We start from the raw sequence: 57,671 nt of genomic DNA, 5'->3' as shown, positions 1-57,671 counted from the left end.
CCCGACAAACAAAAAAGCAAACTAGTGTCGCGTCGGGTCAATGACCAGACACGGCATTATCATTTGAAAAAAAACATGAAACAAATCCGCTTGCTTGCCCTGCAGCTCATCTTGTGCGGAACACTCCACGCTCAACAACTCTCCGACACAACTTACACCGCCGACTACCTTGACCGCAGCACACGGTTTGCGTGGACTACCTTAGGGGGCGACCTGACGCTTTTGCCGGGCGGACACATCGAATTGCCAAATCGAGGGCGCACCGACTTTGGGCCTACGCTGATGCCTCGGCTCACGCTCGGCGGCATTCACTTCTGGGGGCACGCCGACTTCTACGTCACCTTTCCGTTGCCGCTGCGCAAAAACTTCTCTGGCGCTCCTTTCGAGTCCGTGCATTATGCGGAGGGCATCGAAACGGGCGCGCGGGTGTACCCGTGGCGTTTGCGAGCGGGCACACTGCGTCCGTATATCGGCATCAGCTTCAAGCCCTTGTCCTACGGGCACGCCTTGCCAGAGACCGATTACGGGGTGGGCTTTCCGCGCAACCAACGTTTCGTGGGGCCAGTGCAGGCGGGGCTGACATACGCGACGCCCTCTTTTCTGTTCACGGGTGGCATACACCTCCTAAGGAAGCGGAATTTTCAATATGCCATCACCCCTGAACAGGAGACAAGCGGTGCTTTTCATGCTTTGTCGTTCACGCTCGGGGTGGTGAGATACTGGGACCTCGACCGCGATGCCCGCACGGAGCGCGGGGTGCAGCAAGAGAACCTTAAACATCATTTGTTGGAAAAAAACAACAAGATGAGCGCCTTCTATTGGGCCGTCGGGCCTTCGGCGGCACTTCAATTGGGCAAATCTCCCTATTTGAAAAATCAGCATCCTGCGCTGTATCGCACGCTGACTGGGGGTTTCATGCTCGATGTGGCGCTTGGGTACCACTGGGCGCGTCCCGACCTGAATGTCGGCCTCTCGTACCGGTTCATGGGCGATGAAATAGGCGCGTTCGATACCCGCCTCAGGTTGCAGCGCCATTCGTTCATGCTTGAAACGTACAAGTTTTTGTTCAACTACCTCGGTTTTGTGCCTTACGCTGGTGTGACTCTTTCCATGGAAAATCTTCGCCTGCGCGTCAACGACCAGCAAATAGCGGAGCAGAAGCCGGCCTTTGGGTTTATCGCAGGCTGGGATATTCGCGTGACGCGGACGGGCAGCAGCCTGTTGCGCACCAATTTGCGTTACATACCTGGCCTCGCCCTGATGGTGGATGGCGAGCGTATGCGCTTCGACCATCTGGAATTTAACTTCATCCAGTATGTGCGGTATATCGGCCGGGAACGGTTTTATGGCGGGTTTCGGAAAAAACAAAGCCGATAGGGTAGGGGTGGGACCCAAGGCAAACGCATCAAAATACAACCGACCTCTCCGAGGTTTGTGCGTTTTTGATGCGTTTGCCCTGGGGGGGCCAGACTGTGGAATAAATCCTATCAAAACGTTCAAGGCGAACATTGTACAGGAGAATTAGAGGAGGGGCATCGTCCCATTCACCGTAAGTGGGACGATGCCCCTCCTCCCACGCCGAGTTCAAGGCATGTCGTACCTATCCAAGTCCAGGGTTTGGATGATGGCAATCAACTTTTCGCCATATTGTTTGTCGGTCGCGTATCCCGCTTGCGCCAAGCCACGTGCCCATGCGCGATAGTCGGTGGGCTCCAACTCGAACAGATGCTTGTAGCGGCTGCTGTTTCGCAGAAATTGGCTGTGTGCGCGGTACCCGCCTTTGGCGTTCGCGTATTTCACGAAAAAATCCTTGTGCGTGTCGTCGGTGAAGTTGGCGCAGTGTCCTGCTTTGCAGCGTTTTGAAAAACATTTGATACCGAAATGGTTGTTGGTTTTCATTGCCAATTTGCTCTCTCCGGCGTTGCTTTCAAGCAAGCCTTGAGCTAGTTTGATGCTGGCGGGAATACCTGATTGTCGCATTTCGGCTATCGCAACGGGCGCAAACCGCTCCACATAGTCGCGGCATTTGGTGAGGCGAATTTCCATCTCCGAGGTTTGGAGGCTGTAGCGCCGGGCAAAGGCAGGGTCAATGGCAAACGTGACGTTGTTCAAGGCGTTGGGAGGCAGCGCTACCTCGACTTCCGTCAGTTTTTTTTCGCTTTTCTTGGGGTGCGGCGTGAAGCCAAACATCGCCGCCTTTACCCGCTCGCCTTGGGGCGGTTCGGTAGGCTGGCTCGTCTCTCCGAGCGAAACGGGGCCCAGGATGATGGAAACATTGTCGGTCCATACCAGATAGGTAAGCGCGACGACCAGCAGAAGCTTCCAAAGCAACTGTTCCTTTTGGGTTTCGGCTTGTTCGGCTGCCGCCACCCTGCTGCTATTGTGATTGGTGTGGGCGTGATTCAAACTTGCCATGTCGTAAAAATTTTTGTGTGAGAGGGACTGAATCTTTTGTTCAAAATGAAAAACGCCGCAATGTAACACAATTTGTTTTTTAAAAACAAACAATAAGTTTTTTATTTTTTGCGCTTAGAACACTCAAACCAAGTTTCTTAATGCCTCCACCAAGATTTCAAACAACTAAAAGATTGATTTGTAGCTGCTTAGATAGAGGCAGCGCCTCGAAACACATTCGAGGGTGCTGCTCCCCTTCACGAAAACATCTCGAACACCTCCCGCCCATTTTTCGGGGCAGTGCCCTTGCCCAAGTATTTGCTGCATAAGATATGGTCAACGCAAATCAGCCCCGTCCGCCTCACTTGGTCGGGCAAGCCCTAAAACAGGTTCTGGCAAGGTGGTTTTGAACGGACGGCGCTTACAATCCTATGAAAATCACGCAAATCAACCAAGGGACTCTTTAAATCCTCTTTAATCTGGGTATAAATCGCTGCAATTTTTGGGAATCCTCTACTTTTGCGTCATTCGTGTAGTTTTTACAAATAGTAAACCCACGCAGCAAACAACATCGAGTCACCTCCGGAATTTCCGGTTCAAGCCGAATAATCATGGTCATTATTGCCGACTGCGGTTCCACAAAGTCTGACTGGCTGCTCGTCCAAGGAGGACGCGACCACACCCTCGAAAACACCGTTGGTTTTAGCCCCTTCTTCCATTCCACCGAGGAAATCACGGCTATACTAAAGGAACAACTGTTGCCCAAACTGACACCCGAAAAAGTCAAAGAGGTGTATTTCTACGGCACAGGCATCCACGATGAACACCGCGCTGACATAGTGGCTAATGCCATCAAAGCGGTTTTTCCGAGAGCAACCGTGGAGGTGGAGCATGATTTGCTGGCAGCAGCAAGGGCCACTTGTGGCCACCACGCGGGCATCGCCTGCATACTTGGCACTGGCTCCAACAGTTGCTACTACGACGGGGAGCGCATTCTCGACAATGTGCCATCGCTCGGCTGGCTTTTGGGCGACGAAGGCAGCGGCACGCACTTGGGCAAGGCGTTGGTGCGGGCCAAGTTCTACCGCGAACTGCCTACCGACCTCAACAGAGCATTCGACACGGCCTACCCGGAAGGCATGGATGCCATCAAAGACCGCGTCTATGAAAAAGGGGCCAACGCTTACCTTGCCACGTTCACGCGCTTTCTGGGCGACCACATCAAGCACCCCTTCGTGCAGCATTTGGTGGCGGACAGCCTCGGCGAATTCCTCGACCGGCAGGCCTGCAAGTACAATGGCTACCAACACGTTCCCATTCATTTTGTCGGCTCCATCGCGCACCATTTTCAAGAAATCTTGATGCAGTGCATGGAGGCTCGCAACCTGAAACCCGGTGTCATCATCCGCAAGCCTATCTACCCGCTCGCGGATTATCACCTTCATCCGATTGAGTAAACACAAACTTCCATCATGGCAAAAGACATTAAACGAATCGCCGTGTTCACTTCCGGTGGCGATGCACCGGGCATGAACGCTGCCATACGCGCTATTGTGCGCAACGCTTTCCACAACGACCTTCACATCTACGGCATCATGCGCGGGTATGAAGGCATGATAGAGGGTCAGAAGCAAATCAGGCGCTTGGAAACCACCGATGTGAGCAATATCATCCACCGAGGCGGCACCATCCTGAAAACTGCTCGCAGTCAGGAGTTTATGACACCTGAGGGCCGCAAACACGCGCACGAAAACCTGACTTACAACGACATTGACGCGCTCATCGCCATCGGTGGCAATGGCACGATGACGGGGGCGCTCAAATTCATGGAAGAATTCCCCGACATACCCATCGTGGGCATTCCCGGCACCATTGACAACGACCTGTTCGGCACCGATTTTACCATAGGTTTCGATACTGCCGTGAACACAGCGGTGCAAGCGGTGGATAAAATCCGCGATACCGCTGACTCGCACAACCGCCTCTTTTTCGTGGAGGTGATGGGGCGTCAGTCGGGCTACATTGCCTTGCACACCGCTATCGCTGGAGGCGCAGGCGGTGTTTTGATACCCGAAGAGGAATCTTCCATTGACGACTTGATAAAACTGCTCAAGCGCGGAGCCAAACGCTCCAAACTTTTTAGCATTGTCATCGTGGCGGAGGGGCATCAGATGGGCACCGTGTACGACATCGCCAAATATGTGGAGGACAAAATCGACGAATACGACGACATCAAGGTGACGGTGATCGGGCACCTGCAACGCGGCGGCTCGCCCTCTGCTTTCGACCGGGTGCTGGCCAGTGTGCTCGGTTTTTCCTCCGTCGAGGCATTGTTGAACGGGAAATCGGGCGTAATGGTCGGTCTAAAAAACAACAACGTACAGTACACGCCATTTGAGGAGGCCATTGCCAAGAGCAAGCCCTTGAACAAGGAACTGCTTCGCATGGCGCATATTTTGGCGCAGTAAGCATCTTTCCATCTTGGCTGAATTTACTTTGAAAATTTTCGAGGTTTCCCGTTTCGCAGCTGTTTTGGTGGAAAAAATCTCGTAAGTTTGAGCAAAATTTATGTAGGATGTTCGACGACAAACGATTGGCTGTCAAAAACTCAAAGGCATTTGTCAACCCTCTCATGCTGTTGGTGCGCAACGGCCCCGTGCAGATTAGAAGCAAAATCACCAAAGCGCAATTTCACCAATTCATGCTTCACCATGAGGAGGTAAAAATAGAGCGCGACAAACATGGTGTCATCACAATCCACCCGCCCATGACCTTGAAATCAGCCTATTATGAGGGTGAGGCTTTTTTTGCTTTGAAGCAATGGTCAAAGACCAACAATCTTGGCCGTGCCTTCAGCCCTTCCGCCGCTTTTGACTTGCCTGATGGCTCCACATACAAAGCCGATGGTGCCTGGATTTCGATGAAAAAACTCAAGCAACTGACCCCTGAACAGGCTGACGGCATCTCGTTTCTTGTGCCCGAATTTGTGATGGAAGTTCGTTCAAAGAGCGACACTGTTGCAAAGCTAAAAAAGAAAATGACCAATGTGTGGATGGCAAACGGGGTGCAACTGGCTTGGCTGATTGACCCACACAGCCAAAAAGCGTGGGTTTATCGCGCCGCCCTTCCGGTGGAAGAGGTGCCCAATTTCGATGCGACGCTTTCCGGCGAACCGCTGCTGCCGGGATTCGAGTTGGACCTGCGGGACTTGAAAGGAGGTTAAACTTTGTTAAAACTGTCGGCATCTGTAATTTGTCCCCAACATTTGCGACACTTACGTTGCAAATGTTGCTTAATGAAAAAAATCCTTTCCACCACGCTGCCCTTCCTTTTTTTGCTGCCCCTGCAAGCCCTCGCCCAACTCTCCGGCAAAGTCCTCGACGAACGCGGCCAACCGCTGGCCTTCGCATCCGTCTATGTGCGCAACAGCACCAATGGCACCGTCGCCAACGCTGAAGGCGAATACCGCCTCACGGTCGCCAACGGCACGCACGAGATTGTGTTTCAGTACATCGGTTACAAGCAAAAAATAGAGCTCGTCACCATCGCCGACAACCCCGTGCGCCTCAACACCCGCATGGAACCCGCCAACCTCGAAATAGCGGAGGTCGTCATCACCACCGAAGACCCCGCCTATCGCATCATGCGAGAGGTCATCGCCAAACGCAAATACTACAAAAACAAGGTGCGGGAATACAGCTGCGATGTCTATGTCAAGGGCTTTTACAAACTGCAAGATGCGCCCAAGAAAATTCTGGGAAAAGAAATAGGCAACATGGGCGGCATACTCGACACCAATCGGCAAGGGGTGATTTACCTGTCCGAATCCGTCTCGAAAGTGTACGCGCAAGCCAAACCAGAGCGCAAAAAAGAGGTGATGATTTCGAGCATCGTCAGTGGCTCGGACAATGGCTTTAGCTTCAACCGCGCCACATACACCGACTTCGACCTCTACGACGAACGCATCGAGATAGACCGCGAGATACTCTCGCCCCTCGCCGACAACGCATTCAGCTATTACAATTTCAAATTGCTCGGCAAATACCGCGACGAGAACAATTACGACATCTACAAAATCGGCCTATCGCCCAAGCGGTCGGCTGACCCAGCCTTCAGCGGCCACCTTTATGTGGTGGACGAATGGTGGAACCTCGCGGGCGCCGACCTCGCGCTCACGGGCGCGGCCATCAAACAACCCGTGCTCGACACGCTCCGCATCCAGCAAGAATTCGTGCCAGTCGAAAAACCCGACACCTGGCGGCTGCTGAGCCAAGTGACGGGCTTCAAGTTTGGCTTGCTCGGCTTCAAGTTCGACGGGTTTTTCAACGGTGTTTTTTCCAACTACGACCTCCGCCCACAGTTTCCCAAAAACCTATTCGACAAGGAGACTTTCAAGATAGAGGACGATGCCAACGAACGCGACTCCACCTACTGGACGACCATCCGACCCATCCCGCTCACGCTGGAAGAATCGGTGGACTATGTGCGAAAAGACAGTCTCCAGCGCATCTGGAAATCCGATGCCTACCGCGACAGCATAGATGCCAAAAACAACAAGTTCGAGTTCAGCAACCTGCTTTTTGGCTACACTTGGCGCAACTCGAAGAAACACCTCACGGTGAGCTATCCCTCCTTGACGGATGGCTTTCAGTTCAACACCGTGCAAGGTTGGCTCGTGAATTTTCGCCCCACCTTCAGCAAATACGACAGCGAGCAACGCCGCCGCTTTTGGCGGGCGGAAGGCAATGTCAACTATGGCTTTTCGGAAAAAACTTGGCGCGGCGGGCTGCGCCTCGAACGGCGTTTTGAAAGCAAATTCTACTCGAACCTCGAATTGAGCGGCGGCCTCGCGGCGGTCCAATTCAGCGACAAAGACCCTATCGGCGTGGGGCTGAACACATTCTACTCCATTTTTGCGAAGCGCAACTACATGAAACTGTATGAAAAAGGCTTTGCAAAAGCCGAGTACAGCCGCTACCTCATGCCGGGCCTTTGGCTCCGCGCCGATGCGGAATGGGCCAACCGACGAGACTTGAGGAATCGCTCGGACTATTCCACTTTCAACAAGAACCGGGTCTATACCCCCAATGCACCCCTCACGGGCACCGATGAGCCTTTTTTTGCTCAACACCAAGCCTTTACCATGCAGCTCATGGCCCGCATACGCATCGGCGAGACGTTTAGCAGTTACCCCAAATTCAGGGTGTACGAAAGCTCCGGCTGGCCTGAACTCTTGCTGCTATACCGCAAAGCCATTGCCGGGGTGGTTGGCAGTGATGTGAACTACGACTATGTGCAGGCGCAAATCCGCAGAAACGGCATCGGGTGGGGGCTGTTCGGCTACACGGATGTCAATGTGGCCGCAGGTATGTTCCTGACGGACAATCGTCTGGAATTCATCGACTTTCATCACCCAATGGGCAACCAGACACTCTTCGGAAAACCCAACAACTACTTGCGGGCATTTTTCCTGCTCCCTTACTACGACTTCGCCACGCGCCGACCCTTTGTGCAAACCCATGTGCAGCACCACCTGCAAGGCTGGCTGTTGGACAAAATCCCGTTGCTGCGAAAACTCCACTGGAAAGAAGTGCTTGGCGTGGGCGTCTATTACACCGAAAACACGGTGAACGCGGAACTGCTGCCCCAACGAACGCCTTATTGGGAACTCAACTTTGGCTTCGAGAACATCGGAATCAACTTCTTCCGGCCTTTCCGCATTGACGTGGTGACGGGCTTCTTCGGGGAAAACCACTATAAGACGGGCGTGGTGATAGGGATAGGGCTGTAGGATTTACGATTTGCGATTTACGATTTGCGATTTACGATTTGCGATTTGCGATTTGCGATTTACGATTTGCGATTTACGATTTACGATTTACGATTTACGATTTACGATTTACGATTTACGATTTACGATTTATACCTCGTGCCGCCAAGTTTTCAGCATGGTTGGAAGGATGAGATCACGTTTACTAAACTTCAAAAGTTTAGTAAACGTTACCCTAGACGATGCTGAAAACTTGGCGGCGCGAGGTATACGATTTGCGATTTATGATTTACGATTTGCGATTTACGATTTGCGATTTGCGATTTACGATTTACGATTTACGATTTACGATTTGCGATTTACGATTTACGATTTACGATTTGCGATTTGCGATTTACGATTTACGATTTACGATTTACGATTTGCGATTTACGATTTACGATTTACGATTTACGATTTGCGCGAATAACAGGTTGAAATAGCCCCGCCAAAGGCGGGCGAAATATGGGTAGTCAAGTAGTTCTTTTGCCTTGTCAGCTCCAGCGAGGCACAATGCGAGCAAGTCGTGCAGGTTTTTAACACACATTGCGCCCCGCTGGGGCTAAAAACAGGGCGTGGCTGTGGCTTTCTACCCATATTTCGCGTAAATCGAAAATCGCAAATCGCAAATCCTACTTTCCTCTTCCCTGCAACAGCACTAACACCGTGTAGAACATGATTTTGAAATCCAAGGCCAGCGACATGTTTTCGATGTAGAGCAGGTCGAAGCGAAGCCTTTGGAGCATCTGCTGGACATTGGAAGCGTAGCCATATTTCACCTGCCCCCATGAAGTGATGCCGGGCCGCACTTTGAGCAAGTGTTTGTAATGAGGGTTTTTTTCCAAAATCAAGTCAATGAAATACTTGCGCTCCGGGCGCGGCCCTACAAGCGACATATCGCCCCGCAGCACGTTCCAAAAATTGGGAATTTCGTCCAGCCGCCATTTGCGCATCACGGCGCCCCAAGGGGTGCAGCGGGGGTCGCCCTCGTGGGAGAGTTGGGGGCCGAGTTTCTCGGCATCCACATACATGGAGCGAAACTTGAAAATCGTGAAGGGCTTGCCATTCAGCCCCATGCGCTCTTGCGCGAAAAAAATTGGGCCGGGCGACGACAGCCTGACGCGGATGGCGATGTAGAGCAGCACGGGCGAGAGCAAAATCAGGACAGAGGCACTCACCAGCACATCGAGCAGCCGCTTGGTGACGCGCTGCCATTTGGGCATCAGCTCCTGCCGAATCTCGATGAGTACCGCGCCGAACACATGGTTCATCTTTACCGTGCCGAGCAAGATGTCGTACATATCGGGGATGATTTTCACCAGCACCTGCTCCCCAAAGTCGAACAGGACGTTGAGGATGTCGCGCAAGAGGTTGTGCTCGGAAGTTTCAATGGCGATGATGACCTCTTCGATTTCGTGTTCGCGGATGACGGCAGCCAGTTCGTCAAGTTTGCCCAATTTTGGCAGGTGTTCCTCCAGCACCTGTCCATTGCCGCCGTTGGTGTCAATGTATCCGATGAACTTGTTGCCCAGGCCTTTTTTGCGCCCTTTGATTTCGAGGTAGAGGTCGAGCGCATTTTGGTTGCCACCCACGAGCAAGGTGTTGAACGTGATTTGACCCGCTTTGAGGCGACGGCTTGCGCGCGTCAGCACGACCATGCGCATGGTGGCTGTGAGGAGAAAATGCAAGCCAAACAACACGACGAACGAGTGGTAAAACGTGCGGTAGTCGTACACTACATCGTCGAGGATGAGCGTAAAGAACAGGAAAAAGACCCCGAAAAAGGTGAGGAAGAAAGTGCGGGTGAGCGTGGCCAACCTCGACAAGCGGTAAATGTCCACATAATGGTCGAAGATGCTGTAGAGCAAAACCCAGCCGGTAGGGATGATAAAGATGCCGAGAAAGAATTTGGGATTGCTAAAAATCTCTGGGCTAAATGCTACACCTTCCACACTTGTTTTTCTCCAAATGAAAAACAATGCCCACGACAGCATCGCCATGAAAAAATCAGCGATGCCGTAAAATAAGGTGTCTCGTTTGCGTTGGCGGCGTAACAATTTGGGACGCGATGAAAATGTCAACAATCAAAAAGAGGGCAACGGTGCTGCCTCAACATGGGAAGTCTTCTAATAGTGCAGCAGCCGGATGTTGTCAAACATCACCTTGCCTTTGAGTTGGGTATATCGGCCAAACTCGTCTTTTGGCAGCGTGACGCGAAAAAACAACCGATGCTCCTCTTGGAGCGACACTATCAGGTATTCAGTCAGGTTGATGTAGATTTTGTTCCATCCTTCCGTGGGATTGAAGCGGTAAACGGGCTGGGCAAACTCGTTGGGGCCGCTCAGCAGGTACAGGGCAAAAGGTATGTCGTTGTTGTGATGCAGCTCCATCCATACCTCTTGCGCAGCAGTGGTGGGCAGCGGCACCCACTGGGAAGCGATGTCAATGGTCGGATGCGCGGTATCTACCTCCATGCGCAGCGATTTTCCGAAAAACGCCCCGTCCGTCGTCAGCTCGAAACCTGTTGCGCCGTCGCCGTCGCGGTTTTCAAATTGCAGAATGGTGTTGCCGTCGAACTCGCCCCCGTCGCCCCAGGGCTGCACCACCGCCGGGTCGTAAGCGGTCCAGGGGCTAATGGTTGGCTCGTCGTTGGGCGAAAACTCCACCGTTGCTTCGTAGCGTTTGAGGAAAGGGTAGATATTGGGCGTGACCAGAATACCGTTTTCTTTCACGCCGGGAAACACGGTGACTTTTTGGCTGCCCTCTGCCAAAATGGGAATCATGGCAGGCAGCGTGTATGCACCGAGAAATTCGGTGTTGACGTAGAGCCAGCCGTCCGTGACTCTTTGCCATTCCGCGCCACCTTTTTCATTGACCACAAAAGGCTCGATGCGCAGATAGGTTGGAATCGGTTCGGGTTTGTCGCAACCCGCAAAAGACCATGCGATGAGAACGACGAGAGGGAAAACATACTTTTTCATGTGTCTATTCGTGTTGTGGCGCATTGGGGGGCTTGGCGACTGTTTTGCAAGTCTATTTCGCCCGCATATACACTTCCATCGTCACGCCTTTAAAGTTGAAATGTTTGCGCAATTGATTTTCCAAGAACTGCTTGTAAGAATCGCGCACATAGTTGGGGTTGTTCACGAAAAAGGCAAACGATGGGTAGTGCGTGGGCAGTTGGGTCACATACTTGAACTTGGGATAACGTCCATGCACCGACGGAGGCGGCGTGGCCTCTATCACATTCAGCATAAGTTCGTTCAGTTCGGAGGTTTTGATGCGCCGCGTGCGGTTTTCGTACACCTCCATGGCGGCTTCCACGGCCTGAAAGATGCGTTGTTTGTCGGTGGCGGAAATGAACACCACCGGCACGTCGTCGAAAGGTGCCATTTTTCTCTTGATGGCCAGTTCGTAATCACGGGCGGTATTGGTTTCTTTTTCCATCAAATCCCATTTGTTCACGAGAATGACAATGCCCTTGTGTCGTTTTTGCGCCAAACGCAGGATGTTGAGGTCTTGCGCTTCGATTCCCTGGGTGGCATCAAGTACCAACAGGCACACATCGGCCTCCTCTACGGCCCGGATGGCCCGCATCACGGAATAAAATTCGAGGTCTTCTTCCACCTTGCTTTTTTTCCGAATACCCGCCGTGTCAATCAGGATGAATTTTTTCCCAAACTTGTTGTAAGTCGAATGAATAGAATCGCGGGTGGTGCCGGCCACCGGGGTCACGATGTTGCGGTCTTCGCCGAGCAGGGCGTTGGTGAGCGAGGACTTGCCGACGTTGGGGCGGCCGACGATGGCGAATTTGGGCAGTTCCGTTTCCAACGCCGGCTCGTTCTCGATGTGTTCCACCACCGCGTCGAGCAAATCGCCCGTGCCGCTGCCGCTGATGGATGCCACGAAGAACGTGTTTTCAAAGCCAAGCCCCCAAAACTCATTGGCTTCCAGCATATTGTTGTGGTTGTCCACTTTGTTGACCACGAGAAAAACAGGCTTGTCGCCGCGTCGCAGCATTTTTGCGATTTCCTCGTCAAGGTCGGTGATGCCCGTTTGCGCGTCCACCATGAAGATGATGGCAGCGGACTCCTCAATGGCGATTCTTACTTGGCTTCGGATGGCGGACTCGAACACATCGTCGGAGCCATGCACAAACCCGCCCGTGTCCACCACGGTGAATCGCTTGCCGTTCCATTCGCAAAAACCGTACTTGCGGTCGCGTGTCACGCCAGAAAAGTCGTCGGTGATGGCTTCGCGCATCCCGACGAGACGGTTGTAGAGCGTGGATTTTCCCACATTCGGACGGCCAACAATGGCTACTATATTTCCCATTTGACTACATTTGCCTTAACAAAGACCGGGCAAAAGTAGTTATTTTGCAACCAAACGTTTTGAGGGGGGCAACCCAACATTGCTTGATTTGGTCTTTCTGGGCTGAATGTCAACTCTTTGCTTCCTCAAAGTTTCTTTTTCCCCAACTTTTGTCTCAACAAACAAACGAACTCATTCCCAACTCGAAGCCGCCATGAACAAGATAATCTATCGAGACCCCAGTGTCACCATATTTCAAAGCGCCCTGTTTCAGACCAACTCCACCGTGGTGCGGACGGATGACGTGGTATTAGTCGTTGACCCGGCTTGGCTGCCCGACGAGGTGCTGGCAATTCGCCAGTATGTGGACAGCATCAAGGGCGAGCGCCCGGTGTTCCTCATTTTCACCCATTCCGATTTCGACCACATCATCGGCTACAAGGCATTTCAGGCCGACAAGGTCTTCATGTCGAAAGCGATGTCCGAGAACCCGCGCAAAGAGGAGGTCTTGGAAAATGCGCTTGAGTTCGACGAAAAATACTACATCGAACGCCCATACCCCATCGAGTACCCGCAGGGCGACTTTCTGGTCTACCGCGACGGGGTGCAGTATCGGCAGGGGCAGACCAAAATGACTTTCTATCTGACCCCCGGGCACACGGCTGACGGCATGATGATGGTAGTGTGGCAATTGGGGCTTTGCATCGCGGGCGATTATTTGTGCGATATTGAGTTCCCGTTTATTTATCACAGCAGCGTGGAGTATCTGAAAACGCTGGAAAAACTTCCGCGCATCCACGACCGCAATTGGTTCACCCGCCTCATACCGGGTCATGGCGAGCCTTCCCTTAGCATCAATGACTGGCTGCAGCGCCGCACGGAGAGCCTTGCCTACATCTATGCTTTGCGCGAGAGCATTGCCACGGGTGTGCAATTTGACGAAGCATCGCTGTGGTCGCGTTACCGATACCCGCGCCTTCAGCAGAAATATCACGCCGACAACATCGCACTGATGGCCCGCGAGTATGAGCAAGGTCTTTGGAAGTGGGACCCCGAATTTTCGTTGGCAGCCTTGGAGCAAGGTCCTGTGGTGGCTAGCCAAAGCGTGACGGAGGAAGACTGAAAAAAAGAGGGCGTGCCATAAGCCCCTCGAATAATTCGGAACGACCCATGACACGCCCTCGCTCTTGTTCAAATCCCTCAAGCGGCGCTATTTGCTCCACTTAGAAAAATATGCCGAACCCCACGTCGAAAACAACACCGCTATAGGTGTCTTCTATTTTGGTGGTAGTCCCCAAGAAGGTGCTTTCGTCCTTGTTGGTAAACACGCTGTAACCCAATCCGAGATTGATGGAGAAATTCGGGTTGGGGAATATGGACACGCCTAACCCGCCGCCAAATTCAGTAAGGTTAGATTTGTCTTCATCCTCACCCTCAAATTTTGTTTTTGCCGAGCCAAAGGAGGCGGTGCCTCTGATAAAGGCTTTGACGTTGTCGCTCAACGGGAAGAAATAACGAAGGCGAGGCCCCGCCATGAGCAAAGTCAAGGTTGCCTTTTCGTTGCCTTCTTTTATTGTTTGGTTGAAAAAGTTGACACCTACGCCCGCTGCCAAGTTGTCAATGAGGAAGTAGTGCCCGTCGAGACTGAAGCCAATCGTCGTGTATTTGGGTTTTTCGTCTCTTGTGGTGCCGTTTACTTTTGTTTTTGTCTGGCCAAAGGCGATGCCCAAGCCATTGGTGGGGGCAATAAGCCCTCCTCCCTCGCCCAACAGTCCGATGGAAGAGAAGTTGTTGAAGCCAAGCAGGAACTTGCCCTGTTCTGTTTGAGATTTGAGTGTGAAAGCGCTCAAAAAGAGAATTGAGAGGAATGTGATTTTTCTCATGTTGCGAAATTTTATTGGTGAGAGAAATTGGTTTTGCTTGTTTCGTGGTCTCAAATATAGGGCACGTCTCTTTGTCACAATCAGTGATGTCTTAATTTTTCCACGTCTTGCAAATAATTTGTTGCGAGCCTTAGTGCCCTGTCCCTAAGCGCCCACCCCAATACAGCCCCGCATTCGACCTTCCCGGCGAAAGCGGGGTGTCTGGCGCATTGCTAACGCTGTCTTGGGCGGTGATTCAAATTTTTTCAGGACAAAGATGAAGTTCCGAAAGATAGCGAGTTGCTACCGAACCCCGTCATTTTAAAAAAATAACGGAAACCGTCGCGGCTTCCCGGAAACCCGTGAGCCTCCTTTCTCAAAAACAATCTTGGCATCCGCGTCACTTTCAAGGCGCCAGAACGTTGCTTTTTTCCAAACTTTGCCCCGCCATCCATCGCGCTCCAAGCACACGCACTATGCACAAAATAGATATGCACACCCATCTCCTGCCCGAACGCTTGCCCAATTTCGCGGACAAGTTCGGCTACGGAGATTTCATTCACCTCGAGCACCACCGCCCCGGCTTTGCCCGCATGATGAAGGGCGACACGTTTTTCCGCGAAATCGCCAGCAATTGCTGGTCGCCAGAGGTTCGCATCGGAGAGTATTTGCACTTCAAAACCCCTGTGCAGGTGGTGTGCACCATCCCGGTCATGTTCAGTTATTGGGCCAAACCCGCCGACTGCCTCGACCTGTCCATGTTTCTCAACGACCACCTGGCGGGCGTGGTAGAGGATTTTCCCGAACACTACGTCGCCTTGGGCACCATCCCGATGCAGGATGCGGATTTGGCGATTCGGGAGCTGGAGCGCCTCAAAGGGCTGGGGTTTCCGGGCATCCAAATCGGCTCCAACGTGAACCAACTCAACCTCGGCGAGCCGCAGTTTTTCCCCATTTTTGAAGCCTGCGAACGGCTCGACTTGGCCGTGTTCGTGCATCCGTGGGAGATGATGGGCGAAGCCGATATGCGCAAATACTGGCTCCCGTGGCTCGTGGGCATGCCTGCCGAGACCTGCCGTGCAGCCTGCTCGCTCATTTTTGGCGGCGTGATGGAGCGCCTGCCCAGACTGCGCTTTTGTTTTGCCCATGCGGGCGGCTCTTTCATCCCGACCATTGGGCGCATCCAGCACGGCTTCAATTGTCGGCCAGATTTGGTGGCTGTGGACAATCCCGTGCCACCACGCGACTATCTGGGCCGATTCTGGGTGGACTCGGCCACGCACGACCCTCAACTGTTGCGCTATATCCTGGAAGTAGTGGGCGATGAGAAAGTGTGCCTCGGCACGGACTACCCTTTCCCTCTGGGCGACTTGGAAATCGGGAGTTTCATCGAGGACATGAATCTTTCGCAGGCAACGCTCGAGCGTATTTTTTACAAAAACACGCTGGCTTGGCTACATGGTGGGGGCTGAGAAAAACACAATCTGTCCTCCCCCAACCGAAAACAGCCTAACCACGCCCGCGGCGCAGCATCGCCGCCACAATCCCCACCGCTACTGCCGCATTGAGCGATTCCGCGCCGCCGTTTGGGTGGCGCGGGATGGTGAGCCGATGGCTCAGTCCTTTCCTCACTTCCGGGCTGATGCCCCGCCCCTCGTTGCCGACCACCAACAGGCCATGAGCGGGCAGCTGCGCCTCGAATAGATTTTCACCTTCCAGCACGGTTCCCAGCACGGGTATGTTTGGCGCGTGTGCCATCACGTTCTCGAAGGGCGTTTCCCATATTTTTACCCTCAAAAAAGCACCCATGCTGGCCTGCACCACTTTGGGGCTGAAGGCATCGGCGCTGTCGGGCGAGCAAATCACTGCGGGTATGCCGAACCAATCGGCGGTGCGGAGCATCGTACCCATGTTGCCGGGGTCTTGTATGCCGTCGAGAAACAGGCAAAAATCGCGCTGAAGCAGGTCGGCAGCAAATGGCTCTTCGGGCAATTCGGCCACCGCGAGCACTTGGTTGGGCGTGACGAGGGCGGATATTTTTTTGAGCTCGGCTTCGCTCACGGGGTTAAAGATTTTCAAAACAGGCAGCAAAAGGGCGGCGTTGTCGGCGGCCCAGCGTTCCAGCCCAAAAACAGCCTCTACCTTCACACGTTGTTGAGCGAGCAGTTCGGCCACCATTTTGTCGCCCTCCACCATGAATTTTCGATACTTTTGCCGGTACTTTTTTACCTGAAGGGCGGCGAGCAGTTTGGTCTGATTGTGCGATAACACGGGTAAAAGTCGAAGTTGGTTGATAAAAAGTTTATGAAGTTTTACAAAACAGCCCTGCTGGCGGCGGTCGCGGCCTTGTTCAGCGCCTGCAATGTTACGAAGCATCTCGACGAGGCCAAAGGCGAGCGCCTGTTGGTGAAAAATTCAATCGAACTAAAATCGCCCGTCCGGCTCAAGACCAATCAGCGCGTCCCGTTGCTCTACGAGTTGGGCAGCCAATACAAGCAAGTGCCCAATCGCCGCCCGTTCATCCTGTTTCGCCAGCCTACCCGCCTCTGGGCCTACTACCGCAACCGCGACAAGGATACGAAATTCGCCCGTTGGGTGATGCGCAAAATAGCGGAGCCGCCAGCTATCTACGACGAACAAATCACCAGACGCACCGCCAAAAACTTTCAGAACATCGTGCAGCAGCGCGGCTACTTCGACGCCCGATGCAATTTTGAAAAAATGGACGTAGGGCGATACCATGCCAAAGTGAAATACACGCTCGACCTCGGCCCGTTGCACACCATCAATGAAGTGGACTACGAAAGCCGCGACTCCGCCGTGTTGCAAATCATGCACGAGCAAGCCGCAAAGTCGTTGCTTCGGCGCGGCGAACCCATGGACGGCCGGATATTTGACGCTGAAAAAGCACGCATCACCAACGAGTTGCGCAATCGCGGCTATGCCTATTTCGCCCCTAATTTCGTGGCTTTTTCGGGCGACAGCTTGGACACGCGCACCAATGTGACGACGGAAATATTCACACCCGGCGACTCGGTCATGCACCAGACCTACAACATCGGCAACATAGAAGTGCTCTCGAGCGTGCGCCCCGATTTGCAAATGGCCATTCGCCGCGACACGAGCATCAACGGCATATTTTTTCGCTCCGGCACCACCGAGTTCGGCGTAAAACCCTCGCGCATATACAAGGCCATCGCCATCAGGCCCTACTGGCCCTATCGGCAAGAGGATTTTGAAAGCACGATTCGTCACCTCAACGAGCTCGGCGTGTTTCGGTTTGTGTCGGTGAAGCCTACGCAGGACAGCATTGACCCCAAAAAAATCAACGTCGAAATCACAACCACGCCCAACAAACGCATCTCCCTCGGCGCCGACGTGGACCTGAACTCTTCCACCAGCGCCAGCGCCTTGGCTCGCAACCTCTTGGGCATTTCGGCTTCCGGCTCTTTTCGCAACCGCAACCTCTTCAGAGGTGCCGAAAACCTGCATAGCAGCATCCAGTACAATATCGAGTTCGACGTGGCCACGCGCAACCGATTTATTTTCTCTCAGGAGTTCAAATGGCAAAACCAATTGAGTTTCCCTCAGTTTTTCGACTACTTCGGAATGTGGCGCGGTTTGAGCCGTTGGAAAAAAGAAACCAACAACGGGGACAAATCCTTTTATCGAAAACTGCGCGACGACAGCCGCGCCAGCCTGTCGCTCAACTACAACTATCTGAACGTCATTGATTTTTACGACTACAACTTGTTCAATGCCGCGTTCGGCTACGACCTCAACGACGGGCACCACCGCTATTCGTTCGACCATGTGGGCATTGATATTTTGCGACCGCGCACACAACCCCAATTTGACTCGATTTTTGGGCAAAACCGTTTTTTGGTAAACAGCTTCGGCGACCAACTCTTCACGGGCTTCATCATGCGGGCTTTTTCGTACAACTACCTCGGCTCCAACAACCGTTTTGGCGAGCGGTGGAATTTTCGCTTCAACGCCGACATTTCCGGCCTCGAAGAGCTGGCGCTCAACCGACTTTGGTCGGCGGCTTTCGGCAAACAAACTTGGACCATCGCCGACCTTGATTTTGCCCAGTATTTCCGCATGGAGATGGACGGCGTTTATACGCGCGATTTCAGAAAAAACCTGACCGGGGCGGTGCGCGTGGGCGCGGGCGCCGTATTGCCTTTTGGCGATACCGAAACTGCCCCTTATGTGAAGCAGTTTTTTGTGGGCGGCCCTGCCAGTATCCGTGCCTGGCGCATACGGGAAATCGGCCCGGGCGGCTATGTGCCCCGCGACGATTTGGGCAGGCCCAACCCTCCGACCCGACAACCGTTTTACCAAGCAGCCGATTTCCGGTTCGAGTTCAATGGCGAGCTGCGGTTCGATATTTTTTCGTGGTTCAAGGGGGCTGTTTTTCTGGATGGCGGCAACGTCTGGACGCTCCGAAACGACTCCTCGCGCCCCGGTTCGCAATTGCGCCTCGACTCTTACAAAAACATCGCTATCGGAACTGGCATGGGCATCCGGGGCGATTTTTCGTATCTCGTCATCCGCTTCGACGCCGGCCTGCAGCTTCGCAACCCATATCCCGACGAGCATGGGCGATATTGGGTGCGCAATCTGATTTCGGGGTTCACTTGGCGCGACTTGAACCCCAACTTGGCGGTCGGCTTGCCGTTTTGACGCTTGCTCGGCCAAGCGCAGTGGACGTGGTCTGAAGCCTGCCCGGACGATTTGAACAGTCTCCGATTGTTTGGTGAATTTTGGCGAATTGAAACCTAATTTTGCAGTTAAATTCAACGGGTTAGGCTTTTTAAACACGCAGCCGCCCGACAATTCAAAACTAAAACAAAACTTCACAACGACATGGCAAACCTACTTGACTCCATCAAGGAGTATGTGACTCCCGAACTCATCGGCCAAGCGGCCAGCATCCTCGGCGAAAACGAAGGCGGCATTTCGAAGGCCGTCGGCGGGCTTGCTCCCACCATCCTCGCGGGGCTTTTGGAAAAGACCGGCGACTCGAACGCGATGGGCGGCATTTTCGACATGATTTCAAAATTCGACCCCGGCGTATTGGGCAACCTCGGCAGCCTTATCGGCGGTGGCAATCTTGCCCACAACGACCCAAAAGATGCAGCTGGCCACTTGCTCGGCGCTATTTTTGGCTCCAAAGTGCCAGCCATCACCAACGCGGTGGCCTCGTTTTCGGGCACCAAATCGTCGTCTGTTTCTTCGCTGCTCGGCATGGTAGGCCCGCTCGTCATGGGCTTGTTGAGCAAAAAAATCAGCACCGGGGGCCTCAACGTGGCTGGGCTTGCCAACCTGTTGCTCACGGAGAAAAACAGCATACTCGGTGCGTTGCCTACGGGCCTCGGCTCCATTTTGGGTCTTGCTGATTTGACTGGCAGCGGCGGCAATGTGGCCACCACGGGCCGTCGGTGGGTATGGCCGCTCGTACTCCTGCTTGGCTTGGGGGGCGCTCTCATGTACTACTTGCGCTACTGCGCCAGCCAGCCACAAGCCACGCAGGCGGTGGACACGGGTGTTCCCTCAGTGGCCCCTCCCGCACCCACGGTGGACGAGCTGGGATTCGCCATCGGCTCTCAGGAATCGGCCATGCTCGCTTTCATCAAAGACCCGAACGCAGCGATTGACAAAAGCAAATGGTTCGATTTCCCCGAAATTCAGTTTGAGGTCGGCCAATCCATTCTTTCCGCCAACTCGGACGAAAAACTAGCCGCAGTACTCACGATTCTGAACACCTACCCCACGGTCAAAGTCAAAATCGGCGGCTACACCGACTCCGACGGCGACGATGCCGCCAATCAAAAACTGAGCGACGCACGTGCCAAAACGGTGCGCGACTGGCTTGTGGCAAAAGGCATCGCCGCCGACCGCCTCGACCCGGAGGGCTACGGCGAGCAGCACCCGGTAGCGCCCAACGACACGCCGGAGAACAAGGCAAAGAATCGGCGCATTTCGTTCAGTGTGCGGGGGAAATAGCGATGAGACATGGCTACACCGCCCGCGACCTTTTGGTTCCGGGCGGTGTTTTCTTCTACAAACAACTACCTTCGCCTTCACCCTTTTTTATCAAAAACACAACCGCCAACTGGGTACCAACCTCCAATTATTGCAACTAATGAAAGGCAACCTGACAGAAGCAGAGCTTCTCGCCGCCTTGAGGCAGGGTGGCATGGCGAAAGAGAGGGCGATTAAAAAGTTTTTTTACGATGACCCAACCCTCAAAAACGAAGTCATTAAGTTCGTGCTCCGCCACGGCGGGTCTTCGGACGATGCCAAAGACGTTTTTCACGATGCCATCATTTATTTTTTGAAAAAGATAGCGGATGAAAAACTAAAAGACGAAAACAAGGCAAAACCCTATTTCATGCGCATCGCCCAAAACACTTGGTTCATGCTGTTCAGAAAGAAACGCAACATCGCTCCCGAACTCACCGACGAGCCTTGGCGGGACGACGACGACCTCGAAGAGATGGCTCAACAAGAGCAGCTCAACATGGCGCTGGACTATGGGCTGAACCAACTGGAAGAACGCCAGCGCGAAATGCTCAAAGCCAAATATGTGGACAATTTGTCGTTAAAGGAAATCGCCGCAAAATTCAGCCTCGCCAACGAGGGAATGGCCAAGAAGAACTTGTATCGGTTTAAAGGCTATTTGCGCAAGCACATCAAAAAACATCCGCTTTACCCTAAAACGGTCGAGGGAGACTGACGTGTCATGGACAACGAAGAACTTAGAAACGAACAAATAGAACGATACCTCGACGACGCGATGACGAATGGGGAACGCCTCGCTTTTGAATCACAGATGCGAAACGACCCAACCTTGCAGCAAGCGGTGGATGATGAGCGGTTGGTGAGGGCAGCCATGCAGCGTTTGCAAGCGCAAGAATTGAGAGCGAAAATGGAGCAATGGTGGCAAGAAAGTGCGGCTCCGCCTCGCCCCGCATACCCTTTTCGTCCATACTTAAAGTACGGATTGTTGATGCTGGTGGCGGCTGTGGCTGGTTATATGCTATGGCCGAGCAGGCCAGCAGTCTCTAACGACGGCGTGCCGCCCACCTCGCAGTTTCACGATACCACCCAACCTGCCGATGTTCGTTTGGGGCCAACAGGCGAGCAGCCCCCGCCACAGGCCACAATTGAACACATTCCTCAAACACCATCACCCAACAAAGCCTCAAACAACACAAAGACGCTTTCGACCTCCGACAATTTGAGCGAGTCGCCCGACAATGCTGCTGCGCGTGTGGAGGATTTTGCCCGCCTTCGATATGTCGGTTCCCCTCCCTTGGCGAGCCGAAAGTCAGAAAACACTTCCACTGGCAATGTGCTGGCCGAACCATTGAAAGCAAAAACACAGGGCAGAACGGCACTCGACAAAAAGCAATACGGCGAGGCGCTCGACTGGCTCCAACGAGCTGACACCACCGACCATGAGGTGCGATATTGGATGGCCGAAGCGCATTTTCAAAACCGTAACTACGACGAAGCGGTTCGCCTGCTCCAACCCCTCACCACCGCGTTGCAATTCAGGGTTGATGCTCAGAAGAACTTAGTGCTGTGTTATTTGGCACAATATCCCAATCGGAAAACCGAGTACGAGCAAGCTTTGCAGCGACTGCTCGACAGCCCATCCAGAACGCTTCGGGAGTGGGCCGAATCGTTGAAAGCGGAGCTGGCGGGCTTGGGTCAGAAGTGATTGGTTGCGTCGCCCGTGATGGTGAAAGCCGACCAGTAATAAGGGTGTTTCAACTCGTTGGGGCGCTTGGTGTCTGACAGATATTGCCTGCACGACTCGCTCAGCGCCGTGTCCTTGCGCATTTTTCCATGCACCATGTTATCGTAAAAGCCAACCATCAATTCGGCTGTGCTTATGTCGTTGACCTGCCAAAGCGACGACACAATGCTTTTCGCCCCCGCATGAGCAAACGCCCTTGACAAGCCTATAATGCCCTCACCGGGCTGCAACTCACCCACCGCCGATTCGCACGAGGAAAGCACTACCAAGTCGGCTTGGAACTTTTGACGGTAAATATCGGACACAAACAAGCGCCTGTGACCGATGCTGTCTTTCCCCAAAACCACATAGCAGTACTCGCCAAACCGACCATCTGCCACGGAGTGCGTGCTCAGGTGCAGCAGCCTGCTATTCGGGGCGAATCGCAAAAAAGTGTCGAGTGCCGCGGCAGCGCCATACCATACCCTGCTTTTGCCCAACATGCGGTGTATTTGAAAAGCCTCCAAACCCGAATAGTGGAGCGTGTCGAAACGAGAACGGCTGTTTTTGGCAGCGGCCAAGCTGGGCAATAGGGTCGAGTCGCCCTCGAAAAAGGGGGCCATGACCAATGACATTCCCTGTGGCGAGTATTGGGTATGCGGAAGGCACATTTCCCGCTGGAGCGCCGCCGAAAAGGCCATGCAGATATGGTAGTCATTTGCCAAAAACGAATAAGAGGCAAAATCACCCGGCTCGTCAGGCATATTCTTTAGCAGTGCGTTGAACGGCACCAGATTCAGCACCCCGTCAGGCACGATGAGCAGGCTTTGGGCCACCCGTTGGCCGATAAATGGCTCTACAGGCACGAGCAGTTTTTGGTGTAGCCAATGAGCCGTGTTGGTGTAGTCTTCAAGCGATTGTTCATACAATTTGCCCGTCCTGCGGGCATCGGAAACTGGTAGCGCGCAATAGCCCGTGATGCCCTGTCGAAGCCGCATCACGCACGAATCGAGGTCAAAATTGAGCGGAACGGCCACCATTTCGGCTGTTGTGGTGTTGGCAAAATAAATATAGATGACGCTGTCAGTCACGAAATACTCCAAGAAAGCCTGCCCTTGCCGGCAAACTTCCTTTGCCGGTACCCTTGTCGAGGTTGGCGATGAGGCACTTGATGGGATGAAAGGCCGTGTGGCCGCGACGGAATCCAATTCTTTTTTGAGGTTGAAAAGTTGGTTGACATAGCGCAACATGGTGTCGTTGGCTTCTGCAAGCCCTGTTTTCCTCATCAAATAAATTTGCTTCTCGGTCTCTGCTATTTCGTTGCGCAAAGTCTGCTCCTTAGCCTGTGCAGGGTCAATTTTCCCGAGGGGTTTTTTGTTGTTTGCATCCACGAGCACATCGCGGAGCTGAGAGTTGTGCGCCGCTTCTATGTGGCCGAATGCTCTTTCTATCCATTTAGTGTGATGGGCCAAATCATTTTGAGAAAGTTGGTATGCCGCCACAACGCACAACTCGCGGGCCTCTCGAGCCAATTCGCGCGTGTTGCGGCGCGAGCTGCTCGCTGCCAATTTTTGCTCCCATTGGGTCATGTAAGAAAGGGCCGTCTCGCCCCAGTACAGCGCCGTGTGAAGATATTCAGGGTGTAGCGCAAAGGATGCCCAGCGCAGGTAAAGGCGGCTGCGCGCTATCAGTGCAAGCGCGAGGCCGTTGGGCGAACGGGCTTGTTCCCAATTGAGCGAATCAGCGACATTCAGAATGACAAAAACACTGTCCAGCAGCTCGTTGGCCTCCTCAAACCGATGCTGCCACATCCGGCACTCTGCTATTTTTCGGAGTGAGAAAGCCACCTGCACTTGGTCTTTCCCGCGCGCGCTCTTTGCTTGTAGTGCATGGCTTACCTGAAAAAACGAGTCGGCCAGCGAAAGCTCTTGCTTTTGCAAGTAGCACTCTGCCATGTTGGCGAAGATGTTGGCACGAACTGCGTCCATGCCGGAAAAATCCTCCGGGTGAAAATCGAGGGCGCGGCGTTGAAACATCAGCGCGGAATCAAGCAAATCCTGTTTGAATTTCAACGTGCCGTATCTGCTTAGTGTCCGGGCGATGTTCAAGGAGTCTGGTTTGAGGGCGGCCCATTCCGATTGCAGGGCCAGCTGAAACATGGCCTCTGCCTTTTCCCAGTCGCGCCGGTCGCCAGCCACCACGCCAGCGTCCACGAGTGCGTTTGTCAGCGATGGGTTGCCCGGCTTGAGCGTGGCACGGCGGGCTTCCATCACCTTGTTGACGTAGAGTTCTGCCCTGTCGAAGTCGCCAAGACTGCGATACACGGTGGACAAGCCACGCAGCGATGCGATTAAGTGAGGGTGGTCGGGTCTAAGATGCTTTTGCCGCAGGGCAAGCGCGCGCTCATTGCAATAAAGCGCGTTGTCCAACTCGCCCGCGAGCTCGTGGCAAATACCCAAATTGTGCCACACATGGGCCTCGGAGACGGGGCGTGGCTTAGGGCTTTTTTGAAAAATAGCCAGCGCGGCGCGGTAGCCTCGTATGGCTTCATCGAGGTCGCCCAACGACAAATGGCATCCTGCGGCATTCTGATAGATGCTTGCCACGCCCGGGCTGTTGGGCCCCTCGTTGCGATAGCGGATGTGCAAGGCTTGCTCGTAGCTCTCCAGCGCGGATTCATTGTCGCGGTTGTCGGCTTGGGCGTTGGCGAGATTGTTCCAGCAGTCCGCCATTGCCGGAAGCCACGGGTCGTTTTGCTTTTGGTAAATGGCAAGCGCCTGCCGATGATATTCAATGGCTTTGCCGGCCTCTCTCAGCTCTGTGTGGCAAATGCCAAGATTGGTCAGGATTTTTGCCATGTAGATGCTCTCTTCGCCGTATAACTGACGCGATAGTGGCAGCACGTCTTGCAAGGCGTTGATAGCTGCCTGATACTCGCCTCTGAAAAACAGGGTGCGCCCTCGTGTGAATAGTGCGCGGACATAGAGGCTGTCGAGCAGATTGTCGCCCGCAAGGAGTTTGGCTTGTGCAAGCAATGAATCGGAAAGCGGCAGCGCGGCGTTGTAAGCCTCTGCTTTGAGCAATGCTTCGAGGGTATCAAGCCCTGTGGAGAGCTGTTGGTGGGGGGTGGAGGATTGGGCAGCAGCGGTCTTGACACAAAGAACGAATAGGGGGAAAAGCAGCAGGCGGAAAAGGAATTGATTCATGGTGTGTGTTTTCGGCTCTAATGTATGGCGTGTGGAAGCAATCAATTGTCTGGTCGTGGTGATTTTCAAAAAAGAGGGCATTGGGGTCATTTCAAGCAATCGCCCAAATCGCCCAAACGCACTATCTGGAGACCAGCGTGGGCAAACAAGCCGTCCCAGAAACCGTCCAACATTCGCTTGGTGTTGCTGTCGCCATCGTCGGAAAGGCAGTAGGATGTCGTGTAGCAATACACTTTGGAAATGGGAAGATTGTTTTGACGCAATGTGTTTTTAAGGCTGAGCGCAATCTGGCGCATGGTAGAGTTGGCATCGTTTGATTTTCTTTGCATTTCTTCCAACACACTTTCCTCAAAGCGATATATGCCTCCGTTGTAGGGGTTGTTGCTGAGCAGCCTGTATGATTGACGGTCGAAGTCGTTGCTCAAGTCTATTTCTCGCCAAGATGTTATGAAGACGATTCGCACCTCTTCGCCGGGCGATATGCTGCGGAGGCGATTGCTCAACAGGTGCAAGGAGGCCACGATTTGGTTGCAGCCTATCTCGTTTGTCTCACTCAAATTTGCGAAGTCTTTGAGCCATCTGCCTTCGACTTGGTCTTTGGTGGTGAAGCTGCCCTCGTTGAGCATATCGCTTTCCTGTGGGTCTATCCGACAATTTGGCAAGAGGTTTTTGCCTTCGGAGGTATTGCAACTTAAAGGGTAAAGCTCCACCCGGACTGGCGTGTAACCCGGCCCTGCAAGATATTTTTTTTGCAAACGCGCCTTGAGGTCAGCGCATTTTTCGACATCTCGCAATACATGCTCATCGCAAAACAGCAGCAAAATTTTAGCGGGCGCTGAAGTCTTGCTGATTTCGGGAGGCTCCATGCAACAGCTGCGGTAAAACAAGAGAGATAGTGCCAGCAAAACAATCAATCGAAAATGGGTGGCTTGCATGGTTGAAATTTTTTTATGAACAATATATCCAGGTTAAAGAGGATTTGAAGATTTCCTTGATTGATTTGTGTGATTTTCAAAGGATTGCGAGCGCCGCCCGTTCAAAACCACCTTGTCCGCCCCTTGTATTTAAAGGGCGGATTTGCGTTGACTATAACTCATGCGTTTTCATCGAAGGATTTAAGGTAGTGCCTCATCACCTTGCGACTATACACCATGTCGAGAAGGGCAGCAGGGTCGTATTCTTTTTTCCTCATCAGGTCGCTCAGCCCTCGCTGGTGACCCAACCGGAAGGCATTGGCTGCGGCCTGTTTCAGACTTTCGAGTGTGGCCGCCAGGTCCCAGTCCTCCATGTTGATGGAAGCCGTTGACTGCAACTCTCCTATTCTTCGGTGCGCTTGCTCTTTCTGCCTCCTCAATTGCTCTATCTTGTCTTCTCGTTTTATTATCTCTGCTTCTCGCAAATCCACAAATTCGTCTGAGTCTTTGAGTGGCAAAAACTTGAAAGGCGATTTTTTTCGGGCATTGCAGAATTGCTCATATCCGTCAATGAATTCCACATAGAGCATCCCGGCCACGCTTGAAAAAAGCAACGTGATGCCAAAAAAAATCAGGGCGTATAAGTAGAGCAGGAATGGCTCTATTAGGTTTTTCAGTTTTGCTTGCGCCTCGGCATCCCCAAGTTTGGTTGGGTTTAGCACAGATATTCCGACTATCATCAACAAGCTGGCTATTCCTACGACCCACAAAATAGAACGCGTCGCCACTGACCTATCGCTGGATTTGGAGATGATGGTTTTGACCAATATGCCCAAAGCAAGCGGGTAAGCCACACAAAAAACATAGATGGCGTTTAGCAGAATCAGCTTTGTCGTAGGGTTGCTGGATAAAACAACTTGGTCCATTTCCAGCACTTTTCTGTTCAGGTGGTAAATGATGAAAAACTCGCCGCCTAAGGTCAGCAGGAAAAAAATGAGGTTGAAGATGATTCGGGTGCTTCCCGATACCGCTATGTTTTCGTTTTTATGAGCTGTGGCCAATCGCGAATATCGCTTGAAAAGATTCGCTTGTTCGCTTTCCAGTTCTTCGATAGCGCGCGCACGCTCTTTTGGGGTAGCTATGTTTTTCAGCTCCTCGCTTTTTTGCAGAATCCGTTCTTTGGCCTGCGCTATGAACGCCAATTCCGTTTGTTTGCGCTCTTCCATGATTTGTTGATGGTCGTGCACAAAACGGTCGTTGTATTGCGAAGACAAGTGGTTCTTGATTTCATCTTTGAAGGTCTGAATCTCTTGTCGAAGTCGAGCGGCAGTGCTGTTTGGGGTTTGTTCGTCCAAATCGGCCGCAAGCCTTTCCACTTCTTGGTTCAAGTGCTCCAGTTGATTTTGTGCCTCGATTATTTCTGCCCCGAAGACCTCGCGAAGCTTGTTTTCTGAATGAATCAAGGCATCGAAACCACTCTCTATGGCTGCCACCCCTTGATTGTGATGGCAGGCATCCAGCCCACATTTGTAACCCATCTTGTAGAACGGTGAGCGGCTGATGTTGGCCGCGTCGTGCAGCCAAGCCAACATTTTTTTCAACGAAAAATGGCCTTGAAATAGGTCTTCCGTGTCTTTGGGTGGAGCATGGTTTTCATTGGGCGCGCCATTCTGAGGCGTTTCGTTTTCTTTGTTTGACGAGTCTGTGCCATTCTCCGTGCTTGATGTGTTAGCCTCATCATTGCGCCTGCTTCGCGGAGGGAGCAGGAATTTTACCATGTTGTCCCAAAAGCTTTTGAGCGTTTCCGCGAGTGCCTGTAGGGTGCGAGCCTTGTTCGATTGTGTTGTGAGCATTGGGCAGTCGTTTGGATGGTGGTGTCATGATTGCAAAAGCGTTTCGACCGTCAAATTTCAAATGCGTTTTCAGGCAGCGGGAGACTGCGAGCCACCGTCCAAGTCATCCAGTTGTTGGCGGATGCCAGCACCCTCATTGTAGCCTTTGCGGAACTCGCGAAGGTTGGTGCGCATGGTCTCCAATGAGCTGTTGTGTTGCGTTTTGAGCTCATTCACCATTTTTTCCAGCACGTTGGATAGATTCATCGCTTGAACTTGTTCATCGAGCTTGGCGCTCAGTTTGTCAAAGCCTTCTTCGGTTTTTTTAAAAATATCTGACACTTTGTTGCGCTGCTCGACATAGTATTCGGGGCCGGGAGGAGGTTGCATGGCTGCCCAAATCGCCGTCTCGATTTCCAGTTGTCTGACAAATTGCAGATGCTTTTGCACCATGCCATTTGCTATGCTATCAACTCTTTTTGCGGTCTCCTCGAAATTGTGGAGCAGCCCGTTGACGGCATCAATAGTTTTCTGAACGAGGTTTGATTGATGCGCCTCTGCGCTTGTGATTTCTGCCTCAAGCGCCGTCACCGTGTCATTGAATCTGCCCACATCTTTGGCTCGACCCAGCTGGAAGCCTGAGTGGTAAAAGGTTTTTTCTTTCTCTTGCATGGTTGAAATGGTTGAAAATGTTAATCAGGTTCGTAAAAACTTAGGCAGCCCCAAGCGCATAAGACTCGGTTGGCAGGCTTTTAGGTTTTTGACAGGATTTACAAGATTTACAGGATTTTTGGCGGCGAAGCCACTTTGTTGAACCTATAAATTTTGTGAATCCTGTCAAAAATTGAATGTCTGCTGTCCTGCCTAAGTGTTTACTCAAGTTCTTGAATTTTGAAACTGACGCGGCGCTCGTAAGGGTTCGCCCGAGTTCTCATAGCAGTGCCTCTATAGGTCAACTGAACATTGCGCAGCAGAGAGGATTGGCTCATTTCCAAGGTCGTTTGAAGCAACTTCATGCCCTCGAATCCCCGCGCATACGCCAATTGTTTGTTGCCTGTGTCTCCCGATGCTATTCTGTTTCCGATGTTTTGGCCAGCTCCGTTGGAGAAAGGAAGAGCTTCGCCAGTATTGCTCCAACGACCATCCCGATAATAGGGAATGCCTCCCTGACGAACGGGCGAGCCATCGGCAAATCCCTCTGCGACAATGCCAAAACGACGTTTGGGATAGTTGCGAACTATCTCCTCATATCGCTCCGCTATGTGTCCGATAATTATCATGCTAACAGGGTTCAGTCGAAAATCGCCAGAGTCAAAAAACACGGAGTAGTCGCCCTTGGATTTTTCCACCGATAACCGAAGTATTTCCAATAGGCTCTTATGTCTCTCTACTATCCGTTTATACTCGGCCATGAAAGATTCATCTTGCTCGAAGGACCATAGAATAGCCCCCAAGTCAAGGTCGGTATTCAATGGGTCGTTTTTGAATGAATCATACAAGGGCAATTGTTTCAAGGCTCCTTTGATAAAACCTGCCAATTCGGGTATGAACGTCTCCGGCTGAATAGGATACCCGATGCCTATTCTGCAGATAAACTGTTGATTTTCGCAATCATAGAGCACCGAGTCATATATGCCAATCAGGATTTTATCCAAATCAGGGTGTATAATGGTTTCCAAGTCTTCCTTGTTGGCGGCATCATTTAGATACGATACCCGCTGCTCATCGAGCGGGAATGCTATTTTTTTCCGACATATCTCATCAATGGCTTGGCTATATGCTTTTGCCCTGATATTGAGAAAATCGTTCAATGCATTCGTGTCTTTGGGAATAGAGTACTCAAAATGAAATGTCTCATATCCCTTCGGAGGTCGGGTATTTCGCCCGGTATATGTATATCTTCTCCCCTCAAAGTATTGTTGATTGTTTTGAACGACTATTGTTTTATCGCATCCGGTAGTAGGTTTTTCGGCAGGGTTGCCTTCACATTTGTCAATTACTTTTATACAAATTCCTGTTAACCCAGCTATTATGGCTGGCCAAATTGCGATTTTTAGTGCTTCTGACATTTTCATAGAAAAAAAAATTGAACCCCACCTGTAATAGGTCGTGTGTGTTTCAATGACTATCCAAATAAGCCCGTATCGCTTCCACTGCAACGACTAAATCATCAAACCGCTCCATGAGAAAATCCAACGCCCAGCCGGGCAACGCATCCTGAACAGCGGGACTCATCAAGGCGCGCTGTCCGACAACCACGATTTCATCGGAGAAATGATAGAAAAGTGCCTTTATAGCTCGGCTCTTGGCAATGAGCAAGGCAGCTTTGGCGATTCCTATTTTGCCACCGATGACTTTAAGCAGAATGAAGAAGAATGAAAACATGACTGGTTCCCTTTTTTATACCTTGTATCGTGAGCCTTTTACACATAAGCTTGCTCGATACGCTCGTTGGTACCCACGTGCCGCGTCAATTTTTTTTGACATTGGAAAATTTGGTCGCAAAAACCTGCGGGTGGTGGCAGGAGGCATCTGATTTTCAACTCTTTTGCAAACATTTCCAAAACACCCTTCCGCCCCACTTTTTGCCTTCTTACTTTTGCCCCCATGAATGTTCGGCCCACCATACTCGTTTTTGCCGCACTCGCCATCTTGCTGCTTTCCTTTGCCAAAGCCGATTTCCCAACGGCGGAGGAATTGGGCGAGCGCCTTTTTTCCGACCCTATTCTCTCGTTGGACAGCACGATTAGTTGCGCCAGCTGCCACATCCCGCAATTTGCATTTGCCGATACCGCCCGCGTGAGCCGGGGCGTGGGTGGGCGCTTGGGCAAACGCAACTCGCCCAGCATCACCAATATGTCGGCTCGGGCGCACTTTTTTTTCGATGGGCGGGCGCTCACGTTGGAGCAACAGGTGCTGATGCCGATTCAAGACACGCTGGAAATGCGTGCCACGCCGGAGCTGGTGACCATGCGCCTCCGCAGAAGCCCCGAATACGGCCCGGCATTCGTTCATCTTTTTGGAAAAGAAGCAGATATGGAGTCGCTGGCCAAGGTATTGGCTGATTTCATCCGTACCTTGGAGACCTCCGACACGCCTTTCGACCGCTGGATGATGGGCCAACCCAATCCCATGAGCGAGGCCGCCGTGCGCGGCCGCGAGATTTTTATGGATAAGGGAAAATGTTTTGACTGCCACTTTTCGCCAGACTTCACTGGCGATGAGTTTCGCAACATCGGCCTTTTCAACGGCCAGAACCTGAATGATGTGGGGCGATTTGCCATCACGAGCGATAGCGCAGACTTGGGCAAAATGAAAGTGCCGGGACTGCGCAATGTGGCAGTCACGGCACCCTATATGCACAATGGGATGTTCCAGACATTGGAAGAGGTGATTGACTACTACGACAACCCAAATGCGTTTGTGCACAACGCCATTGGGCGAGATTCGCTCCTGTCGAAGCCGTTGGGACTGACGGCGCAGGAAAAATCAGACCTGAAGGTTTTTCTGGAGGCGCTGACCGACGCGCGATTCTGAGCGCGTCAGGCTTGCAGCAACTGCTCGGCGTGGTTGCCCGTGTCCACCTTGGCGATGATGCGCTCTATTTTGCCTGTTTCATCAATGACGAATGTGGTGCGATGGATGCCATCGTAGGTGCGGCCCATGAATTTTTTGGGTCCCCACACACCATAGGCCTCGGCCACTGCGTGGTCTTCATCGGCCAATAGGCCAAAAGGCAAGTTGTATTTTTCCTGAAACTTGACGTGCTTTTTCACCGAGTCGGGGCTGACCCCGAGTATCTCGTAGCCTCTGGCTTGGAAAGCGCCATAGCCATCGCGCAGGCTGCACGCCTCGGCGGTGCAGCCGGGCGTGTCGTCTTTCGGGTAAAAGTAAAGCACGAGTTTTTTGCCCTTGTAGTCTGAAAGCCGCACGGTTTGGCCTTTTTCGTTGGAGGCCGAAAAATCGGGGGCGGCATCACCTTCTTTTAAGTGAAACATATTGACAGCGAATTGCGAGTGAAAACAAATGAGGCCCCGACGAAGGCTCGGGGGCTGAAAAACGGATGGGACAACGTGAGGCCGTTGCTTTTGTTCAAGCGCGGCGTTCGTTGGCTCACTTCCGGTTGGAGTCTTGCTGCGCAAACACCTTTTGGAGCAGCGCCGTGGAGCGAGCGCCTCTGTTGCGACGGATATTGCGCTCCTCCTCGGCGATTTTGCCAAACAAGCCGTCGAGCGCCTTGCGGGTCACATAGTCGTCGAGGTCGTTGTTCACTTTCGTCACGAGAGGGATTTTGTTGTAGGTATCGGCGGCATTTCGCCAGAGATTGTTCGCGCCGATTTTATCCAAAGAAGCCACGATTTTGGGGTTGAATTTTTCATAAAGTTGTTGGCTCGTGGTTCGGGTGAGGTATTCGGTAGCGGCGTTGTCGGCCCCCAAGAGAATGTTGCGGGCATCCTGAAAAGTCATTTGCCGAATGGCGCTCAAAAAGATTGGCCCGGCCTCTTTGGCCGCCTCTTCCGCGCCTCGGTTCATTTTTTCAATCAGCTCGTTTTCCAGATTGGCAAAACCCGGCACGGGGCGCAGTTTGTCCGCCACCGTTCGTGCCTCCGGGGGCAGCAGGATTTTGTAGGCGCTTTTGAAATAGCCGTCGCGTTGCGAAAGGTTGTTCACGCCTTTTGTGACACCGCTGGAAAGCGCCTCTTTCAGGCCTCGACCGATTTCTTCCAACGTGGGAGCGGACAGCACGCCATCGGTGACATCTTTGAGCGCATCGCACGATGAGAAAGCGAACACGCCAAGCAATAGCAACATGGAGAGAAAGTGTTTTTTCATAATAAAGTGGGTTTGAAGGTTTGAGGGTTTCTGGTTTGATTTGAGGGGGGTGAAGAATGTTCAGAAAAGTGTGTCAGACCCATTGATTCTCGCTTTGTCGGGTTCTGAGGTGTCATCCCGGAAGGATGGAGGGGTGACATCTCAAAAACAGGCCGAGGTGTCACCTTTTTCGTTCCTCAAAAGATGACACCTCTCACAAACCGGGAATAGCTGTGTCGAACCTTCGGGTCTTTATGTTTTTTTATCACTTCTAAGGGGCGCATATATGCTTCGCGCCGCCAAGTTTTGGGCATGGCTACAATCGCAATTTGGTCAGAATCAGGGGCATCAATCATGGTCGTCTGAAAAACCCTAGCGAATCAAGGTATATTTTGGGGCAGTCTGGGATTGGGGGACACATTTGGAACAAAACGGGAAATGATGCTTCGGGTTTTCAAAAAAACAAAAAACGTGGTGACTAACTGCCAGTCAATCGCGTTTTCTCTTCTTGTATCTGCCAGAGACCGCCCTGAATCAGAGAAAAAACGACGACCCAAGCGGCAGCGCCCAGCGCAAAGTATTTAAGATAAAAAGGCAAATAAATCGGGCTGTTCCAAATCATGTGCATCAGCACGGCCATGAGAAACACGCGATAGAAACGCTGGTCGGCCAACATCCTGAAACTGAACGCTCGTTGCGCTTTCACTTTCCAAAGTGCCCCGGCACACATCGCCGTCCACACGATGTGGCCAAACGGCGCGAGCATTCCGCGCTGCATGATGCTGTCAAGCATATCGTCGGCGTTGTAGAGGCCCGCGTAAAAAGCGTAGCCTGCACTCTCGAATGCCGCGAACCCCGTGCCGACGGCGGCGCCAAAAAGCAACCCATTGAGGGTGTAGTGGTAGCGGCGCGTGTTCACCACGATGGCGAGTGCCAGCAATTTGCCGGGTTCTTCCACGATGCCCGCCATGGATGCGCCGAGCCAGTCCAGAGCGAGCGAGTCGCCAATTTGAAAAAACATCATGGAGAGCGTCATGGACACAATGCCGCCGAGAAACACCAGCCGGATGATTTGGTAGAGCGACACGTTGTGCCGCACGTTCATCTCAAAAAAGAAAATAAGCGCCGACAGCGGCACGGCAAACGAGCCTACGATAATCAGCCCCGGCACGAGGTTGATGTTTTCGTATTCTTTCCATGCTTGCACGAAAATGAAATAGACAAACGCGGCACCGAGAAACGTCCGCAGGAACATCCACGGGCGAGGCCATCCGGTCTCTACTTTTTCGATAGGCGGGGTGGTGGTGCGTGTGCCGACGGTGAAGTAGTCCTCGACTTCCTCGGCGGTGTGGCGTTTGAGCGCCTCCGAAAACACGTCGCCGAGATTGAATCCCTTGAGCCGTTCGGTGCCAGCCCAGTCCGTCACATAATCGGATACTTTGCTCGCAAAATTCTGATGCTCAGGCTCGTGTGGTATGTCTTCCCGCTGTTTGTTGAAGTCGTCTTTGGCGTTTTCCATGCGCTTTCGGCTTTTTCCGTTTTGATGTGGGTTGGCAAAAATACACAAAGGTTTTATGTCGCATAACGACGAAAGGCCACGCGCTTGTTTTGACAAGGATTTTTTGAGAACAACGGATTCGCCATCTTTGCCCCCATGAATTTGGAACACCTCACCCTGCTCGCCGGAAAAGCCGTTCAAGAAACCGCTGTCTTCATCCAAGCCGAAACCGGCAAGGTGCAGACTGGGCAAATCGAAGAAAAATTTCTCAATGGCCTCGTCAGCTATGTGGACCGCCATGCGGAGGAAATGCTCGTGGAACGCCTGTCGCGTTTGTTGCCAGAAGCTGCGTTTCTCACCGAGGAAGAAACGGTGGAGCAGCAGGATGCCGAGCTGCAGTGGATTATTGACCCTTTGGACGGCACCACCAATTTTCTCTACGGCGTGCCGCACTTTTCCGTCAGCGTGGGGCTGAAAGCCGGTGATGAGCTGGTGTTGGGCATCGTGCATCACATCCCGCAAGAGGAGACCTTCTACGCTTGGCAGGGCGGCGGCGCCTGGTGCAACGGCCAGCCCATCCGCGTGAGCCAGCGCGGTGAGATGCGGCAGGCGCTGGTGGCCACGGGGTTCCCCTACCACAATTTTAGCCGCGCCGACGAATGGTTCGCAGCCTTGCGGGCGTTCATGGCCGAAGGGCGCGGGGCGCGTAGGTTCGGCTCGGCGGCGCTCGATTTGGCTTGGGTGGCGGCAGGGCGTTTCGATTTGTTTTTTGAATATGGCCTCAACGCTTGGGATGTGGCTGCTGGCGCGGTGCTGGTGCGCGAGGCTGGCGGCCAAGTCACGGACTTCGGCGGCGGCAGCGCCTTCATCGAGCAAAGGGAACTGCTGGCCTGCAACACGGCAGTGTTTGAAAAAGCATTGCAAATAGTGCAAAAGCATTTCAAAACTGCCTGACCGATGTCCCCACCTTATGCACAATAACGTTGAACAGTCGCTCATCGAGCCCGTCATCAGACAAAAGAACACACGACATGAAACGACACTTTTTATTCACCTTCCTCGCCCTCGGCACACTCCTCTCCTGTTCATCCGCTCAAAAAGCGCAACCCGCCCCATCGGCTCCCGCCGACCTCGCCGCCGTCGCCACACCCCCCGCTGCCGCCTTCGTGACATGGGACAAAAAAATGGTGGATTTCGGCAAAGTGAAAAAAGGCGAAAAACGCGAGACGTTTTTTGAGTTCACCAACACCTCCGGCGCCGACGCGCAAATTGACATCGTGGATGCCTGCGAGTGCACCAAAGTGGATTTCCCGCGCGGCATCATCAAGCCCGGCCACAAGGGCCGCCTCGATGTGGTGTTTGACAGCACGGAAAAAGACGCGCCCGAAACCATCGGCATCAACATCGTTTTCAAACAAAACGACGCTGCGGGTTATCCGCGCATCGAGATGGTGGAGTACAAGTTTGAGATAGAGAAATGAAGAGAGGCTCCGGGTAAAAATAAATCGGGACAAGAAGGGGATAATGCCTTTTGTGGCTTTCTTTCTCACAAGTGATATTCGTTGACGGAAACTACAAAATTTACGGGATTCATACCCTTTCTCGAAAAAAAACGCAGTAAATCTTGTATATCCAGTCTAAATGAAAAACTTGCAAGTCGTCCTTTCCTCCGCTGCCCCATAAATTTCAAATCTCCTTCAAATCCCTCCCGTCTTCCGCCTACCTTTGCGCCCGCCTTGTAGGTCGGAGCGACGTTCTGTCCCCGCGCACTGTCAGAACAGCGTTACTGCGTACAGCAAATCACCGAATCAACATTTCCACAAATCAACAAAAATAGATGTCCGAAAAAATCATCTTCTCCATGTCCGGCGTGAGCAAGACCTTCCCGCCGAGCAAACAAGTGTTGAAAAACATCTGGCTGTCGTTTTTCTACGGCGCTAAAATCGGCGTGCTTGGTCTAAATGGCTCCGGTAAGTCCACACTGCTCAAAATCATCGCTGGTCTCGACCAGAACTACGAGGGCAAAATCGAGTTCGAGAAACAATACAAAATCGGCTACCTCGCCCAGGAACCCGAGCTCGACAACTCGAAAACCGTCCGCCAAATCGTGGAGGAAGCCGTGCAACATATCGTGGACTTGCTCCAAGAAAATGAGGACATCGGCATGAAACTCGGCGAAGTCACCGACGACGACGAAATGATGAAACTCATTGAGCGCCAAGGCGAAGTGCTCGAACAAATCGAGCACCTCGGCGGCTGGGAACTCGACTACCGCCTCGGTGTATTTATGGACGCGCTGCGCTGCCCGCCCGACGACACGCCCATCAAAATCTGCTCCGGCGGCGAGCGCCGCCGCGTCGCCTTGGCACGACTGCTGCTCTCGCAGCCCGACATCCTGCTGCTCGACGAGCCGACGAACCACCTCGACGCCGAGTCGGTGCAGTGGCTCGAACAATACCTTCAGAACTTCCCCGGCACGGTCATCGCCGTCACCCACGACCGCTATTTCCTCGACAACGTGGCTGGCTGGATTCTCGAACTCGACCGCGGCGAGGGCATCCCGTGGCAGGGCAATTACTCCTCTTGGCTCGACCAAAAAGCCAAACGTCTGGCACAAGAGGAAAAGCAGGAGGACAAGCGTCGCAAACAACTCGAACGCGAACTCGAGTGGGTGCGCATGGGCGCAAAAGGTCGCCAAGCCAAAGGCAAAGCCCGTCTGAATGCCTACGAAAAAATGGCCGGTGAAGAAGCCAAAGAAAAGGAAGCCAAACTCGAACTCTGGATTCCCAACGGTCAGCGCCTCGGCGACAATGTCATCGAGGTGAAGAACGTGACCAAGTCTTTTGGCGACCGCGTGCTTTTTGAAAATTTATCCTTCACCGTGCCGAAAAATGCCATTGTCGGCATCATCGGCCCGAACGGCGTGGGCAAATCCACCCTGTTCAAAATGCTGGTGGGCAAAGAAAAACCCGATTCTGGCAGCATCACCATTGGCGACACAGTGCAGATGAGCTATGTGGACCAAAGCCACGAGGCACTTTTGCCGGAAAAAACGATTTATGAAATCGTGTCGGAAGGCAACGACCTCATTCAGGTCGGCAATGCGAGCGTGAACGCTCGCGCTTATCTCTCCCGGTTCAACTTCACGGGTGCCGACCAGCAAAAAAAACTCGGCGTTTGCTCCGGCGGCGAGCGCAACCGCGTCCACCTCGCCATGACGCTCAAAGAGGGCGGCAACGTGCTGCTGCTCGACGAGCCGACCAACGACATTGACGTGAACACACTCCGCGCCTTGGAAGACGCGCTCGACGATTTCGCAGGCTGTGTGCTCATCATCAGCCACGACCGCTGGTTCATTGACCGCTTGGCGACCCACATCCTTTCCTTCGAGGACGACGCGGAAGTGGTGTTTTTTGAAGGAAACTTTACCGATTACGAAGAAATGAAAAAAGCCAAACTTGGCGACATCACGCCGCACCGCCCGCGGGTGAAGCATATTTTGAAGTAATTGACTTGTCGCGGTGGGGTCTTTGAGCGGGGGGGGATTGCCATTTTTTCGACTGCTGAGACAAATTTTGCAAAGTTTGCTCCCGATTTGACGGAGCGCATCGGGCATATTCGACGAAAAATTTAGCGAAACCAGTCGGAAAAAGAGCTTCCCTATTGCCAAACCTCTCCACCGCGACAACTCTAACAATATGGCTTTCAGAATCTACACTAAAACAGGAGACAAGGGCGAAACAGCCCTTTTTGGCGGTCGCCGGGTGCCGAAAAGCCACCTTCGGGTGGACGCTTACGGCACAGTGGACGAGCTCAATTCGTTCGTGGGTTGGCTGCGCGATTCGCTTGATAACCAGCATATACGAGACGTTTTGGCGCAAATCCAACATCGCCTTTTCACCGTCGGCGCTCATTTGGCCTCCGACCCGGCCAAGCACCCGCCCGTGCCGGACCTTCTGCCTTCCGATATTGAGATTTTGGAAAAAGAAATGGACGAAATAGACTCAACTCTACCGCCACTCAAACATTTCATACTTCCCGGCGGGCATTCTACGGTGTCGGTATGCCACGTCTGCCGCACCGTCTGCCGCCGCGCCGAGCGCCTTGCCGTGGCGTTGCACGGCGAGGAACCTGTGGAGGATGTTGTGCTTCAGTATCTCAACCGGCTTTCCGATTATTTCTTCATGTTGGCTCGCCAATTGGCGCACGACTTGGGCGCGGAAGAGGTGAAATGGAATCCAAGAGGCAGTTAGTTTGTTGTTCGTTGTTTGTTGTTCGTTTGTTTGTTGTTGTTGTTGTTGTGAGAATGCAGGAGAAAGAACAACAAACAATCGTTGTGTTTTTTCCTACAACCAAACAACGAACAACAAACAACGAACAACAAACAACGAACAACAAACAACCACCAACAAACAACAAACAACGAACAACAAACAACCACCAACAAACAACGAACAACGAACAACAAACAACAAACAACAAACAACAAACAACGAACAACAAACGAGCCATCAGTATCCCGGATTCTGCCTGATGCTTCCATCCGTCAAATCCACCTCGCTTTGTGGGATGGGCAGGAGCCAGTGTTTGGGGGCAACGAAATTTTTCCCGACGGCTTGCATCACTTGTTCCGCACGTCCCCACCGCAAAAGGTCGAACCAACGGTGCTGCTCCATAGCCAATTCTGCCCGGCGCTCGCGATAGATTCTTTCCCGAAGCAGTGCTTGGTCCGTCACCGTCACGTCGGGCAACACCACTTGGCTGGTACCACGAGCGCGTTTGCGCACTTGATTGAGGAAAATCAATGCCTCGGCGGGCTTGTTGTTTTCGTTCAAAGCCTCTGCCGCCACCAACAGCACATCGGCATAGCGCAGGATTCGAATGTTGCCCGGCCCGTTGTCTTGCAAACCGGGATGGGGCGGCACCCATGCTTTCTGATTGAAGCGCGGCACAAGTATTTCTGGGTTGGGTTGCACCACCGTCACGCCATCGGGCAATACTTCGCCGACATAAATCACCGTCGCGTCGCGGCGGGGGTCGCCATTTTCATAAAAAGACACGAGGTTGTCCGAAGGGCGGTTGAAGCCCCAGCCGAGGTTGGGGTTGCCCCGCACGCCTTGTATCATGTTGTAGGGTGTGGCACCCGGTCCCACCACGCCGCCGGCATCGGGCTGCAACGCGGCGGCGGTGATTTCGAACACGGATTCAGCGCCATTTTCGCCAATCGGCAAAAAATTGTCGGAGTACCTCGATAGCAGGTTGTACTGCATTGAATTGATGAGGTCGAGACTGTACTGCTCCGCCTTGGGGAAGTCTTTTTTCAAAAGATAGAGTTTTGCCAAAATGCCTTGCGCCGCACCTTTCGTGGCGCGGCCCAAGTCCTTCGGCTCGTAGCCGGACTTGTTTGGGAGAGCCTCTATGGCATCGAGCAAGTCGCGTTCGATGAGGGCGTGCACCTCACCGACGGGTCGGCGGCTTTGGTTGTAGTAATCCTCGGCGCTTAGTGGCTCGGTGATGATTGGCAAATCGCCGAACCACTGCACCAGCAAGAAATACGAATAGGCCCGCAGGAATTTGCACTCGCCGATGAGCCGCTTGCGCAAGGTTTCGTTCATGTTTGGCACATCGGGGATGCGTTTGATGGCGATGTTGGCGCGTGCGATAGCGCGATAGTAGCCCGTCCAGACTTGGCTGAAGTAAGTGTTGGCGGCATCGAAGTTGAAGTTGTCAATGTCGGCCAGCAAGGGCTGGTCGTTGGGCGTGGAGCCTTTGTCCGCGTCGTCGCTGATGATGTCGGTGACGCCGAGATAACCCAAGCCCACACATTCCCACGAGCGGAATTGATTGTAAACGGCGTTGGTGGCCTGAATGGCTTGCGCTTCCGTGGCAAAAAAGGTGTCGTAGGTCAGCTCGCCGAGTGGTTTGCGGTCGAGAAATTCTTTTTTGCAGCCTACGACTGTGCTTGTCGTGAGGGCAAGCGCGAGGATGATTTTTGGCGAAAAAGCAAACTTCTGTTTCATATTGCTATTATTTTTTTGAACTCGCGTTTTTTTTCAACTTTGATACTGCGCTTTAGAATGACACATCCAGCCCGAAAAGGAGCGTCTTGGCAATCGGGTAATTCCCGTAATCAAGCCCAGCGGTGAAAACGCTGCTGCCGGGAAATTCCGGCGAGTAACCCGAATACTGCTGTTTGGTCCAAAGGTTGGTGCCGCTGGCATACACTCTAAAGCGCGTCAACCCAATTCTGGAAACCACCTTGCCGGGGAGCGAATAACCCAATACGATGCTTCGCAGTCGGAAAAATGAGCCATCCTCTACCCAATAGTCAGACATTCGATAGTTGTGTCCGCCGTTGGTGATGCGTGGTTTGTCGGTGCTGGTGCCCGGCCCTGTCCAGCGCCCGTCGAAGAACGATTGTTCCCAGTTGTAGACCGCGAAACGCGCCAAGGCCTTGGTGTTGACCACTTTGTTGCCGGACACGCCGAAGAAATCCGCAGCAAAGTCGAGGCCTGCAAAGTCGAAGCTCGCCGTGAAGCCGTAGTTGAACTTCGGAATCGGGCTGCCCAAATAGGTGCGGTCTTCCGAGTTGATGACACCGTCGCCATTCAGGTCAACATAGCGCAAGTCGCCGGCTGTTTCGTTGCCGAGGCGCGGGCTGCTCGCGGCTTCGTCGGCAGTTTGGAAAACGCCGTTGGTGACAAAACCATAAAAACTGCCGATGGGTTGGCCTACCTCTGTCAAGGTGGCGAAATCGCCTTGCGCCGTGCCGCCGTTGAACACGCGCGAAAGGCGTTTGTCCAATTTCATCACCTCGTTGTCGACAGTGGAAAAAATGCCCGTGATGTTGTAAGAGAACCGATTGTGCGAGTTGCGCCAGCCCAGCGTGAAGTCCCAGCCTACGTTTTGCACATCGGCCACGTTGACGACAGGATTGCCCTGCGAACCGACGTAAGAAGGTATGGGTGGGGCGGAGAGAATGTCGTAGGTGTAGCGATTGTACCAGTCCACCTCTGCCGTCAAGCGATTGTTGAGCAGCGCAAACTCTACCCCCACATCGGTCTGGCGGGCGCTTTCCCAGCGCACGTTCGGGTTGGCGAGGAAGATGAGCGAGGCGCCTTGGTTGAGCGTCTCATCGGGGCCGAGTATGACCCCCAGATTGCCCGTGATGGAGCCGAACGAAGGGTAGAGTTGGGTTTTGTCGTTGCCCACTATGCCCCACGAAGCGCGTAGTTTCAAGCGGTCGAACACTCGTTGGCTAGCCATGAATCGTTCCTGCGCGATATTCCAACCCACCGCAAAAGAAGGGAAATAGCCCCAGCGGTTGGATGCCGCGAATCGGGAAGAACCGTCGGCACGGATGGAGGCGGTAAGGAGGTAGCGGTCGAACAAAGTGACGTTGATGCGTCCGAGATAGCTCGCCATGGCCCATTCGCCAGCGCCGCCCGAGTTGGTCTGCGTGAGCACATCGCCCGCGTTCAGGAAGAGCAGCTCGTCGTCGCCGGAAGGAAAGTTGCGCCGCCCCGCGCCGAAGAACTCATAGTAGTTTTCCTGCGCGGTGTATCCGCCCAACACATTGAGGCGCAGGTCTTTCCACTCTTTGTCGAAGTTCAGCGTGTTTTCCCAAAGCCAAGAGCGGTTTTCGTTGACACCGATATTGAGTTTGTCCTCGATGTTCAGTTGCGAGTTCGACACCCGGAAAACCGGTTCGTAGTATTTGTCGCGGAAAAAGGCGAAATCGCCGCCCAGGTTGCTGCGGAAAGTAAAGTGTTTGAACAATTTGACGTCGGCGAACACCGTGCCCACGAGACGTCGCCCGGTGGTGTGATTGTTGTTTTTGTAAAACAAATCCGCGGCGGGGTTGGCAATGGCCGCGCCGAAAAATGTCGGGTCGCTGAAATTGCCAACAGAATCGCGCACCCCAAACACTGGCGGCATTCGGTAAGCGGAACCCAACACACCCGGCGGGTTTTGTGATTTGGCATTGAAAAACACGACGTTGTTGCCCAATTTGATGGATTTGTTCAGCTGGTACTCGTTGTTGAGCCGCAGCGAAACCCGCTCAAACTGCGACTCGCGAATGATGCCGTCCTGCTTGAAGTAGTTGGCCGACACATTATAGAGCAGCTTGTCGGAGCCGCCCATGGCGCTGACCTGCACGTTTGCGATGGGGGCATCCCGGAAAATCACGTCCTGCCAGTTGGTTCCTTCGCCCAATGAGGCCGGGTCGGGGAAGTAGGAGGAGTTGGTCAGTTCGTTATAGAGCTGTGCGAACTGCGCGGCGTTGGCCATCGGTATCTGGCGCGTCACTGCTTGGGAGCCATAATAGCTGCCCAGCGAGATGACCGCGTCGCCTTTTTTGCCCCGCTTGGTGGTGATGATGATGACCCCATTGGCGCCCCGGTTGCCGTAAATCGCTGTCGCGGAGGCATCTTTCAGCACCTCGACCGATTCCACATCCTGTGGGTTGACGAATGAAATATCGTCCAGCAACATACCATCCACCACAAAAAGCGGGTTGGCGTTGTTGAGGGTGCCAGTGCCGCGTATTCTGATGATGGCTGCCGCGCCCGGCTGCCCGCTGGCGGGGGTCACATACACGCCCGCGATTTTGCCTTGCAAGGCTTGGTCAACCGACGCGGACGGGATGCGCTCAATATCCTTGGCCTTCACCGTGCCGACCGCTCCTGTGAGGTCGCTTTTGCGCTGGGTGCCATAGCCGACCACGACGATTTCGCCCAAAAGACTGACATCCTCGCCCATGGCTACCTCTATGTACGTCTTGCCATTGAGCGGAACTTCCTTGAGCAAAAAACCCGTGTACTCGAACACCAGCGTGGCATCCGCGCTGCTCACCTCGAAGCCAAAGTTGCCGTCGAAGTCAGTGGTGGTGCCCGCGTTCGCGTCCTTTTCCCTGACGGTGGTGCCAATGAGTGCCTCACCGTTGCTGGCATCGGTCACGCGCCCTGTGACGCGGACTTGTGCAAATGTCGTTTGGAACGACAGCAGGCCGAACAGCAGCAGTGGCAGTGCTGCCCGCCTTTTTTTGAGTTTTGTAAAAATGTGCTTCATACGATTACGGTTTTTATTTCCAAAATGAAAAGTGGTTAGAAAAGACTATTTTTGTTTCGCAAATTCAACTTTTGAACAATGACGACCACGCTGGAAAAAACGCTCACCGTCCGCGAGTTTCTGGAACTGGACATTTTTGAGCCGGGCTATTTCTATGAACTTATCAATGGCGAAATCGTGAAAAGAGTATCTCCCGACACTGACCACCAAAATGCCTCTTCTAACCTGCTGCGAATTTTTTTCCGCCACGTTCCTGAAAAAATGGTGGGGAGAATATTCCACGCCCCCTACGATGTCTATCTCGACGAAGAAAACTTCGTTCAGCCCGACATCATTTTTGTCTCTGCTGCAAAAGCGCACATTATTCAAAGGGGGGGTATCGAGGGCACTCCCGATTTGCTCGTTGAAATCCTCTCGCCCGGCACTTACAAAATTGACCGGGGCGACAAACTCAAAATCTATCAAAGGCTTGGGGTGTCGGAATACTGGATTGTGGACCCGCGCAGCCGCACCATCGAAGTTCATGTCTTAAAAGACGGGGTTTACGATTTGGCTTTTTTGGGCGAGGAAGGCGGCGAGGTGGAGTCAGTGGTGCTGGCGGGCTTGAAAATCAAGGTGGCCGAGGTATTCGCCTAATCCGTCATCCGCACCCGCGCCTTTTTGAAATCCGCCGAATCGCCGCCCACCATGATGTCGAACTCGCCCGCCTCCGTGCCGAAGGTCATGTCGCCCCGCCAAAAACTCAAATCGCGCTCCGTCAGCGTGAATTTCACTTCCCGCGATTCTCCCGCTTTCAACATGATTTTTTGGAAACCTTTCAACTCTTTCACAGGCCGCGTGACCGAGCCGACGAGGTCGCGCACATAAAGTTGCACGACTTCTTCCCCTGCGCGGCTTCCCGAGTTTTTCACGCTCACGGTGATTTGTAAATTTTCTCCTTTCTTGAAAACGGCTTTGTCAACCTTCGGCTCGCTGTAACTAAACGTCGTGTAACTGAGGCCAAAACCGAAGGGGAAAAGCGGTGCGTTTTCCTCGTCAATGTACTTGCTCGTCCATTTTGAGTTCGGGTCGAAAGGCCGCCCTGTGCTTTTTTCGTTGTAAAAAATGGGGACTTGACCGACCGAGCGCGGGAAAGTCATCGGCAATTTGCCAGAAGGATTGTAGTCGCCGAACAGCACGTCGGCGATGGCGTTGCCCGCTTCGGTGCCGAGCCACCAAGTCTCTAAAATGGCGGCGGCGCTTTCGGCGATTTTCGGGATGGCGAGCGGCCTGCCGTTCATCAAAACGACGATGACGGGTTTGCCGGTTTTCACGAGTTCCAGCACCAAATCTTCCTGTACTCCGGGCAAGGTGATGTCGGCGCGCGACGCGGCTTCGCCGCTCATCATGGCTTTTTCGCCGACTGCGACCACCACCACGTCAGCGGTTTGCGCGATGCGCAAGGCTTCGTCGAAGCCGGATTTGTCCGTGCCTTCCATTTCGCAGCCACGCGCAAAAGCGAGGTTCGCCAACCGAAGGTTAGCGATACCTTCTTGCAAACTCACGCAATCATTCGCGTTGCCCGCGCCGTTCCAGTTGCCGATGAGTTCGCTTTTGTTGTCGGCCAGCGGGCCGATGAGGGCTATTTTTTGACTCTTGTTCAGCGGTAAAACATTGTTTTGATTTTTCAACAAAACGATGCTCTTGCGCGACACGTCGCGGGCGGCGGCGCGGTGTTCGAGGCTGAGCAGGGTGGTCGTTTGGCGGGTCTCGTCGCAGAATTTGTAGGGGTCTTCAAACAAGCCCAATTCAAATTTCAGCCTTAAAATTCTTCTCACGGCTTCGTCAATGTCAGCCATTTTGACCTTGCCTTCTTGCACGGATTTTTTCAAAAAACGCTGATAGACCGCGCCTTGCATATCCATGTCCACGCCTGCGTTGAGCGCAAGTTCGCCAGCTGCTTTATCGTCGGCGGCCACGCCGTGATTGACCATTTCGTTGATGGAGGTGTAGTCGGTGACGACGAAGCCCCTGAATCCCCACTCTTTGCGCAGGATGTCGGTGAGCAAGTATTTGTTTCCTGTGGCGGGCACGCCGTCGTAGTCGTTGAAAGAGGTCATCACCGTCGCCGCGCCCGCCCGAACGGCGGCCTCGTAGGGCGGCAGGTAAAACTCGCGGAAGTAGCGTTCGCTCATGTCCACCGTGTTGTAGTCGCGCCCGGCGATGGGCGCGCCGTAGCCGGCAAAGTGTTTCACGCAGGCGAGTAAGGCATCGGTGTCGCCGATTTTTTTGCCCTGAATGCCGCGCACCCGCGCTTCGGCGATGCGGCTGCCGAGGCAGGGGTCTTCACCGGCGCCTTCCATCACGCGGCCCCAACGCGGGTCGCGCGAGATGTCCACCATGGGGGCGAAAGTCCAATTGAGGCCAGCGGCGGCGGCTTCGGTGGAGGAGACGCGGGCGGATTTTTCGATGGCTTCCAGATCCCAACTCGCGGCCTCGCCGAGGGGAATCGGGAAAATGGTTTTGTAGCCGTGAATCACGTCGAATCCAAAGAGCAAGGGGATTTTCAGCCGGGTTTCTTCGACGGCGACTTTTTGCAGCTCGCGCACGAAGCCGACGGTGTGGCTGTTGAACAGGTTGCCGCAAGCGCCGGAACGTATGTCGTTTTTGTAGCCTTCGCGAATCGTCGGCCCAGTGCTGCCCCAGTCGGTGGTGTAGAGGGTGAGCTGGCCGATTTTTTCGTCCAGCGTCATGGCCGCGAGCAGGTCGCTGACGCGCTGTTCGTTGGCAGACGACGGGCGGTAGATTTGAGCCTGTATTGTGTTGAGGTACAGCAGGTTTATGAAAAAAAGGAGGTACGCGAGTTTTCTCATTCTTGAAAGTTTGATGCCTGAAGTGTATTTTTGTCCAATCAAAAATTTACGACATGAAGGACGAAGTTTTGACTACCAGCCGCCCGATGACCGTCGAGGAGTATATCGAGTTCGAGGAACGCTCCGAAATCCGCCACGAATTCATCAACGGAAACCTGATACCTATGCCCGGCACTACCCTATTCCACAATGACATTTGTATCAATCTCGTCATACTGCTTCGTTCGCTGCTGTCAAAAGCAGATTTCAAAATCCAACAGGAAAACGTGAAAGTCCAAATCTCATCTGAGAAGGATTACACTTATCCTGATGTAATAGTGACTGGCGACAAGCGCGATTTCAAGCAACGCTACCTTATTCAGTACCCCTCCGTTATCTTCGAAGTCATGTCCAAAAGCTCCCGCATCGAAGATGCCGCCGACAAATTCATCCGCTACAAGAACATCGCCTCGCTCCAAAATTACATCCTCGTGGACTCTGAAAAAATCTTCGTCGAGGTGCGCGTCAAGTTGGAAAACGGCGAATGGGAAGCGTCCACTTACCTGCAATCCGACGAGCGTTTTTCGATTCCGGCTTTGGGGGTGACGTTGGAGTTATCAGCTGTTTATGAGGGGGTTAGTTTCCTTTGATTTTTTCATTTCAAATGATTTACAACATGAAGGACGAAGTTTTGACTACCAGCCGCCCGATGACCGTCGAGGAATATATCGAGTTCGAGGAACGCTCTGAAATCCGCCACGAGTTTATCAACGGAAACCTGATACCCATGCCCGGCACAACAGTTGACCACAACGATATTTGTTTCAATCTCAAAGCAGCGTTGAAACAAATCCTCAAAAACTTGCGCGTCCAGACGGAGAACGTCAAAGCGCAATTTGGTGCTGAAAATGATTACACCTACCCCGATGTCATCGTAACTTCCGACCCGCGTGATGCCGACAACCAGTACATCATCCAACATCCTTCCGTCATCTTCGAAGTCATGTCCAAAAGCTCGCGGATTTATGACTCTACTGACAAATTCATTCTTTACAAAAACATCGCCTCGCTCCAAAACTACATCCTCGTGGACTCTGAAAAAATCTTCGTCGAGGTGCGCGTCAAGTTGGAAAACGGCGATTGGGAAGCGTCCACTTACCTGCAATCCGACGAGCGTTTCCCGATTCCGGCTTTGGGGGTGACGTTGGAGTTGTCGGATGTTTACGAGGGGGTTAGTTTTATGGTTGATAAAGGTTGATGAAAGTTTATGAAGGTTGATTATCAACTTTTATCAACCCTCATCAACCTTTATCAACCTACTTTTTTTGACTAAAAAGCCACTCCAGCACCGCCGGGTTGTAGTACGTCACGTCCCACACGTTGTGCCCCAGAGTCGAATATTCCGTGTACTGCATCTTGCCGCCGACTTTTTTCAACGCCTCCGCCATTTCCCAAGAAAATTTTGGTTGAACCGCCTCGTCCAAGCGCCCGTGAAACACCCAAAGCGGGATGTTTTTGATACGCTCGACTTGCGAAGCATCGCCGCCACCACAAAGCGGCATACCTGCTGCGAACAAATCGGGGCGGCGCATCAAAGCGTCGAACGTTCCGAAGCCGCCCATGCTCAAACCCGTGATATACACGCGATTGCGGTCAATGTCTGGGTGTTCCTGCAAAGTTTTTTCGAGCAACTCGATGACCATACGCCCCGGCACGGTCGGATTTTTTTCATCAAAAACAAGTTTCGGGTCGCGGGAGGAGCCAGCCCAGCGTTCGTTGGGCGGGCATTGCGGCACGAGCAGGTAGCAAGGGTGTTTTTGGCGCATCTCTTTTTCCACAAAAGCATGGACAGCGTTTTTCATTTGGGAGGAGTTGTCCACACCGCGCTCGCCGGAGCCGTGCAGGAAAATGACTAAAGGATATTGCTCTCCTTTTTTCGGATTCGCTGGTTCTGCCAACTGATAAGGCAGTTTATTCCCCGCCGCGTCTTTGTAATCCAGTCTTTTGAAAAAGCTGTTATTGTCAACGGGAACGTCGGGGTTGGGTTTGGCTTTTTCACCATCGGCCCAAGTAATGCCTTTGGCAAGTTTTGGGAAATCAACTTTGTCGAGCCAGCCGCCGGTGAATCCCGCCCGTTTCAGCCCCTGCACGATGTAGGGGTTTTTTTTCATCAAATTCCAAAGCAGGCCGCTGCGGTAGTTCTCAATCATGAGCACAATGGGGCCTTGGTCAATGCCGAGTTGGTCGCGGTCCACCCAGAACGGATAGCCCGCTTGGGCGTTCGGCGACTTGGCGAGAGCGGTGAACGTTTCGTTGTAGCCGTCGAAAAAGCCATAGGGGCCGACCGGCCAGCGATTCCACATCGCCTCGGCGGTGGGCAGCACCACTTCGGGCGCGAAAGGCATGGACGCGAGCGCGGCCGTGGGGGCGATGGTGCCGTCGTCGTCGAGGTAGTCAATCGCCACGCCGCGCGCGCTGTAGCCGGGGCAAAAGATGCGTTTTCCCTCGTGTTCCATTTCGGCGTCGGGGCCGTCGCCAGCCGTGAGTCCCCAGATATTTTCGCCGTAGCCTTTGAATTTGAGGGGATTGTCAATGCAGTGCTGGCGATTGGCGAGGGTGGCGCGGCGGGAGTTTTCAAAATAATCGAAACCCGCTTTTTTCATGTATGGGTCTTGAATCCCTTTAAAGTCTATCCAAACATGGCTGTACTGGTGGCCGAAATGTGGGCCGAAATTCACCATGTCCTGGCCTTTGAAGTCGGTGCGGTAGTATGATTGGCACCAAGCGTCCCAGCCAGCGGCGGGAATGGGGTGAGTGGGTGAGCCGAGCGCCATGACAACGAGTATCATGGCCTCGTTGTAGCCGCGCCATTCGGCGGCGAGGAAGCCGCGTTCGGGAAACCAGCCCATGCTCATGCGGTGGTGCTCGTTGAGGTACCAGTCGAACTCGACGCGGCGATAGAGGAAGTCGGCAAGAGCGCGGATTTCTTTTTCGGTGGGGTTATTTTGGTCGAAATAACTCATGCACGAGAGCACGCCCGCCATGAGCAAGCCCGTGTCAATACTGGAGAGTTCGACATTTTTGTAACGAAGCGCGTCGTCGTTGTTGAGAAAATGATAGAACCAACCGCGATAACCAGCCGTGCCGGAGGCTTCGGGGCCTTGCGGCAAATTTTTCAAAAAACGAAGGGTGTTCAAGACTCGCTCTGCCGCTTGTGTGCGGGTAATCCAGCCTCTTTCCGCGCCGACGAGGTAGGTGGAAAGGCCAAATCCTGTGGCGGCGATGCTCGAAAAATCGTCGCGGGGGTAGCGGTCGGGGATTTGAAAAGTCGTCTTGTGCGCCAGTTCCCAGAAATAAAGGAAGTGGCGGCGCTGGAGCTCGTCGAGGGAAAAGGGCGGTTTTTCCGCGCCGATGGCGAGAGCGGGTTTTTGTGCTTTTACGAAAGGAAATAGAAAGAAAAGGCTCAATGCCAGCAAATAGCGAGGGAGCATGACGAAACGATTAGACGGTGAACGATGCACGGCACACGGCACACGGTACACGATGCACGGAATCTGAAACGCCGTGTACCGTGTACCGTAAACCGTTCGCTGTTTACTGTTTCACAAACTTGGCGTTGCCAATCAGTTGACCCTGTTCGTTGTAACCCGCCATGGTGTAAATGCCCGCAGGCAATGAGGTCACGTCAATGCGCGTCTGCGAGTCGCCGGAGGTATTGACCGATGAGAGCCGTTGACCAAAGATGTTGAAGACGTCAATGCGGTTGATGCCCTCGAAATTCTCCACGCGCAAGTAGTCCGACACGGGGTTGGGCAGGATGCGCATCGCGGCCACCGTAGGCGTGAAGGTGCTGACCGCACCGCACACGCCATCGCCGATGATGATGTCGTCGAAGTAGGTAACGCGGTCGGTGCCGGTGCCGGTGGAGCCGATATCAACGAGTACCGTGAGGCGATTGTATCTGTCGTTGTCGCCCACGGTTGGGAACGCGAACACGAGTTCTTCCCACTCGTTCACCTTTGTGTTGTCGGCGGTGATTTCGATGGGCGGAATCGGGTTGCCAAACACCTCTACCTTCATGGTGAACTTGCCGATGTGGTCCATCAGCACTTTCGTCCTGATTTGTTTGTTGCCTTTAAAATCTATGGCTGCATCCAGGTCAGCGAATGCACCGGAGAAAATAGGCGCAGACCCAGACTGCACATAGCGGATGACCTTGTTGCTGGTGTTGATGCCTGCTTTTAGGGGATTGTCCACGATGGTGGTTGTTTGGCCATCCAAGGGGTTGTTGTTGAAGTAGGCGAAATTGGGCAATGTGGTGTTGGCCGTTTCATTGTCGCCCACGCAGCCACTATACCCCTTGCGTCGCCAGCGAATGTTGTCCACATAATAGGTGCCGCCGCCAGTTGGGCTTAGCACGTTGAAGAAGATGACAATTTGATTGCCCGGTGTCCCTTGCGCTGCGCTAAAATCGAGACTGAAGGTGTGCCACTTGTTCTTTGCTGGCAGCGTGTCCCATCTTTCCACGTTGGCGCCGTTGCCTTGAATTTTGAAAAGGAAAGGCACATTGTCGAACGGCGACCATACCTGCACTTCCAATTGATTGTTCAAACTCAAATCAGGAGGGGCGGGCAATGTGAAGCCGATGCCTGCGAACTCGGTGCCGGCACCTGCCGGGTCGTTGTATTCGCCCACTCTCAACGACGAGTTTTCGACCGTCTGTTGCGGGTTGTTGATGACTTTCAAGTCGCTCGCGCCGTAGAAAATCTCGACATAGTTGCGCTGACACTCAAAGTCGTCAATGAACACCGGATTGGGTTGCACGTCAATGCAGGGGTCCACGGTGGCTATGCCCTGACGGAGGTTGTCAATGCACCACGACTGGCCGGGGGAGGCGGCGTCGGGGTTGAAGATGATGCGAATTTCGCCAAAATCGGCGACGGCGGAGAACGGCGAGAAATCGAAGCCAAGCGTCTCCCATTCGCCGGGTGTGGCAATGGCGGCTTCGACCGATTGGTTGCCCGCGATGGGCGAGAAAAGTTGCATCCTGACTTTGGTGCCCGGCGCGACGCTGGCTGGGCTGAGCACGTCGAGGTTGAATTGGGGAAAATCCGTCAAGTCGAAGTTGGCCGTCAGATTGATGGCTTGCAAGGTGGAAAGGGGCGACGAGCCTTTCGAGTAGCAACCCACTTGCGACGAGCTGTTCACCGCGTTCGGGCTGGGGTTGGCGGTCGGGGCGGTGAAGTTGCCGTGGATGACGTTGTCGCCGTTGAGCGGCTGCCAACCCAGGTTGAGCGGCGACTCCTGAAAGTCTTCCACGTTGATGCCCTTGGGCGCATACAACTTGATGTCGTCCGCGTAGTAGATTTCGCCCGGCTCGCCATTCACGCCGGCATTGAAGAAAATGACCAAGCGCGTGTGTCCTTTGCCGATTTCGCTCTTGAAGTCCACGAAGTATTCCACCCATTTGTTGACCTCTGTCACAGGCACGCCCACTTCTTTGGCCCCCGAGCCGCCCTCTATTTTGAGCAGCAGGGTGCCAGTTTTGGGTGCCCATACTTTGAGGCCAAACAGGTAGCGCTCGCTCAGGTCAATGGGCTTGCCATTGTCTATCACAAATGCGGCATATTCGGTGCCGGGGCCAGTGCGCCGACGGAACTCGCCCACCTTGCGGGAGTTGTTGTCGGGGCTGGGCGCTGGGTTTTGCACGACATGGATGCTGTCCCAACCGATGCCATAGACCGCGTTGCGATTGCAATCAAAGTCGTCGAGGATATCTGGGTTGGGTGTGGCGCCCAAGCAAGGGCCTTGTGGCAACGCCTGAATGTCATCAATGTAGAAGGTGTCGCTGCTGCCAGTTATGAAAGGAGAGAACACGACGAGAATCTTGTCCAACTGGGTCAGATTGGCTGCCCCAGAAAAATCGAAGGTGTATTCTTGCCATTTGTTGGCGACGGCGATGTTTTTGAACTGCTCTATTTGCCCGCCGGGGCCTTCCAACTTGAACAGCATCTCCGTGTTTTTCGGTGCCCACATTTTGATTTTGAACTGATTGTAAGTGGACAAGTCAAGCGGCGTGGAGCGTGTGCCGAACGCAAAGTTGAAGTCGAAGTTGGGGTTGTTGACGAAAGCGCCCACGGTGGCTGAGCCGTTCACCGCGTCGGGTGCGGGGTTGGCGATGGCACCGAGGTACGTGCCGTTCAGGCTTGTCCAAGTGATGCCGGAGGGAGCCTCGAAGGTTTCGATGTCTTGCGGGGCCTTCACGGCACGGAGGTCGTCGAAATAGTAGGTGTGGGCGCTGCTCTCGGTGCCGGGGTCGAAGAAGATGATGATTTTCGTCAGCCCCGTGTAATACTCGGCGGCACTAAAATCAAAAGTGAGCTCCACCCACTGATTGGCGGCGGGCATCAAGGCGGTTTTTTCGATGGCAGGCCCGGTGCCTTCGAGTTTGAGCAGCACGGGGGTGGCGGTGGCGCACCAGACTTTGAGTTTGAATTGGTTGAACTCCGTGAGGTTGAGCGGGGGCAGGTTTTGCACCCAGAAAAGGCTGTAGGCGTGAGAGCCGCTTTTTGTGTAAGAGCCGACGAAGCCGCTGCCGTTCACGGCATCGGGGCCGGGGTTGGCGATGACACCGTTGTAGGTGCCGTTGGCTGCCTCCCATGCGAGGTCGGATGTGCCGCCCTCAAAGTCTTCATAGACGATTTGGGTTTGGGCTGTTGCCACGACAAGGCTCATCAAGGCGAGCAATGTGGTAAGGAAGAGCTTTTTCATAATTTTTAGATTGGTTGTGTGTGTATGAAAGTGCGTTGCAGTTTTATGCGTTGGTTATTTCACCATTACCTTCCCTGTCCATCTTCCGCCTTTGCTGCCTGTCATTTCCAAAAAATAAATTCCCTGCGGAAGGTCTTTCAAGTGAAGTGTTTTTTGAAAAAGGCCCGCCGGCATTTCCATGTCTTGGAACAATGCTCGGACGGGCCTGCCCTGCGTGTCAATTATTCGTAGTGTCAGTTTTTGCGGCGCGAGAATGGAACATTCCACGTTCAACATTTCTTCGGCGCCTATGGGATTGGGGAAAACGAACACGTCGAAGCCGTTTTTTCCCAAAAAATCCGTTTGTGTGCCGCTTGCGTCGGGTTGAAAGCCGAGTGCCTCAAGTGCGGGCTGTATCTCCGGGTTTTGCATGAAAAGGTCCCATAGCAATCCCGTGCGATGGTTTTCCAGCATCACCACGATGGGGCCTTGGTCTATGGCGAGATAGGACGATGCGAACCAGTCCAACTTCAGGTTGAAAGCGTCGTAAAACCCGTATTGGCCCCATAGCCGCTCGCCTTGCGCACGGTAGAAATGGCGCAGGGCAGCAAGGCTCTCGCTGGGTGTGTAGGGCATGGACGACAGGGCTGCGGTGGGCGCGATGGTGCCGTTGTCGTAGCCGGGGTGGTGCTCGCGGTAGCCGGTGATGGGGTCGTCGCTGGAGGTAAGTCCCCAACATTCAGCCGAGTAGCCCGTGAAGTTGGATGGGTTGTTGATGCTGTAAGCGTGTTGGATGAGCGAGTGGTTGCGATTGCGCTGGAAATAGTTGCAAAAGGCATCCTTCACGTTGCGAGGGTCGAAGCCCAAATAGGAGTAGTGCGCGAAGAAGAGTGGCCCGCCCGCTGGCGGGCCGCAGAATATGGGATAGCCGTAGTAGGTGCTTGCATTGGCGTAGTTGCCAGCCGTCCAGCCCGTCTGATAGAGGCTGCCCGGCACCCCGTGTGTCGGGGAAGCGGCCGCAAGCAGGTAGGTGATGTGTGTTTCGTTGAAGCCTCGCAGGGGAAAATTCATTTGCCAGCCGTGGTTGGGCGACCAATGCCAGTAGAGGGTTCCGCTGCCGTTTTTTCGATACCAGTCCCACTCCACCGCCTCCCAAAGACCCGTGATGGCGTTTCGCAGGGCATTTTCTAGGGGGGTGTTCTGGTCAAAATACTGCCGCGCCGTCAATAGTCCTTGCATCAAAAACGCTGTCTCCACCAAGTCGCCGCCATCGTCGTATTGGCTAAACGGGATGGCCTTGCCAGTGGAGCCGTTGAGCCAGTGCGGGAAAACGCCGTGAAAGCGGTCGGCGAGTTGGAGGAAGGAAATGATTTGAATCATGCGGTTCACGGCGGCTTCTCGCGTCACCCAGCCCCGTTCTGTGGCCACCACGATGGCCATGATGCCAAACCCCGAGCCTCCGGTGGTCACGATGTTGTTGTCGCCATTGCTGCGTTCGCGTGCCAGTCCGCTAAGCGGGTGGGCAAAGTCCCAGAAATATCGGAAGGTATATTGCTGCACCATGTCCATGAGTTGTTCGTCGCTCATGGCGGCGGTGGTGGCGGAGGCGGGTTCTGAAAAATCGCTGAGCGCGCCGAGTGCAGCTGTCGCCCGCACTTTGTAGTGGCGCGTGAGTGCCTGCCCCTCGTCGCCCGTCCAGTCAATGATGGAGCGGGTGGAGGGGCCGACGCTTTGCAAGAGGTCGAATTGCGAGCCGTCGGTGGAGCGGAATACTTGGTAGCCTGTGATATTGGGGGAGTTGCTGGGTTGCCAGTGCAGCTCGATGTGGCTGTCGTAGCCCGAGGCGGCCACATTGGCAGGGGGCGCTGGGGTTTGCGCCGAAAGGCATCCTGTCCAAAGGGCTGATGCGAGGAGGGTAAATCGGATTATGGTCATGCCGTGCGGATTTTTCTTTCGGCGTGTGCGATTTTCTTTTTGAGGAATAATTCGGCACACGCCTTTCATTGCAAGACAAAATTCCGACATCGGTTTTCTTTTTAGGCAAAAAAACACCTCACCACTACTACGCCATGTAAAAAACAAGCAAAAAAAACGCCGAGCGGAAATCCCGCCCGGCGTTTGTTAGTTGGCTATGTTTGTATTTTGTTCAGCGGCTCACGCTGAGTTTCGCCACATCGGCCTTGCCAGAGTACTTGTTCTCCAAACGAACAAAATAAGTGCCTGTGGGCAGCTTGGCCACATCCAGATAGAAGAAGTTGTTGCCCGGCTGCACCCGCACGGCGCTGGCCGACACCATCTGCCCGCCGAGGCTGTGGAGCGTGAGGCGGGCATCGAAGGCGGCGCGGCTTTGGAAGGCCACTTCGGTGCTGTAATTGGCCGGGTTGGGGTACACGACCAAGGGGCGCGTGGTGTTGAGCGGGTCGAACACGGAGGTGACGCCACCGATGTAGCAGTCGGGTGTGACGACTGCCATGTCGTCCACCGCTGGCAACTTGGTGTAGCCCTCGAACATGGTTTGTTCGAGCACATAGTTGTTGGCGCCCAACCAATCTTGCAGCAGGGTGGCAAAGACTTGGCGATAGTCGAACTGCATATCGCTGAGTTGGTTGTCCTGCGTGAGCACGCCCAGATTGGGGTTGGTGCCAATGACCCCGGCTTTGATGTTTTTGCCAAACAAGAACATGGGCGCGAGGGTGCCGTGGTCGGTGCCGAGCGAGCCGTTTTCGCGGGCGCAGCGACCGAATTCGGAAAAAGTGCAGGCGGTCACTTGGTCTCCCACGCCCAATCCTTCGAGGTCGTCGAAGAAGGCTTTGATGGCATCGGAGAAATCCTTCAACAAGTTGGCGTGTGTGCCAGCGGTGGTCTGGTTTTCAAACACCTGTGCGCCGTGCGTGTCGAAGCCGCCAATGGAGCAGAGGTAGATTTTGGTCTTCAAGCCACCGGAAATCAAGCGGGCGATGGTCTTTAGTTGGTCGGCCAATCCGACTTGCGGGTAGGACGATATGGAGTTGGTGCCGGCGTTGAAGGCATCGCTGATGCGCTGGGCATAGAGGCTGAGGCTATTTTCCACGCCTTGTATGTACTTGATTTCCTCGCCGTATTCCGAGTTGGGAATGTTGAGCAGTGGGGCACCGCCGATGCTTTGGATGAGCGAGTAGAAGCCTGCGGGGTCTTGGCCGCTCAGGTTGAGCATGTTTTGGTGCTGCGTCTCGGTGTGAAAGCCCAACGACGGGTTGGGGTCGCCCACTTGGATGCCGAGCGGGTCGGGCATTTCGGGCGTGGGTGCTCCCATCACGTCGGGATACATGGCCTGTAGGGCGCGACCCATCCAGCCGGACTGGATTTCATTCTTCTCCGGGGTGCCGTCGCCACCGGAGAGCCATAGGTCGGTGCCTTTGAAGTGCGAGCCGTTCATGTCGGCGTAGCCCACGCCTTGCACGATGGCTACTTGGCCGTTGTCGTACATGGCTTTCAGCCCCGTCATTTTGGGGTGTAGCCCCACCTTGTCGGGGTTGGGCAGGGTGTTGTCGAGGTCAATGAATTTGGTGCCGCCCGATTCGGGTATGCGAATGCTGGGGCGGAGGGCGGCGTAGAGCGGGTATTGTTGCACGGGCACGAGCATGTTCAGCCCGTCGTTGCCGCCTTTGAGTTGGATGAGTACCAGCACGCGGTCTTCCACATCCTCGCAGGAATTGAGGATTTTGGCGATTTTGCTGTTGGCAAATGGCCGCATGGCATGGCCATTGACCACGAGCGAGGATACGCCCGCGGCAGGAAATATCTTGAGAAAATTTCTACGTTTCATGATTGACGTGGATTTGTTGAAATGTGGATTTGGTGATGCGTGGATTTGGTGAGTTGTGGATGTGGTGATGTGCTTGTTGGGAGGTAACTTAGCTTTTTTCAATTTTTAAAACTTGGGCATTGACCTCGAATTTATACCTTGATTCGCTAGGATTTGTTAGATGAACATGATTGATGTTCTTGATTTTTAGCAGATTGCGATTGCAGCCATGCCCAAAACCTAACGACGCGAAGTATGTCCGGGAAGTGATATTCACCGAAATGAGGCCGCTCAACGAAGAGTTCTCAAACAAACTGAACAGGCTTCGTGAAAGCCAACTTCCCCAAAAAGAGCAACTGAGCCCCCAATCCCCAACTCCCCAAATTCACATCAGCTGATATTCCGCCGAATACATAATGGCGTTGATGAGCCTGCCTAGCGGAATTTTCACTTCCGTGTCATCGCCCGTGCTCAGGTAGCTTTGCCACTCGTAGGTCCAGTCGGCGGGTGGCAATTGGTCGAGAAAGACGATGTTGTAGAAGTAGTTGAACCGGTCGGTGTCGGTTTCTTCGGGCAGGAGATATTCCAACAAATCTTGCACGAGCACGTAAGGGTCGCTTGGGTCGCTGATGGTGCCGCTGTTTTTCACCCAAGCGGCCACGTCGAATTTGGCCCCCAGCGGCTCGTCGGGCGAGGCGCCTATGGTCATTTTGCCGGAGAGCAGCATCGTGGGGAATTTGTATCGCCCCACTATGGTGCTGGCGTTGAAATACTGGCGGTAGAAGTCTGGTTTTTGAAAATATGCCGGATAGCCTGCCACGTCGGGCGGGCTGAAAAGCG

Annotated in this window: 43 protein-coding genes (2 of these 43 running past the window's edge); 20 read left to right on the top strand and 23 right to left on the bottom strand. The window is 53.5% G+C overall.

Annotated features, from left to right (window positions below; all coding sequences use genetic code 11):
* Positions 1-44: the final stretch of a DUF2306 domain-containing protein gene (locus tag KIS77_15025; GenBank protein ID MCW5923655.1), read on the top strand. 601 nt of this gene lie to the left of the window's left edge; 44 of the gene's 645 nt are visible here — the last part of the coding sequence; its start codon lies off the left edge, out of view; the stop codon is at positions 42-44.
* Positions 45-75: 31 nt separating this feature from the next.
* Positions 76-1,377: a hypothetical protein gene (locus KIS77_15020; GenBank protein ID MCW5923654.1), complete on the top strand. Its 1,302-nt coding sequence runs from the start codon at positions 76-78 to the stop codon at positions 1,375-1,377.
* A 207-nt stretch (positions 1,378-1,584) separates the two neighbouring features.
* On the opposite strand, the gene KIS77_15015 is transcribed toward KIS77_15020, so the two are convergent.
* The gene (locus tag KIS77_15015) at positions 1,585-2,415 is read right to left on the bottom strand and encodes a glucosaminidase domain-containing protein (GenBank protein ID MCW5923653.1); all 831 of its coding nucleotides are present in this window, start codon (positions 2,413-2,415) and stop codon (positions 1,585-1,587) included.
* A gap of 590 nt (positions 2,416-3,005) precedes the next feature.
* On the opposite strand from KIS77_15015, the gene KIS77_15010 reads away from it, so the two are divergent.
* The 4 genes from KIS77_15010 (at position 3,006) to KIS77_14995 (ending at position 8,185) form a co-directional block, all read left to right on the top strand.
* Entirely contained in the window at positions 3,006-3,851 is an 846-nt protein-coding gene (locus tag KIS77_15010) for a hypothetical protein (protein MCW5923652.1), read from the top strand.
* 15 nt (positions 3,852-3,866) lie between these two features.
* Positions 3,867-4,862 carry a 6-phosphofructokinase gene (gene pfkA / locus KIS77_15005; GenBank protein ID MCW5923651.1) on the top strand — a complete coding sequence of 332 codons (996 nt, stop codon included), beginning with the start codon at positions 3,867-3,869 and terminating at the stop codon, positions 4,860-4,862.
* Between the two features lie 107 nt (positions 4,863-4,969).
* Positions 4,970-5,617, top strand: a complete 648-nt coding sequence (locus tag KIS77_15000) for a Uma2 family endonuclease (protein ID MCW5923650.1) — start codon at positions 4,970-4,972, stop codon at positions 5,615-5,617.
* A 72-nt stretch (positions 5,618-5,689) separates the two neighbouring features.
* Entirely contained in the window at positions 5,690-8,185 is a 2,496-nt protein-coding gene (locus KIS77_14995) for a carboxypeptidase-like regulatory domain-containing protein (protein ID MCW5923649.1), read from the top strand.
* Between the two features lie 650 nt (positions 8,186-8,835).
* Here KIS77_14995 and KIS77_14990 read toward each other — a convergent pair.
* From KIS77_14990 to der, 3 genes are all read right to left on the bottom strand, one after another.
* Positions 8,836-10,203 carry a sugar transferase gene (locus tag KIS77_14990; GenBank protein ID MCW5923648.1) on the bottom strand — a complete coding sequence of 456 codons (1,368 nt, stop codon included), beginning with the start codon at positions 10,201-10,203 and terminating at the stop codon, positions 8,836-8,838.
* A 126-nt stretch (positions 10,204-10,329) separates the two neighbouring features.
* The gene (locus KIS77_14985) at positions 10,330-11,184 is read right to left on the bottom strand and encodes a hypothetical protein (protein ID MCW5923647.1); all 855 of its coding nucleotides are present in this window, start codon (positions 11,182-11,184) and stop codon (positions 10,330-10,332) included.
* 52 nt (positions 11,185-11,236) lie between these two features.
* Entirely contained in the window at positions 11,237-12,538 is a 1,302-nt protein-coding gene (gene der, locus KIS77_14980) for a ribosome biogenesis GTPase Der (GenBank protein ID MCW5923646.1), read from the bottom strand.
* 193 nt (positions 12,539-12,731) lie between these two features.
* Here der and KIS77_14975 point away from each other — a divergent pair, with 193 nt between their 5' ends.
* The gene (locus tag KIS77_14975; protein MCW5923645.1) at positions 12,732-13,640 is read left to right on the top strand and encodes an MBL fold metallo-hydrolase; all 909 of its coding nucleotides are present in this window, start codon (positions 12,732-12,734) and stop codon (positions 13,638-13,640) included.
* A 100-nt stretch (positions 13,641-13,740) separates the two neighbouring features.
* On the opposite strand, the gene KIS77_14970 is transcribed toward KIS77_14975, so the two are convergent.
* A complete protein-coding gene (locus KIS77_14970) occupies positions 13,741-14,400 on the bottom strand; it encodes a porin family protein (GenBank protein ID MCW5923644.1) in 660 nt (219 codons plus the stop codon).
* Positions 14,401-14,870: 470 nt separating this feature from the next.
* On the opposite strand from KIS77_14970, the gene KIS77_14965 reads away from it, so the two are divergent.
* Entirely contained in the window at positions 14,871-15,851 is a 981-nt protein-coding gene (locus tag KIS77_14965) for an amidohydrolase (GenBank protein MCW5923643.1), read from the top strand.
* A gap of 37 nt (positions 15,852-15,888) precedes the next feature.
* On the opposite strand, the gene KIS77_14960 is transcribed toward KIS77_14965, so the two are convergent.
* A complete protein-coding gene (locus KIS77_14960) occupies positions 15,889-16,650 on the bottom strand; it encodes an RNA methyltransferase (protein MCW5923642.1) in 762 nt (253 codons plus the stop codon).
* A gap of 33 nt (positions 16,651-16,683) precedes the next feature.
* Between KIS77_14960 and KIS77_14955 the strand changes: the two genes are divergently transcribed.
* From KIS77_14955 to KIS77_14940, 4 genes are all read left to right on the top strand, one after another.
* Complete coding sequence (locus KIS77_14955) at positions 16,684-19,068, top strand: BamA/TamA family outer membrane protein (protein ID MCW5923641.1); 2,385 nt, start codon at positions 16,684-16,686, stop codon at positions 19,066-19,068.
* A 183-nt stretch (positions 19,069-19,251) separates the two neighbouring features.
* Positions 19,252-20,391: a DUF937 domain-containing protein gene (locus tag KIS77_14950; protein ID MCW5923640.1), complete on the top strand. Its 1,140-nt coding sequence runs from the start codon at positions 19,252-19,254 to the stop codon at positions 20,389-20,391.
* Between the two features lie 139 nt (positions 20,392-20,530).
* Positions 20,531-21,124 carry a sigma-70 family RNA polymerase sigma factor gene (locus KIS77_14945; protein MCW5923639.1) on the top strand — a complete coding sequence of 198 codons (594 nt, stop codon included), beginning with the start codon at positions 20,531-20,533 and terminating at the stop codon, positions 21,122-21,124.
* A gap of 6 nt (positions 21,125-21,130) precedes the next feature.
* Positions 21,131-22,114, top strand: coding sequence for a tetratricopeptide repeat protein (locus KIS77_14940; GenBank protein ID MCW5923638.1), 984 nt, complete (start codon positions 21,131-21,133; stop codon positions 22,112-22,114).
* Here KIS77_14940 and KIS77_14935 read toward each other — a convergent pair.
* The 6 genes from KIS77_14935 to KIS77_14910 form a co-directional block, all read right to left on the bottom strand.
* The gene (locus tag KIS77_14935; GenBank protein MCW5923637.1) at positions 22,105-25,338 is read right to left on the bottom strand and encodes a CHAT domain-containing protein; all 3,234 of its coding nucleotides are present in this window, start codon (positions 25,336-25,338) and stop codon (positions 22,105-22,107) included. The genes KIS77_14940 and KIS77_14935 overlap by 10 nt on opposite strands.
* 86 nt (positions 25,339-25,424) lie before the next feature.
* Positions 25,425-26,273 (bottom strand): hypothetical protein, encoded by an 849-nt coding sequence (locus KIS77_14930; protein ID MCW5923636.1) that lies wholly within the window; start codon positions 26,271-26,273, stop codon positions 25,425-25,427.
* 158 nt (positions 26,274-26,431) lie between these two features.
* Positions 26,432-28,105 carry a hypothetical protein gene (locus KIS77_14925; protein ID MCW5923635.1) on the bottom strand — a complete coding sequence of 558 codons (1,674 nt, stop codon included), beginning with the start codon at positions 28,103-28,105 and terminating at the stop codon, positions 26,432-26,434.
* Positions 28,106-28,174: 69 nt separating this feature from the next.
* The gene (locus KIS77_14920; GenBank protein ID MCW5923634.1) at positions 28,175-28,756 is read right to left on the bottom strand and encodes a hypothetical protein; all 582 of its coding nucleotides are present in this window, start codon (positions 28,754-28,756) and stop codon (positions 28,175-28,177) included.
* 200 nt (positions 28,757-28,956) lie between these two features.
* Positions 28,957-29,895, bottom strand: coding sequence for a hypothetical protein (locus KIS77_14915; protein ID MCW5923633.1), 939 nt, complete (start codon positions 29,893-29,895; stop codon positions 28,957-28,959).
* Positions 29,896-30,202: 307 nt separating this feature from the next.
* Positions 30,203-30,469 (bottom strand): hypothetical protein, encoded by a 267-nt coding sequence (locus KIS77_14910; protein ID MCW5923632.1) that lies wholly within the window; start codon positions 30,467-30,469, stop codon positions 30,203-30,205.
* Positions 30,470-30,691: 222 nt separating this feature from the next.
* Here KIS77_14910 and KIS77_14905 point away from each other — a divergent pair, with 222 nt between their 5' ends.
* Positions 30,692-31,621 (top strand): cytochrome-c peroxidase, encoded by a 930-nt coding sequence (locus KIS77_14905; protein MCW5923631.1) that lies wholly within the window; start codon positions 30,692-30,694, stop codon positions 31,619-31,621.
* A 5-nt stretch (positions 31,622-31,626) separates the two neighbouring features.
* On the opposite strand, the gene bcp is transcribed toward KIS77_14905, so the two are convergent.
* The 3 genes from bcp to KIS77_14890 all read right to left on the bottom strand — a co-directional run bounded on the left by bcp (position 31,627) and on the right by KIS77_14890 (position 34,415).
* Complete coding sequence (bcp, locus tag KIS77_14900; GenBank protein MCW5923630.1) at positions 31,627-32,082, bottom strand: thioredoxin-dependent thiol peroxidase; 456 nt, start codon at positions 32,080-32,082, stop codon at positions 31,627-31,629.
* 115 nt (positions 32,083-32,197) lie between these two features.
* On the bottom strand, positions 32,198-32,917 hold the full coding sequence (locus tag KIS77_14895) for a DUF4197 domain-containing protein (protein ID MCW5923629.1): 720 nt from the start codon (positions 32,915-32,917) through the stop codon (positions 32,198-32,200).
* 457 nt (positions 32,918-33,374) lie between these two features.
* Complete coding sequence (locus KIS77_14890; GenBank protein MCW5923628.1) at positions 33,375-34,415, bottom strand: PrsW family intramembrane metalloprotease; 1,041 nt, start codon at positions 34,413-34,415, stop codon at positions 33,375-33,377.
* A gap of 135 nt (positions 34,416-34,550) precedes the next feature.
* Here KIS77_14890 and KIS77_14885 point away from each other — a divergent pair, with 135 nt between their 5' ends.
* From KIS77_14885 to KIS77_14870, 4 genes are all read left to right on the top strand, one after another.
* Positions 34,551-35,348, top strand: coding sequence for an inositol monophosphatase (locus tag KIS77_14885; GenBank protein ID MCW5923627.1), 798 nt, complete (start codon positions 34,551-34,553; stop codon positions 35,346-35,348).
* Between the two features lie 77 nt (positions 35,349-35,425).
* A complete protein-coding gene (locus tag KIS77_14880) occupies positions 35,426-35,875 on the top strand; it encodes a DUF1573 domain-containing protein (GenBank protein ID MCW5923626.1) in 450 nt (149 codons plus the stop codon).
* Positions 35,876-36,231: 356 nt separating this feature from the next.
* Positions 36,232-37,902, top strand: a complete 1,671-nt coding sequence (gene ettA / locus KIS77_14875) for an energy-dependent translational throttle protein EttA (GenBank protein ID MCW5923625.1) — start codon at positions 36,232-36,234, stop codon at positions 37,900-37,902.
* Between the two features lie 190 nt (positions 37,903-38,092).
* Positions 38,093-38,647: a cob(I)yrinic acid a,c-diamide adenosyltransferase gene (locus KIS77_14870; protein ID MCW5923624.1), complete on the top strand. Its 555-nt coding sequence runs from the start codon at positions 38,093-38,095 to the stop codon at positions 38,645-38,647.
* 258 nt (positions 38,648-38,905) lie between these two features.
* Here the strand turns inward: KIS77_14870 and KIS77_14865 are convergent, their stop codons facing one another.
* Both KIS77_14865 and KIS77_14860 read right to left on the bottom strand, forming a co-directional pair.
* Positions 38,906-40,414, bottom strand: coding sequence for a RagB/SusD family nutrient uptake outer membrane protein (locus tag KIS77_14865; GenBank protein MCW5923623.1), 1,509 nt, complete (start codon positions 40,412-40,414; stop codon positions 38,906-38,908).
* Between the two features lie 52 nt (positions 40,415-40,466).
* On the bottom strand, positions 40,467-43,466 hold the full coding sequence (locus tag KIS77_14860) for a TonB-dependent receptor (GenBank protein MCW5923622.1): 3,000 nt from the start codon (positions 43,464-43,466) through the stop codon (positions 40,467-40,469).
* A 78-nt stretch (positions 43,467-43,544) separates the two neighbouring features.
* Here KIS77_14860 and KIS77_14855 point away from each other — a divergent pair, with 78 nt between their 5' ends.
* Positions 43,545-44,102 (top strand): Uma2 family endonuclease, encoded by a 558-nt coding sequence (locus KIS77_14855; protein MCW5923621.1) that lies wholly within the window; start codon positions 43,545-43,547, stop codon positions 44,100-44,102.
* Here KIS77_14855 and KIS77_14850 read toward each other — a convergent pair.
* A complete protein-coding gene (locus KIS77_14850) occupies positions 44,099-46,318 on the bottom strand; it encodes a glycoside hydrolase family 3 C-terminal domain-containing protein (GenBank protein MCW5923620.1) in 2,220 nt (739 codons plus the stop codon). The genes KIS77_14855 and KIS77_14850 overlap by 4 nt on opposite strands.
* 53 nt (positions 46,319-46,371) lie before the next feature.
* On the opposite strand from KIS77_14850, the gene KIS77_14845 reads away from it, so the two are divergent.
* Both KIS77_14845 and KIS77_14840 read left to right on the top strand, forming a co-directional pair.
* Complete coding sequence (locus KIS77_14845) at positions 46,372-46,947, top strand: Uma2 family endonuclease (GenBank protein ID MCW5923619.1); 576 nt, start codon at positions 46,372-46,374, stop codon at positions 46,945-46,947.
* A 26-nt stretch (positions 46,948-46,973) separates the two neighbouring features.
* On the top strand, positions 46,974-47,555 hold the full coding sequence (locus KIS77_14840; GenBank protein MCW5923618.1) for a Uma2 family endonuclease: 582 nt from the start codon (positions 46,974-46,976) through the stop codon (positions 47,553-47,555).
* Between the two features lie 58 nt (positions 47,556-47,613).
* Here KIS77_14840 and KIS77_14835 read toward each other — a convergent pair whose 3' ends face one another.
* The 5 genes from KIS77_14835 to KIS77_14815 all read right to left on the bottom strand — a co-directional run.
* A complete protein-coding gene (locus tag KIS77_14835; protein ID MCW5923617.1) occupies positions 47,614-49,788 on the bottom strand; it encodes a prolyl oligopeptidase family serine peptidase in 2,175 nt (724 codons plus the stop codon).
* Positions 49,789-49,891: 103 nt separating this feature from the next.
* Positions 49,892-53,068, bottom strand: coding sequence for a T9SS type A sorting domain-containing protein (locus KIS77_14830; GenBank protein MCW5923616.1), 3,177 nt, complete (start codon positions 53,066-53,068; stop codon positions 49,892-49,894).
* 54 nt (positions 53,069-53,122) lie between these two features.
* Positions 53,123-54,982 carry a T9SS type A sorting domain-containing protein gene (locus KIS77_14825; protein ID MCW5923615.1) on the bottom strand — a complete coding sequence of 620 codons (1,860 nt, stop codon included), beginning with the start codon at positions 54,980-54,982 and terminating at the stop codon, positions 53,123-53,125.
* Between the two features lie 211 nt (positions 54,983-55,193).
* Entirely contained in the window at positions 55,194-56,852 is a 1,659-nt protein-coding gene (locus tag KIS77_14820) for a DUF1501 domain-containing protein (protein ID MCW5923614.1), read from the bottom strand.
* Positions 56,853-57,216: 364 nt separating this feature from the next.
* Positions 57,217-57,671 carry the final stretch of a DUF1800 family protein gene (locus KIS77_14815; protein MCW5923613.1) on the bottom strand. The gene runs 1,198 nt beyond the window's last position, so only the last 455 of its 1,653 coding nucleotides appear in the window; the start codon falls outside the window, past its right edge; its stop codon occupies positions 57,217-57,219.

This window comes from Saprospiraceae bacterium, from assembly GCA_026129545.1.
Classification (GTDB): Bacteria; Bacteroidota; Bacteroidia; order Chitinophagales; family Saprospiraceae; genus M3007.
Note: the sequence above shows the minus strand (reverse complement) of the source record. Positions and strands in the feature narration are given on the sequence as shown.

Coding starts and splice junctions, on each gene's coding strand:
- der (MCW5923646.1), bottom strand. CDS start 12,538: ATGGGAAATATAGTAGCCATTGTTGGCCGTCCGAATGTGGGAAAATCC.
- KIS77_14820 (MCW5923614.1), bottom strand. CDS start 56,852: ATGAAACGTAGAAATTTTCTCAAGATATTTCCTGCCGCGGGCGTATCC.
- ettA (MCW5923625.1), top strand. CDS start 36,232: ATGTCCGAAAAAATCATCTTCTCCATGTCCGGCGTGAGCAAGACCTTC.
- KIS77_14920 (MCW5923634.1), bottom strand. CDS start 28,756: ATGCAAGAGAAAGAAAAAACCTTTTACCACTCAGGCTTCCAGCTGGGT.
- KIS77_14965 (MCW5923643.1), top strand. CDS start 14,871: ATGCACACCCATCTCCTGCCCGAACGCTTGCCCAATTTCGCGGACAAG.
- KIS77_14975 (MCW5923645.1), top strand. CDS start 12,732: ATGAACAAGATAATCTATCGAGACCCCAGTGTCACCATATTTCAAAGC.
- KIS77_14865 (MCW5923623.1), bottom strand. CDS start 40,414: ATGAAACAGAAGTTTGCTTTTTCGCCAAAAATCATCCTCGCGCTTGCC.
- KIS77_14930 (MCW5923636.1), bottom strand. CDS start 26,273: ATGCAAGCCACCCATTTTCGATTGATTGTTTTGCTGGCACTATCTCTC.
- KIS77_14885 (MCW5923627.1), top strand. CDS start 34,551: ATGAATTTGGAACACCTCACCCTGCTCGCCGGAAAAGCCGTTCAAGAA.
- KIS77_14955 (MCW5923641.1), top strand. CDS start 16,684: ATGAAGTTTTACAAAACAGCCCTGCTGGCGGCGGTCGCGGCCTTGTTC.
- KIS77_14890 (MCW5923628.1), bottom strand. CDS start 34,415: ATGGAAAACGCCAAAGACGACTTCAACAAACAGCGGGAAGACATACCA.
- pfkA (MCW5923651.1), top strand. CDS start 3,867: ATGGCAAAAGACATTAAACGAATCGCCGTGTTCACTTCCGGTGGCGAT.
- KIS77_14850 (MCW5923620.1), bottom strand. CDS start 46,318: ATGAGAAAACTCGCGTACCTCCTTTTTTTCATAAACCTGCTGTACCTC.
- KIS77_14925 (MCW5923635.1), bottom strand. CDS start 28,105: ATGCTCACAACACAATCGAACAAGGCTCGCACCCTACAGGCACTCGCG.
- KIS77_14835 (MCW5923617.1), bottom strand. CDS start 49,788: ATGCTCCCTCGCTATTTGCTGGCATTGAGCCTTTTCTTTCTATTTCCT.
- KIS77_14830 (MCW5923616.1), bottom strand. CDS start 53,068: ATGAAAAAGCTCTTCCTTACCACATTGCTCGCCTTGATGAGCCTTGTC.
- KIS77_14860 (MCW5923622.1), bottom strand. CDS start 43,466: ATGAAGCACATTTTTACAAAACTCAAAAAAAGGCGGGCAGCACTGCCA.
- KIS77_14950 (MCW5923640.1), top strand. CDS start 19,252: ATGGCAAACCTACTTGACTCCATCAAGGAGTATGTGACTCCCGAACTC.
- KIS77_14905 (MCW5923631.1), top strand. CDS start 30,692: ATGAATGTTCGGCCCACCATACTCGTTTTTGCCGCACTCGCCATCTTG.
- KIS77_14880 (MCW5923626.1), top strand. CDS start 35,426: ATGAAACGACACTTTTTATTCACCTTCCTCGCCCTCGGCACACTCCTC.
- KIS77_14935 (MCW5923637.1), bottom strand. CDS start 25,338: ATGAATCAATTCCTTTTCCGCCTGCTGCTTTTCCCCCTATTCGTTCTT.
- KIS77_14845 (MCW5923619.1), top strand. CDS start 46,372: ATGAAGGACGAAGTTTTGACTACCAGCCGCCCGATGACCGTCGAGGAG.
- KIS77_14985 (MCW5923647.1), bottom strand. CDS start 11,184: ATGAAAAAGTATGTTTTCCCTCTCGTCGTTCTCATCGCATGGTCTTTT.
- KIS77_14910 (MCW5923632.1), bottom strand. CDS start 30,469: ATGTTTTCATTCTTCTTCATTCTGCTTAAAGTCATCGGTGGCAAAATA.
- KIS77_15020 (MCW5923654.1), top strand. CDS start 76: ATGAAACAAATCCGCTTGCTTGCCCTGCAGCTCATCTTGTGCGGAACA.
- KIS77_15000 (MCW5923650.1), top strand. CDS start 4,970: ATGTTCGACGACAAACGATTGGCTGTCAAAAACTCAAAGGCATTTGTC.
- KIS77_14995 (MCW5923649.1), top strand. CDS start 5,690: ATGAAAAAAATCCTTTCCACCACGCTGCCCTTCCTTTTTTTGCTGCCC.
- KIS77_14840 (MCW5923618.1), top strand. CDS start 46,974: ATGAAGGACGAAGTTTTGACTACCAGCCGCCCGATGACCGTCGAGGAA.
- KIS77_14855 (MCW5923621.1), top strand. CDS start 43,545: ATGACGACCACGCTGGAAAAAACGCTCACCGTCCGCGAGTTTCTGGAA.
- KIS77_14825 (MCW5923615.1), bottom strand. CDS start 54,982: ATGACCATAATCCGATTTACCCTCCTCGCATCAGCCCTTTGGACAGGA.
- KIS77_15010 (MCW5923652.1), top strand. CDS start 3,006: ATGGTCATTATTGCCGACTGCGGTTCCACAAAGTCTGACTGGCTGCTC.
- KIS77_14870 (MCW5923624.1), top strand. CDS start 38,093: ATGGCTTTCAGAATCTACACTAAAACAGGAGACAAGGGCGAAACAGCC.
- bcp (MCW5923630.1), bottom strand. CDS start 32,082: ATGTTTCACTTAAAAGAAGGTGATGCCGCCCCCGATTTTTCGGCCTCC.
- KIS77_15015 (MCW5923653.1), bottom strand. CDS start 2,415: ATGGCAAGTTTGAATCACGCCCACACCAATCACAATAGCAGCAGGGTG.
- KIS77_14895 (MCW5923629.1), bottom strand. CDS start 32,917: ATGAAAAAACACTTTCTCTCCATGTTGCTATTGCTTGGCGTGTTCGCT.
- KIS77_14970 (MCW5923644.1), bottom strand. CDS start 14,400: ATGAGAAAAATCACATTCCTCTCAATTCTCTTTTTGAGCGCTTTCACA.
- KIS77_14990 (MCW5923648.1), bottom strand. CDS start 10,203: ATGGCGATGCTGTCGTGGGCATTGTTTTTCATTTGGAGAAAAACAAGT.
- KIS77_14945 (MCW5923639.1), top strand. CDS start 20,531: ATGAAAGGCAACCTGACAGAAGCAGAGCTTCTCGCCGCCTTGAGGCAG.
- KIS77_14940 (MCW5923638.1), top strand. CDS start 21,131: ATGGACAACGAAGAACTTAGAAACGAACAAATAGAACGATACCTCGAC.